The organism is Ruegeria sp. AG7 (assembly GCF_056541545.1).
Map to the genome: position 1 here is coordinate 1 of NZ_JBQFYP010000005.1, position 57285 is coordinate 57285.

The following is a 57285-nucleotide window of genomic DNA, read 5'->3' on the forward strand; positions in this document are numbered from 1 at the left end:
TCCGTCCAAAGCGACCATTATTTCAAACAGACAGGGAATGCGTAGAGATGGCTTTTTAGATTAATAATTCCGTTAACGTTCGGTATAGGCCAAATCCTGCTCCCGCAACCAGCGATACAGAACGGCCCGATGCAACTGCTTCCGAGGCCGTTTTTTGTTGTCCCAACGCCAACAAGCCGGCCAGTTCCCCAACAAGTTCAATTGCAAGTTCACCACTCTCCGGGATCAGACGTATCTCCGAGAGGAGGCTGCGAATGATCATTCCCGCCTCTGGCCGGGTCGTTGGGACATTCAGGGCTTCTGTCAGATTGGAAACTTTGGCCCTATATTGATCAGACAGACCGGGATGCAAAAGAACTGGGTTCTCTGGTTCCATGTCGGCTAGGTCTGCCGCCAATTTGGCCTTGCGGTGCGTCCGTCGTCAGGGATTTTGGGACAGATTGGTGCCTGAGGTAAGAGAGGATCTGGCGCATCTGTTTGGTTTGATTATGCGGCGGATTTGCGGTGAAGCAAGCGCCGCGTTTCGATGGTTTTCTGTTTGATCCTTTCTCGTTGTTTCAGAATGGTCTGTCCGCGTCCGAAGTAGACATCAGCGGGCGTGAGGTTTTGGAGGCTCTCGTGATAGCGCCGGTGGTTGTAGTGATCGACAAAGGCGTCGATCTGCTGCTGAAAGTCGCCGGGCAGATAGTAGTTCTCCAATAAGATGCGGTTCTTGAGAGTCTGGTGCCAGCGCTCGATCTTGCCTTGGGTCTGTGGGTGATATGGCGCGCCTCGAATATGATCCATTTTCTGATCTTCCAGCCATTCGGCAAGCTCACCAGAGATGTGGCTGGACCCGTTGTCGCTGAGCAGCCGCGGTTTGTGCAGCACGGTTCCTTCAGAGCCAGGTCCTTGATCTTCTCACGCATCGGCTGCGGAATGCGGTTCCAGACCCGTGATGGCTTGGGACTACGATCCTTAAGCGCCTCAGGACCACCCGACAGATACCGGTCATACCAGCGATAGAAGGTGGTCTTCGGGATGCTCAGCTTTTCCAAAGTGCGCTTGGTCGGGAGATGCGAACCTTCGACGAGGCGGATGATCTCCAGTTTTTCGGATGCAGCCTTCTCATCGCTGCAAGCAGCGAATGCCGGGTGACAGATACCTCATTCGTCGTCGCCCCCATCCGCGATCATGCTTTTTTTGAGCAACCGCAGTTCAAGAGCCTGTTCGGCAACCACTTCCTTCAGATCGCGTGCCTCGCGGCGCAGATCTTTGACCTCGGTCGATGTCGCTGCACGGGCCGTGTCGCCTGCCAGGCGTTTCTTGCCGGCTTCAAGGAACTCCTTGGACCAACTGTAGTAGAGGCTCTGGGCAATGCCTTCACGGCGGCACAGCTCTGAAATACTGTCTTCGCCCTTCAGGCCGTCCAGCACGATCCTGATCTTCTCTTCAGCCGAATACTGTTTGCGGGTCGCACGGCGAATGTCCTTTATGACCTTCTCACCGTGGCTCTGCTTGGTTCCGGGTTTCTTTCTCATCTCCACTCCTTGGCAGTTACGATGAGCCAGAAACCCTCTCTTATCAAATCACCCTAAACTGTCCCATTGGCGCTGACGTTAGACATTTTGTGAGCGGCCCACAGCCGCCATCCATCGATACGGCGAATTGCTGCGTTCGCATTCCGCCTTGCAGGCATTCGAATTGCGTCAGACTATCCGAAGCGCTGGTTCCTGAAACACAGCAAAAAAATGTAGCATTTTATCAGAATACTTTTACCTTGTGGTCAAATTTGGGGGAAGATGAATGCTCGACGTCATCATTAGACAAGCCCAACTGCCGGATGGCCGAGGGCCGTTGGATATTGCGATCAAGGGTGACCGCGTCGCAGAAATTGCCCCCAAGATCAAGGCCGAGGCAGGCGAGGACATTGATGCGGCTGGGCGATTGGTTTCGCCCCCGTTTACCGACCCGCACTTCCATATGGATGCGACCCTGAGCCTTGGAACGCCTCGCATGAATGCCTCGGGCACACTATTGGAAGGCATCGCGCTTTGGGGTGAGCTAAAGCCTCTGCTGACACCCGAAGCAGTAATTGAGCGCGCCATGCGATATTGCGACCTTGCCGTATCGCAGGGATTGCTGGCCATCCGTTCGCATGTGGATGTTTCATCCACACCTTTGGTTGGCGTTGAAGCGCTGTTGGAGGTCCGCAAGCAGGTCGCTCCCTATATTGATCTGCAACTGGTAGCATTCCCGCAAGATGGCCTTTACCGCGCAGAGAATGCAGAAAAAAACTTGATCCAAGCCCTTGATATGGGTGTCGATGTAGTGGGCGGTATCCCTCATTTTGAGCGTACGATGTCGGAAGGTGCCCGGTCGGTCAGGAGACTGGCCGAGATAGCGGTGGACCGAGGCCTGATGCTGGATTTGCATTGCGATGAAAGCGACGATCCAATGTCGCGCCACGTGGAAACCTTAGCCTATGAGACCACGCGCCTTGGGCTTGGCGGGCTGGTGACAGCAAGTCATGTCACCGCGATGCACTCGTATGACAACTACTATGCATCGAAGCTCATACCTCTGATCGCAGAAAGCGGCATGAACGTGGTGCCCAACCCGCTCATCAATATAACGCTGCAAGGTCGCTCGGATACCTATCCGCGTCGTAGGGGGCTGACCCGAGTGCCAGAGCTGCGCGCGGCGGGTGTAAATGTCGCCTTCGGACAGGATTGCACGATGGACCCGTGGTATTCGCTTGGCTCCGCCGACATGTTGGAAGTGGCTCATATGGGCGTGCATGCCGTGCCGATGACATCCCGCGAGGCGATGGAGTGGGCGTTTACGTCCGTTACTCAGAATGGTGCCAAAGCAATGGGCTTGCCCGACCCGACGATCCGCGAAGGCGGCCCTGCCAATATGGTAGTGCTGCAGGCGCAGGACCCGATTGAAGCAGTTCGCATGAAAGCCACCCGGCTTGCCGTTATCAAAAACGGAAAGGTGCTGGCCCGCACAGAACCACGAATGGCCGCGCTTTCTTTGCCTGGCCGTCCCACGACCCTGGATCCCGCAGATTACGCGCCCAGGCCCAATACTTAGGAAGCTCATTAACAAGAAGAATTGCCACCAACAGAAGAGGATCTACCAATGAAACTCACCACAACCCGCCGTCAACTGATGGTCGGCGCTGCGGCCACGCTGGCCCTGCCGGCTTATATCCATCGCGTGAACGCGCAATCTGCGATCCGCGTCGCCGGAGTGCACATGTCTCCGGTTGAAAATGCATGGAACAGCCGCATTCACCTGGCGATGCAGGAAGCCGCCGACGCTGGCCTGATAGAGTATGAGTTTTCAGAAGGAGTAGCGCCGACCGACTATCCCCGCGCGATGCGCGAGTATGCCGAGGGAGGTGCGCAAATCATCTGGGGTGAATCTTATGCTGTGGAGCGTGAAGCACGCGAAGTGGCGGGTGACTACCCCGACACCGCGTTTCTGATGGGGTCTTCCGGTGGGCCAGAAGGCGACAACTTCGGTGTCTTTGGCACACGCAACCACGAGGCAGCCTATCTGGCTGGTATGCTCGCGGGTCATATGTCCGAAAGCAATGTCTATGGTTCGGTCGGGGGTTATCCGATCCCCGAGGTGAACCTTTTGATCAATGCTTTCCGCATGGGCGTAAGCGAAGTGAACCCAGACGCCACCTTCGTCAACGGCTTTATCGGTGCATGGTTCGATCCGGCCCGCGCACAAGAGGCTGCGATTGCCCAGATTGATGCGGGTGCAGACATTCTGTTTGGTGAGCGCATTGGCACTGCGGATGCGGCCCAAGCGCGAGGTGTGAAGGCGATCGGTTCGCTTATCGATTATACCCCGCGATACCCGGGCACGGTTTTTGCCAATGCAATCTGGAATTACGGTCCCACAATCGAGGCCATCGTGGCGGATGTTCAGGCCGGTAATCCAACAGGTCGTAACTACACGGAATATTCCTTTATGGCCCATGGCGGCAATGAGCTGATTTATGTCGCCGATGAAGTGCCTGCCGACGCCATCCCGGGGATGGAGGCCAAACAGGCCGCTATTCAATCCGGTGAATGGGACGTTCCGATTGACGAAAGCGAGCCCTCCTGATCCCGAGGGCTTTGACGTGACCGATGCCACAGCTCTTGCAGCTGCCATCACGGCAGGGCAGATCTCTGCCTGCCAACTGATGGAGTCCAGCCTTGCCGCCTGCCACGCACGGGCAGATTTGGGGGCCGTGGTATATCTGGACGAAGATATGGCCCGCGATGGGGCAAAGGTTGCAGACGCTTTGCCACCAGACCAGCGCGGGCCATTTCATGGGGTTCCGTTTTTGGTGAAAGACCTCGGCAGTTTCGCAAAAGGGCTGCCTGCGGCGGCAGGATCCGCGGAGATCCGTGCGCAATGTCGTAAACCCGATAGTGACAGCCACCTGCTGCAAAGTCTTCGCCGAACCGGCCTGATCCCTTTCGGCTTGACCGCAACACCTCCCTTTGGCCTTTCCCTGACATGCGAACCCGATGGCATGGCGGCGACCCGCAATCCATGGAACCCTGCGTTGACACCCGGTGGTTCATCCGGTGGCGCCGCAGCCGCGGTTGCAGCTGGTATTGTTGCAATTGCTCATGCCACGGATGCAGCCGGGTCCATCAGGGTTCCCGCTGCGTGTTGTGGCTTGACCGGGCTCAAGCCTTCTCGTGGCGCGGTGCCCGGAGGCCCTGATTTTGCCAATCACCTGATGGGCATAGCGTCTGAACTGATCCTTTCGCGGTCGGTCCGCGATGTGAAGACTGCCTTTGACGCGGTAGCCCAGCCCATGGCCCCGGTAAATCTGCCAGAACGCCCCCGCGTCGCATTGGCATTGCCGGAGCGTTGCGGTGCCGACCAGTGCAAGGCCGCGAAAAGTGCTGCCGACGCGCTGCGCGATGCAGGCTGTGAGGTGTGCGATATTCGTGCCCCCGACCGATTGGGGGATGAGGCACACGCAATCGCCCGAACCATACTTGCTGTTTCCTTGGCCGAGTGGCTGACTGCGCTCAGGATCTCTGATGATAAGATTCCACCGCTTGCCGCGACCATGGCTGCCGAGGGCCGTGCGACACCGGCCACAGCGCTTTTTGCGGCCTCACGACAGCTCGCACGTCTGACAAATCGATCTCGCAAGCTTTTTAAGTCTGCTGATGCCGTCCTGATGCCGATCCTCTCGTCTGCACCGCCCGTTGTAGGCACTTTGGATCTGTCCGGCACCTCCCCAGACGATCACATGGCGCGGCTCAAGGCTTTTGCCCCGAACGCCGCACTTGCAAATGTAGCGGGCTTGCCAGCTTTGGCGCTGCCTTTTGGCATGGCAAATGGTCTTCCACTCGGCGTTCAACTGATTGGTCCCCCTGGCTCGGATTTTGCGCTGCTGAAACTTGGCGCACTTGTCGAAGACCGCGCGCCCGCAATCACTTTTCCGCACCCAATCGCAGGCCTGCCCGCATGACCAAGGTTCTGGAACTAAACGGCATTACCAAGCGTTTCGGAACGCTTACCGCAAATGACGATGTGACCCTGACACTAGAAGACGGGGAAATTCTTGCTCTGTTGGGCGAAAATGGTGCGGGTAAGACGACGCTGATGAATATCCTGTTCGGCCATTACGCAGCCGATAAAGGCTCGGTCAGGGTGTTTGGAAAAGAGCTGCCCCCAGGCCTGCCGCGTGCAGCGATCGAGGTGGGTGTGGGGATGGTACACCAGCACTTCACGCTTGCGGGCAACCTCACGGTTCTGGAAAACGTCATGCTTGGTTCCGAACCCTTGACGCGCGCGCGTTCCGCTCGTGGCGAGGCGCGCAAAAAGCTGTTGCAGATCTCTGAGCGGTTCGGCTTGCCTGTGAACCCCGAGGCCAAGGTTCGGACGCTTTCCGTTGGTGAACGTCAACGGGTCGAGATTCTGAAAGCACTCTATCGCGACGCACGTATTTTGATTTTGGATGAACCGACTGCCGTTCTGGCCCGGCCCGAGGCGATGCGCCTGTTCGAAACGCTGCGTGATATGACAAAAGAGGGCCTCTCGCTTATTTTCATCAGCCACAAGCTGCATGAGGTCATGGCAGCCTCTGACCGTGTGGCGGTGCTTCGTGGCGGCAGGATAGTCGCGGAACGCAAAACACCCGAAACCACACCAGAAGAGTTGGCGGAACTGATGGTTGGCCGCAAGGTTGAGCGTCCCGTACGTCAAGACCATGAGATTGGAGCGCCAGTCCTGATCGCAAAGGACGTGAGCGTGGAAGAAGACGGTGATTTGCGGCTGGATGATGTGTCTTTCGCTGTCCATGCCGGTGAAATCCTTGGTATCGTCGGCGTTTCAGGCAATGGTCAGTCCTCCCTCGGTGCGCTGCTGTCAGGATTGGCACACCCAAGTGCGGGTCAGTTAACACTCTTGAACGAAGATATCAGCCATCTGGGTCCGCGCGGCATGATCCGCGCGGGCGCAGGCAGGGTGCCTGAAGACCGGCACGCAGAAGGCGTTGTGGGCGAATTGAGTTTGTGGGAAAACGCGGTGCTTGAGCGCTTGCGCACACCGGGATTTTCGCACCGCGGCTTTGTTCGACAACGCGCCGCCCGGGAATACACTGCGGGGCTGATAGAACGTTTTGATATCCGCGGCGCCAGCCCCGACACGCGAACAAGGCTGCTGTCCGGCGGCAATATGCAAAAGCTGATCCTTGGCCGGGTTCTGACCAATGGGCCGCGTTTTGTGCTCGCAAACCAGCCAACGCGTGGTCTTGATGAAGGTGCAATTGCTTCAGTTCATGCCGAGCTTTTGGCAGCACGGGCCGAAGGTGCCGCAATCCTGCTCATCTCAGAAGAATTGGAAGAAGCTGTAGCCCTGTCAGACCGAATACAGGCCATCGTAAAAGGTCGCTTGTCAGAATCGATATCGACTGATGAAGCCGACCCACAACGCCTTGGCCTGATGATGGCAGGTGTCTGGAAGGAAAATGATGATGCGGCTTGAACGACGCTCACATGTGCCGCTGCATCTTGCGATCATTGCACCACTGGCCGCGATCTTTGCTGCATTGCTTTTGGCCGCCGGTCTCATCGCTGCTGCTGACGTAAATCCGCTAACGGCTTATGGCGAAATGGTGAATGGCGCATTCGGCTCGCGCCTTTCCATCGCCGAGATGTTGACCCGCGCCACTCCGCTTATCTTTACGGGGCTTGCCGCAGCTGTCGCCTTCCGAGCGCGGCTTTGGAACATCGGGGGCGAGGGACAGTTCTTTGTTGGGGCGCTAATCACCGCTTGGATCGGTCATTCACTCGGGGTTCCAGGGTGGATAGGTATTCCGATCTTGATGTTGGCGGGCATGGCGGCAGGCGCGGCCCTTTTGGCAGGACCTGCCTTTTTGCGCTTACGTTTCGGCGTGGATGAGGTGGTGACAACCCTGCTGCTCAACTTCATCGTGATCCTTTTTGTTGGCCTCATGATTGAGGGCCCTTTGCGCGATCCGCTGGCCTTTGGGTGGCCCTCTTCGGTGCCCGTAGACGGGGATTACCGCCTTCCGGATTTGATCCCCCGTACACGTCTCCATATCGGGCTGCTTGTTGCTATCGCAGCGGCAAGTGCTGTTTGGCTGATCCTTGCGCGTACTGTTTTTGGCGCTGAAACACGCGCTGCAGGCTTAAACGCCAGTGCCGCTGCCTTTGCCGGAATTTCTCTGCCCCGAACGATCATGGGTGTTGCCTTGCTTTCGGGCGCGCTGGCAGGGCTTGCCGGGTCTGTCGAAGTCTTGGGGGTCACTGCGGGGGTCACCACCACTATGAGCCCAGGATTTGGTTATGCAGGCATTGTCGTCGCCATGCTCGCCGCTTTGCATCCGGCCGGAGTGGTCGCTGCCGCTGTATTCGTCGCCACAGTCTTTGTCGGGGCCGACGCCATGAGCCGTGCGACGGGTGTACCCAGTTTCATTGCCGATGTGATCGTGGCGCTGTGCCTGCTCACCATGATCGTGGCCCTTCTTTTCACAACCTACCGGGTGCGCCGATGAGCGATGCAATTGATCTGCTGCTGAATACCAGTCTTTGGGCTTCCGTGCTGCGTATTGCGACACCGCTCATATTTGGTGTTCTTGGTGCGTTGCTTTGCGAACGTTCGGGCGTGCTCAATCTGGGAATCGAGGGGATCATGACCATGGGGGCGATGAGCGGTTGGCTTGTCGTCTACATGGGCGCGCCATTGCTTGCAGGCCTCATTTTTGCAGCGTTTTGCGGCGCGGTGATGGGATTGCTTCATGCTATGCTGACAGTTCCACTTGGGCTTTCGCAACACGTCTCAGGGCTGGGCATAACGCTGTTTGCATCCGCTTTAGCCTATTACCTGTACAGGTTACTTGTTGAGGTGGGAGATCTGCCTCCTACGATCGAGGCTTTTAAGCCGCTCGATTTTCCGGTCCTGTCAGATATTCCCGTTCTGGGACCGATCCTTTTTAACCAAGCTTTGCCGACCTATCTGGCGCTCACTGCGGTGGCTGTGATGGCCTATGTTCTTGCCCGTACGCCTTTGGGGTTGGCCATTCGTATGACCGGAGAGAACCCTCATGCGGTTGAGGCGCAGGGGCTGAACCCGATCCGTATCCGTATCGGCGCAGTTGTTGTCGGGTCAGCTTTGATGGCGGTTGGCGGGGCCTTCCTGACTACAACGGCGTTCAACAGCTTTTTCCCGGGCATGGTGCAGGGGCGCGGTTGGATCTGCATCGCATTGGTAGTCTTCGCTGGCTGGCGGCCCGGTAAGGCTTTGATTGGCGCGATGTTGTTCGCTTTCTTCGATGCCTACCAACTGCGATTGCAGACAACGGTTGAGGGTGTGCCATATCAGTTGTTCCTCATGGCACCGTATGTACTTTCGATCGTTGCGCTGGTCCTTGTCGCCCGCAGAGCCGAAGTCCCAGCGGCGTTGATGGCACCCTACCGACGCGGCGAACGTTAGTGGCATATTTTCGAACATATTGGCCAGGAAACGATAAAATCATCAAAATAAACATCTACTCGACCAGACAATGAAGAGTTGGGCACGAGACCTTAACCACATTCCGAAAAACTCTTGACACTATCTATATATTAACGCTCCGGCGTCATTCAGTCGCGCAGATTGAAATCCGGTCTCAAGGCTACTTGAGTCTGCTTCCTAATATTCGACATGACAGGCTCACGCACGCAGCGAATGGCCGGTTTCCGCCCGACCTTCGAATACTGGTCGGGCGAAGCGCCATGCTGATCGTGTCTGCTTTGGGCTGACTGCTGTCCTCCGGACTAAAAATGCGGATGGCCGCAAAGTCTGCTCCTTGATTGCCGAAACCGAGCGCAGCGAAAGGGTAGTATAGATTTAGCTGATTTTCTCACCGATGAGTGACCGAAAACGAAAAACCCTCTGCGATGCTACAAACCGTGTGCCGCACCTGCGAGCAAATGCTGCGTCAGCAAACACCCGAAAGGGCAACGGTAGCTTAGTCCGGAGGGTGTGTGAAAACTCCCCTATTTTGACCGGACTGATGGTATAATTTCCGTATTCGGTACGGAGGTTGTTGATGACGCAATTTATCGAGGGTCTGGACCGGCAGCAGACGATGTTGCTGCCCGAATGTCTGGACGATTATGTTGATGAGAACAGTCCTGTCCGTGCCATTGATGCCTTTGCAGACCTGCTTGATCTTGCGGTGCTGGGATTCAATGCGATGCCAGCGGCAACTGGACGGCCTGGCTATCATCCTGGCTTGTTACTTCGGATTTATCTTTACGGGTATTTGAACCAGATCCAGTCATCGCGTCGTCTGGAGCGCGAGTGCGGTCGCAATCTGGAACTTGTCTGGCTGACGGGTCGGTTGAAGCCGGACTTCAAGACGATTGCCGACTTTCGGAAAAACAACGGCCCCGCGATCCGCAAGGTGTGCCAGCAGTTTGTCGCGCTATGCCGCAACATGAACCTGCTCGATGGGGATGTGGTTGCCATTGACGGTAGCCGGTTCAAGGCGCTGAACTCCAAGGCCAAGAATTACACGCGCGGTAAGCTGCGCCAGAAGTTGGTGAGATTGACAAGGCAATCGAGCGCTATTTGGGTGAGTTGGATCGCGCCGACGAAGTGTTTGAACAGACCGGCACGGTGCTGCCAGAGGCCCGCATGGAACGCACTTTGAGAAAGTTAGAGCATCCGCAAAAGGAGGCGGTGCGCTACAGATCAATCGGGCAGCGCATGGATGAGACCGGCGAAACCCAAGTCTCACTTAGTGATCCTGATGCCCGATCCATGGCAACAACGGCCCGGATGCCCCGCATTGTCGGCTACAATGTTCAAACGGCCGTCGAAGCCAATCACCACCTGATCGTTGCGCATGAAGTAACAATGCTTGGGTTCGACCGGGATGCCTTGTCGATGATGGCCGCGGCAGCAAATGATGTCATGACGACAGATCAGCTCACAGCAATCGCGGATAAAGGTTACTACAAGAGCGAGGAGATTGTCGCCAGCGAAGAGGCTGGTATCTCGGTTGTCGTTCCCAAACCCATGACATCAAACGCCGCTGCACGCGGTCAGTTTGACAAGGCTGACTTCGCATATGACAGCGGCAAGGATGTCTATGTCTGCCCGGCAGGCAAGCAACTGACCTACAGATTTACCGGCCAGCAAGACGGCAAGGCCATCAGAGCGTATTGGTCTGGGGCCTGCGCCGATTGCGTCATCAAGGACAAATGCACGGCCAGCAAGGAACGGCGCGTGCGTCGATGGGAGAAAGAGGATGTGCTTGAGCGAGTACAAGAAAGGTTGGACGCAGACCCAGCCCAACTGGCCGTCCGCAGCATGACCGTCGAGCATCCCTACGGCACGATCAAATCATGGATGGGCGCGACGCACTTCACGATGCGCAGGTTGAAAAATGTCGCCACCGAGATGGCGCTGCACGTACTCGCCTACAACATGACCCGCGTGCTGAAGATCATGGGCGTACCAGCGATCATCGCAGCTATGAACGCGTAAGAGCCCTCGTTTGCCCTGAAATTTGCGCCCAAATGGCCCTATCCGTCTCAGATGGCTTCCGCCGACCTCACAATCCATCCTGTCCATCAAAATGATGATCCCAAGCCAAAAAGGACACAAAAGTCAAAACCGATTGGACGCTCCGAGATCAACCAAGTTTCCACACACCCTCTCCGCTCAGCGGAAGTCTAGTCGTAGAAACTATGAAGTCCGCTTGGCGCTTCAAATCTGACATCTCAATTGCGTTCGGCAACGGTGGTTGTGCCCTCCCGCAACCATTCTTCTAGGCCGAATATCAAACACTTAGCCTCGCAACCCGCGGGGCGTTTTGCATTGGAACTTTGGCGCGGGAAGCACCGTGGAAGCAATAGGGGTTAGAAAACTGCGCAGCTGGTCCCCAACAGTATTTTGCGTCACCTCAGTACAAGGTCCTCAAGTTCAGGCATCAGAACAACGCTTTCCTGTTCGTTTGGGTCCGTGCGTGCGATAACTGCAACTGCGGGTTCATTCCCATCGTTGAACGGAAGGTGCGGAGTGTTTGCCGGTATATAGATCAGGTCTCCTGCTTGCGTTTCCATAACGTGTTCCAGCCTGTCGCCCCAATGCATCTTCGCAGACCCGGAAATCACATAAATCGCGGTTTCATGTGTCTCATGTTTATGCGCCCTGGCGCGCCCTCCGGGCGGGACCGTAAGCAGATGCATGCAGATAGCCTGGCTTCCCACCGTCTGTCTGGCGATGCCTTCGAAGTAATCGAACCCCTGTTTCCCGGAATAGGTTTCGCCAGGGCGCAGTTTCACACAATCCGCCATTTAGGTGTTCCTTCCTAAGACTTGAGCGAGATAATGATACGCCAGCTTCGCTACGAAACGTAGGGAAATCACAGGCGGGTTGCGGGTGGAGAAACTTATGAGCCAAATAAACGAACCGCATGCCGGGGGATACGGACTGAAAAACATAAGGATAAAGAAAGCCATATTCGCGGACGTTACTCATACCAAACTGTGCACGTAGCCATTTCAGGTCCGCACCTCGAACAACCCCCTCCAAAATCATCCCTGTTGGGCGGCCACATGGCGTGTTGCCAGTGAAGAACCTTGGAAAGATTGCATTATCTCGGGTCAGAAAAAGGGTCCGGAGGGGTGTTCAATCGCAGATGCCGTATGAATGCCCGTGCAATCCTTGGAACCGGTTTTTGATCCGAAACCACAAAATGGCCTCGATACCGCATTGGAGATTCAAATCGGACAAATGTTAGGTCGGGAGATCGGTAATGGTAGACGGGAAAGGGATTGATAACAGACAGCCCCAATCCTTCGCGCGCCATGTCGGCAGCGGCAAATGAGGTTGAAACTTCGGCAACGATCCTCGGTTTAGCGCGCACCTGTTGAAGCAACCGGTCCAGCTGCCCGCGCCGCCCGTGTCGATATGTCAGTGCGATCAACTCTTGCTCATGCAAGTCTGAAGGCGTCAGAACGGTGCGTTCAGACAGAGGATGTTCAGGGCGCATGACGCAAACGGCTGGTGACTCGCGAAATGGAATAAGTTTGATGCCAGCGCGGCTTTGTTCAATCCCGGTCACGGCAAGATCAAATCGATTCTCAAGCACGCCTAGCGTGACCATATCTGATGTTGTCACCTCAAGGTTTACGAAAAAACCGGGATTCCCGCGAATGAAACTGGCGATGAGGGAAACGATGTATCGATGAGCGTAGCTGGGTGGTGCAACGAGACGCAGTGTTTCTTGCACTGTTTCGCCCGGGCCATCGATCCTGTCCAAAGCCTCGAACAAAGGATCCAATCGCATATTCAGCCTTACGGCTTCTTGCGTCGGTCGCAATCTGCCTGCATCCCGTTCGAACAGTGTTCTACCCAACCGATCCTCCAGGCTGCTGACCGAGCGACTGACCGCAGACTGAGACAAGCCGAGCTGTCGTGCGGCGGCTGCTGTTGTTCCAGACTGCATGAGCGCACGGAGCGCCTGGTATTCCGGCAAAGAATGCCAGTTGCGAGGTTTCTTCATTGCTGGGCACCCGCATGATTCCGACTAGCTCTATGAGTAAAACTCATCAAGATTTTTTACAATTATGATGATTACGTCTGTTAGCGTGTGTCGAAATGACACTAACCTGGGTAAAGTGAGTTTGAGCACCTCCCCTCTTATCATTGATGGGCACAATGATGTTCTGTCAAAACTGGCCTTGTCAGGTGGTCTGCCCGAAGCGGGCCGTTTCCTGACCGGGCTCGAAGGTGCGATTGACTCTGTTAAATCCAAGGCCGGTGGATTTGGCGGAGGCTTCTTTGCCGTTTGGGTGCCTTCGCCTATTGATGCCGATGCAAAAATGGAAGAAATGGTCCAGCCCACCTATGACCTGCCGCTTCCCAATCATATTGACGCTGAAGATGCTCTGCCCTCAGCGCTGGGGCAGATTGCGATCCTGCTGGAACTGGAACGTTTTGGGGCGTTGAAAGTGGTTCGATCGGTTTCGGATATCCGGAACAGCATGGCGCAAGGCCAGATGGCGGCCATTTTTCACATTGAGGGCGCCGAGGCGATTGATGCCGATCTGCATTCGCTTGACGTGTTTCATGCAGCGGGGTTGCGATCGCTTGGGCCAGTGTGGAGCCGACCCAACATTTTCGGCCATGGTGTGCCGTTTAGATATCCATCGGGGCCGGATACTGGCCCTGGATTGACAGATCATGGACTGCGGCTTGTGCAGCGTTGCAACGCGCTGGGGATCATGCTGGATTTGTCGCATCTCAATGAAAATGGTTTCTGGGATGTAGCGCGGTATTCGGATGCGCCTTTGGTCGCCACGCATTCGAATGCCCATGCCATCTGTCCGCACGCGCGGAATCTGACCGATGACCAGCTTCGCACCATCGCGGAAAGCGACGGGATGGTCGGGTTGAATTTTGCCACTGCGTTTCTGCGCGAGGATGGTCGGATGCTTTCCGATGTGCCGTTGACGCAGGTTCTGAAGCACCTTGACCACCTGATCGGGATAATGGGTGAAGACCGGGTCGGGCTTGGGTCCGATTATGACGGGGCAGTCGTGCCGGACGACGTGAAGGACGTCTCGATGCTGCCTCGATTGAGGGATGCCATGGTGACCCATGGATACGGCGAAGAGCTCATCAAGAAGCTCTGCCACGAAAACTGGTTGCGTGTTCTTGAGAAGACCTGGGGATCGTAACCGTTAGTGAAGACTTGATGACAGAGAGGACAAAATGAACGCATTTAACAGATTGCTTACCGGTGCGGCGCTGGGATTGGCGCTGGCCGTGACCTCGACTTCGGCAATGGCCGAAACGCCGCCGAACATGCTGGTTATTGCGCATCGTATCGACGATATCACGACGCTGGATCCGGCCGAAAGCTTTGAGTTTGCGGGTTCGGATGTCAGCCGGAATGTCTATCAGAAGCTGGTGAACTTCGACCCGCTCAATCTGGATGCCGGCTATCAGCCCGACATCGCTGAAAGTTGGGATGTGTCTGAAGACGGCAAATCGATTACCTTCAATATCAGGGAAGGACTGACCTTTCATTCCGGGAATCCGGTGACGGCCGAAGATGTTGAATTTTCACTGCGTCGTGCGATCATTCTAAACAAGACCCCGGCATTTATCCTGACCCAGTTTGGGTTCACGCCGGAAAATGTCGAACAAACGATTGTCGCGGATGGCAACACTCTGACAATCACAACGGACAAACCCTATGCGACATCCTTCGTTCTGAACTGTCTGACCGCTACCATCGGCGGCATTGTCGATAAGAAGACGGTGATGGAACACGACAAGGATGGCGATCTGGGCAACGAATGGCTCAAGACCAATACTGCTGGATCTGGTGCTTATAGCCTGGTCAGTTGGAAGCCCAATGAAAGCGTAACACTGAAGTCGAACCCTGATTTCTACTTGGGTGCTCCGGCCATGGAGCGTGTGGTTGTCCGCCACGTTCAGGAAAGCGCCAGCCAGCGCCTGTTGCTGGAACGTGGTGATATCGATGTCGCGCGCAACCTGAACCCAGAAGATGTTGCCGGCGCTTCATCTGTTGCCGGCGTAAAGATCGCAGACGAGCTTAAGGGCCGCCTGATGTATGTTTCGCTGAGCCAGAAACACCCCGAGCTTAGCAAGCCTCAGGTTCGGCAGGCGTTCAAATATCTGGTTGACTATGAAGGGATGCGTGACAGCTTCCTGAAGGGGCAATACACGATCCACCAAAATTTCCTGCCCCAAACCTATCTCGGTGCCTCTGACGAAACGCCGTTTAGCTTTGATGTAGAAAAAGCCAAGGCCCTGCTGGATGAAGCAGGTGTAAGCGGGCTTGAGATTGAAGTTGGTGTACGTGAAGCGCAGGAACGGATTGAAATTGCCCAGTCGCTGCAGAATGCGCTGAGTCAGGTTGGCATCACGATGAACATCACCGTGGGAACCGCCAAACAAATTCTGGCGCGGTATCGTGCGCGGGAACTGGATGTTTATCTTGGCGCATGGGGGCCGGACTATCCCGACCCGCAGACGAACGCAGGTACCTTTGCCTATAACCCGGATAACTCGGACGAAGCCAATGCCACAGGATTGCTGGCATGGCGGAATTCTTGGGATACCGGCGGGCTGACCGACAAAACGGACGCGGCTGTTGTCGAAAACGACACCGCGAAACGCGCTGACATGTACAAGGAAATCCAGGCCGAGTTCCGCGAGACTTCGCCGTTTGTCATCATGTTCCAGCAGATCGAGCAATCGGCCCTGCGTGAAAACGTGACGAATTTCTCAACCGGTCAGGCGATAACTTCGGCGTCGTATTGGCAGGTGACCAAGTAAATGGCACTGGCCGAAAGACCAACTGAGGGGCGCCGCTCGGCGCCTCTTATCCATTGGATCAAGAGTATCCTGAAAACTATTGGCACCATCGCAATTACAATGCTGGGTCTGCTTTTCGTGACCTTCATCATCGGTCGCGTGATGCCGATCGACCCGGTGCTGGCGATCGTAGGCGAACGCGCATCGCAATCGACTTATGATGCGGTCTATCAACAGCTTGGCCTTGATAAACCGCTGCTGGTTCAGTTTGGATATTACCTTTGGGATGTTTTGCACGGCGATTTTGGCGATTCACTTCTGAATGCGCGCCCGGTTTCTCAGGATATTGCCCGCGTCTTCCCTGCTACGCTGGAATTGGCGACATTGGGTGTTTTGATTGGCATATTTCTGGGTGTTCCGCTTGGTGTGATCGCCGCAGTCAAGCGCGGATCTTGGATCGATCAGATCGCCCGTGTGGTCGCGCTTGTCGGGTATTCAATGCCAATATTCTGGCTGGGGCTCATGGGGCTTTTGGTCTTTTATGGGATACTTGGCTGGGTCGGTGGCCCGGGCCGCCTGGATATCTTCTATGAAGACCTTGTTCCCACGCGAACAGGGTTGATCTTGCTTGACAGTGCCTTGGCCCAGGATTGGGATGTTTTCCGGAATGCGTTGTCCCATATCATCCTGCCCGCAGCTTTGCTGGGGTACTACTCGCTTGCCTACATTAGCCGGATGACCCGATCCTTCATGCTGGAACAGTTGTCAGCCGAGTATGTCATCACTGCCCGCGTCAAAGGGCTGTCTGAAAGGCAGGTTATCTGGCGCCACGCCTTCAAGAATATCCGAGTGCAGCTGATCACAGTGATCGCACTGAGCTATGCCAACTTGTTAGAAGGATCAGTTCTGACCGAGATCATCTTTAGCTGGCCGGGGATCGGCAGCTATATCACGACGGCTTTGCTGAGCGCCGATATGAATGCCGTTCTTGGAGGAACCGTTGTGGTCGGGCTGATCTTTATCTGCCTGAACATATTCTCGGATCTTCTTTACCGTTTCTTTGATCCGAGGTCGAAATGAGCGACATGACCTTGCGCCAGTGGCTGCTGACCGACGAGCCGACTTCGCGCCGCCATGCCAGATTGGCCAGCTTCTACAAAGGCTGGCTGACTTTGCGATCAAACTCGATGGCAATGGTCGGGTTTGCGATCCTTGTCATCCTTGTTCTGACAGCGGTCTTTGCGCCTTTTCTCGCGCCGCATGATCCCTTTGTTCAGAGCCTGTCCAGCCGTCTTCTTCCCATCGGGGCTGAAGGGCACTTGCTGGGAACCGACAGCTTGGGGCGGGATATTCTGTCACGCCTGATCTATGGGGCCCGAATTACACTGTACATCGTGGCGCTGGTGGCGCTCATCGCACCGATTGCGGGGCTTCTGGTCGGGACGGTTGCGGGATATGTGGGGGGATGGACGGATGTGATCCTCATGCGCATCACGGATATTTTCCTCGCTTTTCCACGACTTGTTCTGGCGTTGGCGTTTGTCGCTGCGCTTGGGGCAGGGATTGAAAACGCGGTTCTGGCAATCTCGCTCACGGCATGGCCGCCCTATGCGCGTATGGCGCGTGCAGAAACCCTGACCATCCGGTCAACCGACTATATCAACGCGATCCGCCTTCAGGGTGCCGGGCCGCTGCGCATCATCACCCGGCATATCTGGCCACTGTGCATCTCATCTTTGATCGTGCGGGTCACGCTGGATATGGCCGGGATCATCCTGGCCGCCGCCGGCCTTGGTTTTCTGGGGTTGGGGGCACAACCTCCAAGCCCGGAATGGGGTGCCATGATATCCGAGGGTCGACGTTTCATCCTTGATCACTGGTGGGTGGCCACGGTGCCGGGGCTAGCAATTTTCACGGTTTCGCTGGCCTTCAACCTGTTGGGTGACGGCCTGCGGGACGCGCTTGATCCAAAGGACGGTGGGCAATGAACTTACTCGACATCGAAGATCTGTGGGTTCGTTTCCCAACCCGTCAGGGCGTGTTTGACGCCGTGCGTGGCGTGTCGTTTTCACTCGGGCGCGAGCGTCTGGGGATCGTCGGCGAAAGCGGCTCGGGCAAGTCGATGACGGGACGGGCCATTCTGCGCCTGATCCGAAATCCGGGTATCGTCGAGGCCAAACACATCAATCTGGAAGGCCGAGACCTGATGAAGCTCAGCGAGCGCGAGATGCGTGAGGTGCGAGGCAAGCAGATCTCGATGGTGATGCAGGACCCCAAGTTTTCTCTGAACCCGGTGGTCACGGTTGGCGAGCAACTTATGGAGGCATACCTCCAGCACAATTCCGGCTCTAAGGCCCACGCGAAAAAGATGGCTATCGAGATGTTGGATAACGTCTCAATCCGTGATCCTGAGCGGGTGATGCGAGCATACCCGCATGAGGTGTCTGGGGGTATGGGGCAGCGCATTATGATTGCGATGATGTTGATTCCCAATCCCAAGATTCTGATTGCCGACGAACCAACTTCGGCGCTTGATGTCAGTGTTCAGCGGCAGGTGCTGAACATCATGGATGGATTGGTCAAGGAACGGGGGATGGGCCTGATATTCATCAGCCACGACCTGAATCTGGTGTCTGAGTTCTGTGACCGTGTCCTCATCATGTATTCTGGTCGGATCGTCGAGGTCTGCGAGGCTGACAAGCTGCATCAGGCCAAACATCCTTATACCCAGGGCTTGCTAAACTCGCTGCCGCGCCTTGATGAAAAATGCACCCACCTGAGTGTTCTCACACGCGATCCGTCTTGGTCCGAAGCCCCGAGCGTGAGGGGCTGAAATGAAGGCACTGGAAATCAACCATCTGAATGTCTGGTTTGGTCACGCGCACGACCGGGTCGATGCGGTGAAAGACGCAAACCTTGAAGTCGCGCAGGGCGAGAGTTTTGGCCTTGTTGGCGAAAGCGGTTCCGGCAAGTCGACAATTCTGAGGGCAATAACGGGGCTTGCACCGCAATGGTCGGGCACAATCCGCGTAGAAGGTCAGGCTATATCCGGGTCCCGGCGGGATCGGTCATTCTTTCGGACCGTCCAGATGGTGTTTCAGGACCCCTACGCGTCTTTGCATCCGCGGCACACTGTTGATCAGGTTCTCAGTGAAACAATTCATCTGCATGGGTTTGGAGATATCGATAAACGCGTGAGCGATTTGCTCAACAACGTCGGACTTGGGCGAAGATTCCGGTTTCGGTATCCACACCAGCTTTCCGGTGGTCAACGACAACGCGTGGCAATCGCAAGGGCCTTGGCAGGTGAGCCGGACATTTTGCTTTTGGACGAACCCACGTCGGCTTTGGATGTCAGCGTTCAGGCCGAGGTGCTCAACCTGCTGACTGACCTGCGCAAACAGCGCGGATTGACCTATCTGATGGTATCTCATGATCTTCCGGTTATCGCACATATGTGCGAGCAATTGGCAGTTATGAGAAATGGTGAAATAGTTGAGGTCATGTCCTCGGAAACTCTGCGTTTGGGGAACCCAAGCCACGAGTATTCCAAGCAATTGTTGACCGCCTCTGTTGCCCCAAACCAGTAGCGACTTCGTTAGAAGCGGGATTTATCCTACGTATGATCAGTTCGGGTGACGCACGACAGCGGCCTTTAGCATTTCCTGTGTGAACGCATCCTGTGATTAATAAGGACCGTGTTGGCGGTACAGCGATCGAGATATTGGAAAAGGCTACAAATTGTGCAACCGTGAAGTATGCAGGTAATGCAATATAAATTCTGGCAACGAGGTCACTGATGAAAAGCAAGGTGCAATACTTGGCGATAGCGTTTGCGTTACTGATCGCACCGCCTATTTCAGCCCAGCAATCTGACTGGTCTTTTGCGGGCACCGCTTATCTGTTCATGGCCGAAACGGATATTTCCCTTAGAACACCAAGTGGAACAATCGACGGCACGTTGAGTTTTTCAGACGCTCTCGAAAACCTGGACTTTGCGTTTATGGGCGGCATTTCCGCGTCTAACGGGCGCTGGTTGTTGCTTGCTGACTATAACTACACCGATTTGACGTTCAGTAATTCAACTCCCGGCCCAGCGTTTTCGAGTTTGGACACCTCCGCCACCACGCAATTTCTCAGCGGCTATGTCGGATACCGTGTTTATGAGACACCCGCGATCAGCGTGGCCCTTGCCGGCGGGTTCAGGTGGTTCAGCACGGAAACCACATTCCGATTGCAACCGGGGATCGTCGCCGGGCGAAGTGTGACGATCGACGACAACTGGACTGATCCGGTCGTCGCTGCCCGCGCACGAGTTCGGATTTCTGACAAATGGTCAGGGACCGGATTTGTAGATTACGGTGGATTTCGGAGCGGTAGCGAAACCTGGCAAGTTCTGCTGACCGCGGATTATGAAATCAATGACAGATGGCTGATCCGGGGCGGCTACCGCTATATCTCCTTTGATCATGAGATCAACGGCAATGATTTCAGGTTTGACCAGTCAGGCCCGTTGCTGGGGGCAACATACAGGTTCTGAAAACGACGTCGGGCGCATCCTTTGATACTAACCTGTTACGTGTTGCGGGTTGGACGATGACTTGGGGAAACGGATGGCGCTCGGATGGTGCCTGGCCATTGCGGATCGTGTTGACCAATTCTATGGGCCTGTCACGGAATTGTGCCGACCCTTTTACTTGGTATTTTGCCAAAATGGCGTGACATCATGGCATCAAAACCAACTCCGCAATTTCGCGCTGAAGCGGTGCGTGTAGCATTGCCGTTCGAATGTCAAAAAAGTGTTCGACAGCGGTGTTCCGTTGGCACCTGTGTGGAATAACCCCGTCAAATTAGTTGCCCAATAAGCGGGCGAGTTTTACCCGATCAACTTTGGATCTGTGGCGCTTGTCCATTGGCATCTTCCTCACGTGGGTCACTTTGGCAATGCCAATATCCTTCGCCAGCCTGGCCCAGTTTGACAACTGATGCGCGTCACCTTCTCCTGTCTTTGAACTTCCGCTCGTGAACTCGGCGGGCCATCACTTCGAAGGTGATATCCTGCCCGTCGCCCGCTCTGGTATGCGCCCTTGGGTTACCGCCCGTAGCGGCCACGCGTCGTAATTCGAAAGCCTTGGCACGAGCATCAGCCAAAGAGATGACATTGGCCGACCCAAGCCCATAATCGCGCCGCCGCTTTTTGACGGTGATGCGAAGGAGCCAGCGCCGCGCACCCGAGCGATCCACTTCCAGATATAAACCGCCGCCGTCCGTGTGCCGACCGGGCGGCGCAGTCTTGACGAATGCCGCAGAGAGTCGTCGTTCAAGGTGAGGCCCCGGCTTCTTGCCTGCGGGCGTCTTTTCAAAGTGTGAACCGTCCATCTGTTCTACCCCACAAATTACCCCACAATTTCTTATGGGTGGATTGAGGCCAGATGTTGGGCAACCTATGACAAAACCGTGGAAACCTAGTGGTTTGGGCTTCCGAACACCTCGAAAAGAGGGGTTTCTGGCGGAGACGAAGGGATTCGAACCCTCGAGACCCTTCCGGGCCTACTCCCTTAGCAGGGGAGCGCCTTCGACCACTCGGCCACGTCTCCGCCGACGGGTATATCCGTGCAAGCAACGGATATACAAGGTCAATTCCGCAGTGTTTAGATTTTTTTACAGATCCATCCGAACTCTTTGAAATAGAACGGAATCGCACCGGCTTGCATCCGCCATTGGTACGAACTGGTTCACTTTCTTCCGGACTGATGCAGTTCGCAATGTCTTTAGAATCGCGGGCCTTGCCTGTGGCATCAGGCCTGGTTTGCGAGATTCTGAGACGTGGCAAGTCTACAGCGGCGTTCAAGTGCTCGGTTGGCTTTGCAACGTGAGACCGGGTCACGGTTTTTTGCATGATAGCGTTCTGTACGCCGGCGTGAAGCTGGCAACTTATTGAAAAAAAGTAGAAAACACATTCCCTTTTTGGAAGTCACGATCCGGTAACGCCGTGATGCGATTCGTTCTGGTGTCGATGAGGAGAACATCATGTCGCAACATACCGTTCCGTCTGAACCATGGCAGAACCCTTATGAAGCCCATCAAAAGGTAGGCCGGGGTCGACGCCGTTTGAGTGTGTTGGCGCGTTCCTCTCAGGAGGTTTTCAAGGATCACAACGGTGAATCGGACCTTTTTGAAGGAACATGGCCGACGAATTTCTCGAAGGGGTTGCGTCATGACGTAAACGGAATTGTCGACGCGCAGGTCTATACCGAGTTTCTGGAAGAAGTGGCTGATCCGACCTGCACCGACAATTTTGGCAATCGGTTGGCGTTGTTCGACATGCCAGCCTATTCCGGGCCCTTCCGCACCGCGCCATCAGAGGGTGGTGAATTTAGGTGGCGTGCGTGGGAAGGGCCAATCCTGGGCCACCGGCTTGGTCTCAACGGATGTGACGCCGGGGGTTTGGGTATTGCCCCCGCGCCCCGGCTTGGCTCGGATGAGCTGGCGGCGGAGATGGCCGAGATCTACGCGATGGCCATTCTGCGGGATGTACCGTTCGAATCCATCAGGGATGGTGCCGGTGATGCGGCCAACGTGGCTGGTGCCCTTGGTCAGTTGGAATGGTTCCGGCGCGATGGCAGCCCTCGGGAAGCCGATGGCGCTGAGATTGGAAAGGTTTCGGCGGCGCGGCGGGTTCGGGATGGTGGCGGCCTGACCCCTCAAACCCTGTTTCGTGGTTGCTCGCAGGGCTGTGCGCAGGGGCCGTATCTGTCGCAGTTCCTGGTACAAGGCCACGATCCACTGACAGCAGATCAAGCGCGCCGGCAGAAGCATAAGCTGACGCAGGCAATGGCCGCCGGGCCTGTTCCCTTCGGCGCTTTGAGGATCGACCAGAAGATCTTGCCGCAGGCGGCGGGCGTGGACTATCTGCGGGATTGGGCTGAGTGGCTGGACGTTCAGAACGGGGCGGACACGACGGCCGAACAAGCCTTTGAGAGCGACGGAACGAAATTCATTGAAACACCGCGCGACCTTGCCTCTTACGTGCATTTTGACAGAATTTATCAGACTTTTTTCAATGCCTGCCTGCTGATGCTTGGACAGGGCACTCCGACAGACGAAGGTCTGCCTGACGATGGATATGCCGGTGTGCGTGATCCTGGCTCTGCCTGGGGCGGCGCGCATGTTTTGTCCCTGCTGACGGAAGCCGGGGCACGGGCCCTGAGGGCCGCGAAACGTCAGACGTTTCAGGTGCACAATCGTGCCCGGCCTGAAAAGCTGGGCAGTGTGACGAGTTTGATGGCAAACGGTCACGGCGCAACTCTTGGCGCGGCCGAGCCTTTTGCCGCGGCTCATCTGAGTAAACTCGAAGCTGCGGCAAGCGAAGGTTTCAGTCTTATGGATGCAATCGCCGCCTCGCCTTCGGTGAAGAGGTTTGCGCATAACGCCATTTCCCATAAGGGCCTGCCGCGAAATGACCGTAACTTGCTGCTGCCGGTTGCTTATCCCGAAGGCTCGCCAATGCACCCGTCTTATGGGGCGGCTCATGGTGCCGTTGCCGGGGCATGCGTCACTGTGCTCAAAGCTTTCTTCAGAACGCACGCTTTGGATGGATCACGGGTGTCTTTGGCTTCGGCCGGTCTGCCTCGGGTCCTTGTGCCAGCTGCGGGGGGTAAGACCCTGATCGACACGACCCGACCGGAAGACAGTGCAGACTGCCTGACGCTGAATGGCGAGTTGAACAAGCTCGCTGCGAATATTGCACTTGGGCGCAACTTGGCGGGCGTTCATTTCTACAGCGATTATTTCGACAGTATCCGGATGGGTGAGCGTATCGCGGTCGGCATTTTGGCAGAACATATGGCAAAATCACCGACGTCATCGAAAGTGTCGCTTGAGACTTTTGACGGCGATCATCTCAGCATCTTGGGTAATCGGTCTTCTGGCAGTGAAATCCACGTTGCCAATAGTTCGCCTGAATTGTGGTGGACCCGCCACCTGCCAGAACAGGCAGGTTGGGGCGGATGAAGTTTCAATTTTTTTCGGAGGGAGATTTTTCATGATGCTTCCGTGCCCGTCAACGATGATGATCTCTCGAACCAGGCTGGAACTGCCGTGGCAATTATTGATGGCAGATCAGCCCTGCATTTCAGATACGGATCGGTGTTCGGTGATGGCTGTTTTTCAATCGCCAGGTTGCGCCGATAGGGGGGTGAGTGAAGCTGCCCTGTCGGATTGGAACTCGAGAATTGAAGGGATGTTCGATGGCAATGGAGTGAGCCCGTTCTTGGTCATGGACCCAGACGACATCGTCGATGGTCAGATATCGACGGGGTTCAAATGGTCTGCCAACCCGCGCGAACCCCGGGATTGTCTGGGCGAGGAGCTGGCCGCCAGTCTTTCGGATCAGGGATGGGCAAGCCGGGCTGAACTGCACAATGAATTTTTGGAATATGTGCTGATTTTACGTCCCGATTCCGACGGCAAAATGCGGCCGAAGCGCTTTGTCGCCACGACCGAACTGATGGAGTGGTGGAGAACCATGGCAGTGTTCGATCTGAATCACTTCCTTTCGGTCGTCGAAACCGTATCCAGATGTTCATATTCCTGCGAAGAGCTGTTCGAGGTTTCGCGAGCAGGTTGGTGCGAGATGGATGTGCCTCAACGCATCGCTCGTTTTCACAAAAGACTGGTGGGAACAGATTTTGCCCATCCACCAGAGCATCCGTTGAATATCGAACATGCTTTGTTCATGACCACAGAGACAAACAGCTTGAGCGACCTGATCGCCACAATGCATCTTTCCTCATTCCCCTATGTTGTCGGCCATGGTGAAAACAGAAGGCCCGCGCGGCTTTGTGAGGTGTTACATTTTGCCAACCGACAGGATCTGTATTGTCGCCATGCGGGATCTGGGTTGGCGGGTGAAGCCCTTGATCTGGCCTTCTCCAAGGGCACGGCGACACCGACAGGGCGTACGATGGCGTTCGCGAATCCTCTGGGGCTTTATTTTCGGGCGTTTCACATTTCCGAACTCTTCGTGGATGCGGTGAATGTGCCGACAGATTGGGTGCGTTATCCGCGCGGTGAAGCTGGAATGCCCATGCGCCTTGAGTTCGGGCCGGGCGACGATGATCCCCGGTTTCTGGACGATATCTCCATGGGAACAGGGCCAACCGCACGGCCTGTGTCGGGTTACGCGCTTGCCAGCCTGATCGAAGTTGGCCCCTTGATAACAGTAGCGGCCAAACCACGCGCGATCACAAGGGTCGAATTTGTTGAAGTCCCGCCTGTTGATCCAGGCGACATCGTTTGTGGGCTTCCAGAAACCAAACGATGCAAACAGATTTCTGAATTTGCGGACCGGACCGAAACCGAGGTCTTTGGCAACGTAGCGCTAACTCGCCAATTCAGTCACTGACAAAGGTTTCAAACCGGCACGGCTTTGACCACGGGCAAAGGTATTTCCGGCGCCGTCATATCGAATATGGCAATCGGACGCCCGGCAGCGTTGGCCGCCGCTGTCAATACAGCCATTAGCGTCGGGCCGGGGCTTTGCCAGGCATCCACATCGAAAGAGGATGCCGGAGTTGGCGGGCGATCGGTTTGCGCGCCGCGATACAGTCGGAACAAGCGTGCCTGTTCCTCATTCATCGCGTCATCTGTCACGCCGGTGTGGTCAAGCGTCACCATATTGCGCCAGGACACAACCGCCTCGCATGCCGCGTGCCAGACACCTGTCGCTAGATCGGCGGAAAAAGCCGTTCCATAGGTTGGCCGCCCGCCATCCGCATCGGCGCAGACCGCACGCAGTAGCAAGCCGACCGCCGGAACCACGCGAAGGTGAACGCTCAGATTGCGCAGGTAGGTGTTCAGCCAGCGGGTCAGATCGCGCGGCAGCGCTGTTTCGGGCAACACCTGGTCGAACCCACGTGGTCCAAGCGCGTGTTCCAGACATTCGAGCGAGGCCCATAGCGCAGCGGCCTCATGCGTTGGTCCCGCTGCGCCCCCCTTCGACGTGATCTGCCCGTCGCTGCCCGGCGCACCCAGAGCAAGGGCATCACGTGGCAGAAAATGCGTGGCACCGTCCGATGAAATCAGGCTCTCGCGGGTTTCAGGCGAATCCGCGCTGTATTGCAGCGCATAACGTTCGATCGCTTCGAAACCCGAAAGCCGTGCGGCTTCGTTCCGGTTACGCGCAGTGCCGAAGGACACGCGATGTTTCATTGCGCCAGCGGGTGGCACTGTTCCGTTTCGCAAATTGATCATGCGAAAGGCGGTGTGGATCGGAGCACCTTTGGGAAATTCAGCAAAAGAAGGTCCGGAAATAAGCCCTGCGTTTTCGGCCAGTTCAATCAGCGCGTCGGTCATTTTTGTTTCCGGATAGGTATGTAACGGGTTATACAAATGGTTGTGGTTGTTAAGAAAGGACTTTTAGTATGGCTCGTTTGACTATTAATCCGAAATACACACTTAAGGATCTTGGGTGTGAAGTTTTGAACGCCGCCCGGAGCAACGCGCTGGGGTCGCCAGAAGATCGCGATGCGGCTGAGCAGAAGATACATGACATCCTTTCGGATGTCGGTAATCCTGCGGTGGAGTTCGTCTATGATTCCAAGGACAGGGTTCACATTGTCATCCCCGATCTGAGCGAAAAAGAGCCAGACCCAAATCCCGATCACCAGTCATGGTGCTGCAAGCTGGCCTATGAAGCGATGGGTGGCATTGTCGTTTATGGCTGTGGTTCCTGACCGCAGTGTCTGAACTTGCCTGAGGAGTTTATTTGAGTAAGGCAAAAACCAAGATATTCCTGACCGGTCCGTTTCAGGTGATTTGCGACGACGGCCAGGATGCAACACCACGCGGCACCAAGGCGAAAGCGCTTCTCGCCTTGGTGTTGTTGTCTAAAAATGCTGTTCGCAGCAGGGCCTGGCTGCAAGACAAGCTTTGGAGCAAAAGCCCACCCGCACAGGGTGCGGCATCGTTGCGCAAGGAACTTAGTGTCTTGACCAAGCATCTGGCCGGGTTCGGTCTGGGGTTTCTGGACATCGGGCGCGAGAATGTCTCCATCGACCTGAAAGCGCTTGAAATTGATTTGTTTGATGAACCGCTTCAACCGGATCGCGCCGAGCTTCTGGAAGGGTTGGATGTTGCAGACCCGGAATTTGAAGACTGGTTGGCCGTTGAACGGCAAGCTTATTGGGATGTTGGTTTTGATGAAAACGCGCCCGTTCCGGTTGGCGCGCGCTTTCCATCCCATTGGGGGCGCCAGAGACCAGCAATTGTTGTCGAGCCGTTTGAAGTAATTGGTGACGATAACAACATCAACGTGGCGGCGGCCTCGATCCGGGACGAATTGCTTTTCCTTTTGGGCACGTTGTCGGATGTCATTGAATTGCGCGATGCGCGAAGACAGGAAGGGCCTGTCGACGGTTATATGCTAAGCGGCAGCGTGGTAGGGGCCGAAGGGCTGCGCGTGGCAGCACAATTGACGTCAACTGTGGATCAGGTGTGCCTGTGGACCGAACGTTTCCGGTTTCGGGAAAAGGATACGTTTGACGCCGTTGAAGAAATCGCAATGAAAGTTGTCGAAGCGCTTCAGTTGCGGCTGCGGGATGGTCACTGGTCCGATATCTGGTCAGCACACGCTACATCCACCGAAGTTTGGACGGCATTTCAGAATGGCCGCATTCAGGAAAGCCTTACGACCAAGGACGGCCTGTTCCGTGCCATCCGCCAGTATGAGGTCTGTTTGCGGCGCGATCCGGACTATCTGCCTGCGCGGATCGCTGTCGGATTCTGCCGCCTGGATCTGATCCGGTTGGGCATGGAAGATTCGCCGGAACAAACGCTGGCTCTGGTCGAGGCCGACTGCGCCATCATGCGTGAAAAACACCCGGCGGATCCCTATTGTGCCGCGCTCGAAGCGTTTACCCAAAATGTTGCTGGCCATACTGCCAAGGCTTGCCAGCTGATGCGCAAGGTTCTTGAGCGGTTCCACAGCAGCCCCGAATTGCTGGGCTATTATGGTGTCTTGTTGATGTATGACGACCGGCTTGAGGACGGAATAGCCACGTATCGGCAAGCTCTTGCGTTAACTCCGCACCCGCCGATCTGGATCGAGGCGAACTTGTCAATGACCCTTGCCCTCTCGGAAGACAAGGCAGCATGGCAGCACGCGCATAATGTCTTGCGAGTGGACCCCGGCAGCGTGCGGGCGCGGGTCGTGTTATGCATGTTGTCCGCTGCGGCAGGCAACCAGTCACTGGCACGTCGGCACGCCCGTCGCATCCTGGAATTGCAGCCCGGATTTACGGCCGAGCGCTGGGCCTGGCCCGGCTGTTTCAAAAACAGAAAATACTATGACGAAGGCGCGCGACTGTTGGCCGAAGCTGGTCTTTGATGGCGTTTATTTGTCTTCCAGCACTTTACGGGCGACGCGGAAACACTCCAATGCTTGCGGAACGCCGCAATAAATCCCGACCACGTGGATGATGGCGCGTATTTCTTCTTTGGTGACCCCGTTGGTGATGGCGCCGCGGCAGTGGATTTCCCATTCATGCATCTTTCCCAAAGCGCCGATCATGGACAGGTTCATCATCGACCGCGTTTTTGCGTCGATCACGTCATCCCCCCAGCCAAAACCCCAGCACCAGGCGGTCATGGCTTCCTGAAACGGGCGGGTGAAATCGTCAGCCGCTGCAAGGTTCTTTTCTACATACTCTGCGCCCAGTGTATTCTTCCGTTGTTCCAACCCTTTCAGGAACAGGTCTTCGTCAAATAAGTCAGCCATTGTGGGTCTCCGGTTTGTCAGCGTGTCAGGCGGTGTTTGTATGCAGGATCGTAGTGCGAAATTATCAACTGGTGCATCTGTTTTAACCGGTGTGGCTGGTCCACTATGTCGTTATACCTGCGTGGCTTTAGGCCAGGGCCGGTCGATTTCGCAAGGGTGCCATTCCTTGAGCATCAGCGTGGTTGATCTATCCGCTCAAGGGCAGGGCAAACAGGTTATGTCTGCCAAGGGCGGGTTTCATTCCACGGCCTCGCGCATCCATTGTTGCAACTTGGCGATTGAGTGTTCGGACATCACACCGCAACCCGGATCCAGCACCAGCGGGCCGGGGCGGTAACCGCGAGATCTGAGGCCGCGATGGACGGATTCCACAAGCCGGATGTCTTCTTCGACCGTTGTTTCCCTGTCCTGAACGGCCAGTTGCCGGATCACCGCGCTTTCCGAACCACCTTCGGTGTACCAACCGCGCCAGACGGTGCAGTGATCCGTGTCACTTGCGTGCCAGTGATATGTGTTCAGCACATTGCCCGGGTAGCACTGGAACGAAAACATAGGCCACAGGAACCAAGACTGGTAATCGCCCGCATGAGGCACCGACAGGTCGATAGGGTAAGTCATCTTGTCGAGACTTTGACATTCGGTCGTGTGGCGCAGCACGAAACCGCCGCCTGCATCGGGTTGGATGTCGTAGGTTTCGGGCTTGACGACACCTTCAGCAAAAGTCGGGTGGTTGTTCGGGCAGTGATAGCATTCCGAATAATTCTCGACGCTGACCTTCCAGTTGCAGTGTTCAGGGATCTCGACCCATTCCAGCGGCTCAAGCTCGTCGATATGTGGGACAAATGTACGGATTTCCTGCCGCACTCCGGGATACCAGTCATCCATCGGGGCTGCGTTTTCGTCGAGATTGACGAAGATGAACCCATTGAAGATTTCGGTCCGGACCGCCGTCAGGCAGATTGCACTGCGGTCAAATCCGGGGACGGATTTGATATTTGGACCCGCGCGCAGCTTGCCGGACAACTCGTAAGTCCACGCGTGGTAAGGGCAGACGACGACGCGGGTGTTTCCTGCGCCCGAGACCATTTCGTGCGCGCGGTGCTGGCAGACGTTATAGAAAGTGCGAATTTCGCCATCGCGTCCGCGAATGCAGAACAGGTTTTGCCCGGCGATCTCAAAAGCAAAGTAATCCCCTGTTTCCCGAACCTGCGCGACATGGCCTGCGAACTGCCATGTTCGGGCCAAAAGCCCCTGTATCTCCTTCTCGAAAATGGCGGGATCCGTATAGTAGCGCGCGTCCAGTGAATGGGTCAGGGGTACATTCATTCGGGTTCCTCCGCATAGATGCCAAGCTGATGGCGGCGACGATGGAAACGTTCGACCCGTTCGACGATCTCGTCGCTGGATACCGCGATCACGAAAGACAGCAGCGTTTCCAGCAGCGCGATGGTCGAAACGGATGATGGGAAAAACTGCGGCGTATCTGCTGCGACGACAAACCCGTGATGGGCGTTCCGGATCACAGGGCTGGCCGGGCTGTCTGAGATACCTATGACAGTCAGGCCCTGCTGACGTGCCAGTTTGACCGCCTCGATCACTTCGGTTCGGTAGGGATGACAGGTGATCGCAATCAGCACGTCCTGTTCATCCGCCCATGCAAGATCGTCTACCGGGGTTGAACCGGGGCGGGGGATTGCATGAAACTGCTTCATCCCGGTCGAAGCCAGATAGGTAAAGTTGCGCGCGTTGGAATTGTTGACGCCCACGCCGAGTGTGAAAATCTGGCGACAATTCCAGATGACTTCGGCAGCAGATTTCAGGCGGTTCGCGTCGATCCCTGCAAATGTTTCCTCGATATTCCGGATCGCGGCGCCGATCATATCGGCATACAGGCCGCCCAATTCACCGGATTTGCCGATGTCCTGAAGCCATCTGGCACGGTCTGGAAACGACACGCGCCCTTTTCGGATCGCGTCGCGAAAGGGTTCGCGAAAATCTTCGTACCCTTCAAACCCCACTTGCCGTGCCATGCGCACGAATGTGTTGGGTTTGACCTTTGCCGCCTCGGCAATTTCGCGCACGGTTGAGACCCCTACATCCGTAGGGTTCTCCAGAACGTAACGCGCGGCTTTCTGCGCCTCAGGGGTCAGGGCGTCCCACTCTTCGGTCAGGCGGTCCAGAACAGTTGATGATACATTTGTGTCATTCATGATTGACGATGGTACAAATGTGGAATTAGCCTGTCGAGCAGAAAAGCGACTCGGGAAGAGGAAAAATCATGTCCGGGAATGAACTGCCGTCACACGCACGCGTGGTCATCGTCGGAGGCGGCGTCATGGGCGTTGGTCTGGCCTACCATCTGGCCCATGAAGGCTGGGGCGAAGAGACTGTTCTGCTGGAAAAGGCCGAGCTGACCAGCGGCAGTACATGGCATGCGGCAGGGCAGATTACGCATTCAACCTCAAGCTTTGGTCTGGGCAAATGCGTCGATTACAACATCAGTTTGTATTCCGGCCTGCTTGAGGCCGAGACAGGTCAGCCTGTCACATGGCATGGCTGCGGCTCGTTCCGTCTCGCATATACCGAGGATGAGATGGATTGGCTGCGCCATACCCTGTCGGTGGGCCGGTCGCTGGGTTTCAATATCGAACTTGTCGGTCCCGAGAAGGTGGCTGAACTGCATCCGTTTTATAACCTCGAAGGTGTTCTGGGCGCGCTGCATACACCGGATGACGGGCATGTGGACCCGACCAATGTGACCATGGCGATGGCAGCCGGGGCACGCCAGAAGGGCGTGCGCATCTTCCGCAGCTGCCGGGCGACGAACATCACGCAGGGCGCAAACGGCGAATGGATTGTTGAGACCGAACAGGGCACCATCATCTGTGAGCATGTGGTGAACGCGGGCGGCACCTACGCGCGCCAGATGGGCGAATGGTCCGGGCTGCAACTGCCCATGACGTCAATGACGCACCATTATTTCGTGACTGAGCCAGTGCCCGAATTCCAGAACTTGGACAAGGAACTGCCGGTGATCCGCGATGACCGCAAAGTCTCGGGCTATATCCGGATGGAGCAGCAGCGCGGCCTGATCGGAATATACGAGAAAGAGAATCCGAACTCGGTCTGGCATGATCATTGCCCTTGGGAGTACGAGAACTGGTTGTTCGACGCGGATTATGACCGGGTAATGCCATGGCTTGAGGAAAGTCTGAACCGGATGCCGATTTTTTCCGAACTGGGCATTCAACGTGATGTGCATGGGGCGATATCACATCCGCCGGACGGCAACCCCTTGATCGGTCCTGCGCCGGGTGTGCGAAATTACTGGTGCTGTTGCGGGACGCAGATCGGCATCGGCTGGGGGCCGGGTCTGACCCGTGAACTGGCCCGCTGGATGGTGCATGGGGCTGCCGATATCTCGATGCGGGATTTCGATCCGCGCCGCTTTGGCAGCTATGCCAGCAAAGACTGGCAGGTGATCAAGGCCGAGGAAGATTATTGCTTACGTCACGAAATCCCGTTTCCACACTTCAATCGACTTGCAGGGCGTCCGATCAAGCCGTCGCCACTGTATGAGTTGTTGAAATCAAAAGGCGCGGTACATGAAGAGGTCTATGGCTTCGAACGCCCCCGCTGGTTCGCCCGCGATGGCGTGGAACAACGCGATCACTATTCCTTCCGCCGCACTCCTGCCGACGATATGGTCGCGACCGAGGTCAAAGCCGTGCGGGAACGTGTCGGGATCATGGATGTCACTGCCTTCACCAAAGTCGAAGTATCGGGGCCCGATGCTTATACTCTGCTGGATCGGTTGACTGCTAACAGGATGCCGCAAAAGGTTGGCTCGATCACACTGACCCATATGCTGAACCGCCGTGGCCGGATCGAGTTGGAGACTACGATTGTCCGCATGGCCGAAGACCGCTTCTATCTGGTCTGTGCTGCGTTCTTCGAACAGCGTTTGCTTGATCATTTGGCGCATCAGCGCAAGGGTGAAGATGTGCAGATCACCGCGCTGTCTTCTGATTGGTCTGCCTTGTCGCTGAACGGCCCCAGATCACGCGAAGTTCTGGCGCGCTGTACGGATACCGATCTGAGCAATGCCGGGTTCCGCTGGCTGTCGGCGCAAGAGGTCACGATTGCCGGTCATAAACTCTGGGCGTTTCGCATGTCTTATGCGGGTGAACTGGGTTGGGAGCTGCATATGCCCAACGCCGCCTGCCTTGATGTCTACAATGCGCTATGGGCTGCGGGCGAGGCGTATGGCATCGCAGACTATGGCAGTTTCGCCATGAACGTGATGCGGATGGAGAAGGGCTTCAAAGGGGCAGGTGAGCTGACCAACGAGGTCACGCTGGCCGAAGCTGACGCGCTGCGCTTTGCCCGTACGGGCAAGGACTACCTGGGCAGGGACAAGACGCTGAACGCCGATTTGCCATGGATATGTGCCTATCTGCAAATCGAGCCGGATGGCGAAATTGACGGCCATGGAGGCGAGGCGGTGATGCTGGACGGGCGTGTCATAGGCTCTACGGCTTCGGTCGCGTTCGGTCACACGGTCGGTAAGATATTGGCCTTTGCATACATCAAACCCGAAGCAGCAAAAGCGGGAACCGAATTGGAGGTCGTGATTCACGGCAAGCCGCGTCCGGCCCGAGTACTGGATAAGCCCGCCTACGATCCAGACAGCCTGCTGCCCCGCATAGACGCAGTAGTGGAGACCGCCTGATGAACCTGCCCACCACAATGAAAGCCATGGTCACGATGGGCCATGGAGGTTTAGAGCAGATAGTTTGGCACGATAACTGGCCGCGTCCTGAACCTGCGGAGGGTGAAGTGCTGATCAAGGTTGCGGCATGTGGGCTGAACAATACGGACGTCAACACGCGGTCGGGTTGGTACTCTAAGACGGTCTCAGCCGCAACGACCGGTGGTGCGTTTGAAGAGGTTGGCGAAGAAGATCCCACCTGGGGCGGTAATCCGATCACCTTTCCGCGAATTCAAGGGGCCGATATCTGCGGGCATATCGTTTCCGTCGGCGACGGTGTTGACCGGGGGCGTATTGGTGAGCGTGTTATCACGGATGGCTGGCTGCGCGACCCGGTGGAACCCGACAATATGGACAAGACTGGTTATTTCGGCTCGGAACGGGATGGTGGTTTTGCCGAATACGCGACAACTCTGGCGGTGAATGCTGTGGCAATCACCTCGAACCTGACGGATGCTGAACTGGCAACTTTTTCCTGCTCTTACTCCACCGCCGAAGGCATGTTGACCCGTGCCAATGTGACCGGCGAGGATACGGTTTTGGTTCCAGGTGCTTCCGGCGGTGTGGGCGGTGCGCTTGTGCAACTGGCCAAACGGCGCGGCGCACGGGTGATCGCGATGGCATCCGAATCCAAACACGCGGACGTGGCCAGGCTTGGCCCTGACGTCATTCTGCCACGCGCTCCTGCGAACCTGCGCGAGGCGCTGGGCGTAGAAAAGATCAGTGTGGTCGCAGATGTCGTGGGCGGACCATACTGGCCGAACCTGATCGACATATTGGAACGGGGTGGCCGCTATACCTGTTCGGGCGCAATTGCAGGCCCGATCGTCGAACTTGATCTGCGCACATTCTACCTGCGCGACCTGACCTTCACCGGTTCGACCGTCATTGACCCTCAGGTCATGAAGAACCTCGTAACATACATCGAGGCTGGTGAGATCCAGCCAGCGCTTGCCGCGACATACCCGTTGGAGGATCTCCGAGATGCGCAAGCCGCGTTCATTGCGAAAGAGCACGCCGGCAACATCGTGGTGATGCCATGACGCTTGACGATGTTCTTAAAGCTGCCCGGCAAATGCACCATGCGCATCCGGATCTGGCTGCGTTCGCGTCTTGGCCGGGTAATCTGACCCCGACGGGGTTGGATCCCGCACCCATTCCCGCAACGAGACTGGTGGCAGCCTTCGACCTTGTTGAACACGCGCCAACCCGTGACCTGATCACAGCGGTCAAAGCGACGGCGCATCTGGCACATTGGAAACACACCTACACCGAAGACGAAGTTGGTGCGGATTTCCTGAACCGATACGGCTATTATGAGCTGTTCGGTCCAACCGGACATTTTCACTCGACCCTGCTGCGCGGCTACATCGCGTATTGGGGGGCTGGCCTGAATTACGATTGGCACAGCCATCAGGCCGAAGAACTCTACCTCGTTCTTGGCGGAGGTGCGTTGTTCAAGGTCGATGGGGACGAAACTTATATTGGTGCCAATCAAACGCGCTTGCACGCAAGTTGGCAAAGTCATGCCATGGTCACCACAGATCAGCCGATCCTGACCTATGTCCTGTGGCGCGGTGAAGGCATGGGTGACTTGCCCCGGATGGATATCGCATGAAGATCAAAGCTATCACTGTATATCACATCGATCTCCCGCTTGAGCATCCATATTGGTTGTCTGGTGGGCGGCTGAAATTCGAAACCCTTGACGCGACACTCGTGAAAATCGAAACCGATGCGGGGTTTGTTGGCTGGGGTGAAGGGACCCCATGGGGCCATACCTATGTGCCCGCGCATGGACCGGGTATCCGCGCCGGAATTGAAACGATGGCGCCGTTCATTCTGGGCCTGGATCCGCGACGGGTTTTGGAGGTGGAACGGGCGATGGATCTTACCTTGCCCGGGCACCTTTATGCCAAAAGCCCAATTGATATGGCCTGCTGGGATATCGCGGGTCAGGCGGCGGGTGTGCCGATTGCCGATCTGATGGGGGGTGGATCGCGGACACCGCGCCCGATTGCGTCCTCGGTCGGGGCGAAATCCGTCGATGAAACGCGCGCGGTCATAGAGCGGTACCGCCAGCGGGGCTACATCGCCCATTCCGTGAAGATCGGTGGTGACGTTGAAAGGGACATCGCGCGTGTTCGCGATGTCGAGAGTATTCGGCGACCCGGCGAGATCGTTCTTTATGATGTCAATCGTGGCTGGACGCGTCAGCAAGCGTTGCGTGTGATGAGCACCTGCGCGGACCTTAATGTCATGTTCGAACAACCTTGTGAGACGCTGGATGACATTGCTGCAATCTCGGGGCTTCATTCGTCGCCCGTTTCAGTGGACGAAAGCCTTGTGACTTTACAGGATGCGGCCCGTATCGCCCGCGATGGTCTGGCTCAGATTTTCGGGATCAAGTTGAACCGCGTCGGCGGGCTGACCAAGGCTGCGCGCATGCGGGATATCGCGTTGGCCCATGGGATAGACATGTTCGTAATGGCCACTGGCGGTACGGTTCTGGCCGATACCGAAGCATTGCATCTGGCCGCGACCATCCCGGATAACAACTGCCTTGCCGTATGGGCCTGTCAGGACATGATCGCGGTCGATATTGCCGGGGGACGTGGGCCTCGGAATGTTGATGGCCACTTGCACCTGCCAGAAGAACCTGGGCTTGGCGTTCATCCGGATGAAAGCACATTAGGTGATCCAGTGGGAGTATACGCTTGAAAATCAACAAGATAACGCTCTGGTCTGTCGATCTGACAAGTCACGAAACGTACCATATGGCCGAAGGCAAGACTTGTGCCACTGTGAAATCCCATATTCTGAGCCTTGAAACGGATACCGGTCACAGGGGATGGGGTGAGGTCTGCCCGATCCCGCATTACCTGCCGGCCTATGCGGATGGGGTGCCGGGAGCCATTGCTGAGATGGGGCCTGAAATCCTCGGGATCACTCCTTTTGGTATAGACGCCCCCATGCGCAAGCTGGACGTGTTTCTGCAAGGGCATCAATACGCGAAATCGATCGTCGATATCGCGCTTTGGGACCTGTTCGGTCAGGCGGCAGGGTTGCCGGTTTATGCGGTGTTGGGTGGGCGAACGCAGGTAGATATGCCGCTCTATCATTCAATTACTTGCATTGCACCGGACGAGATGGCGCGCATTGCCAAATCCGCTTTTCAAACCGGAATCCGGCAGTTTCAGGTCAAGCTGGGCGTCGAGGGAGATTGGCAGGCGGATGCCGAACGGCTGATCAAAGTGCGCGAAGCCGTGGGAATCGGGCCGTTGGTATATGGTGACTGGAATTGTGGAGCATCGCGATTGCAGGCGACCCGTACCGGGCGTGCGGTGGCACATCTGGACGTGATGTTGGAACAGCCCTGCAAAACGCTGGAAGACTGTGCCGCTGTCCGTCAGGCTACTGGTCTTCCGATGAAAATCGACGAGAGTGCCTTTGATCTTGCCTCGCTTTTGCGTGCGCATGACCTGGGGTGCATGGATGCGGTGGCGCTTAAACTTTCGAAATTCGGCGGATTGTCGGCAATGCGTCGTGCACGGGATCTGACCGTGCATCTGGGTGCCGAGATATGCGCGGAATGCACATGGGGGTCTGACATTATTACTGCGGCTTCACTTCACTTTGCGGCGTCGACGCCGAAAGGTTCTCTGATGAACACGTGCGACTTGTCGTCTTACGTGGCCCCGCGTCTGTGTCCTGATGCACCAATTCGTGAAAACGGCCGGATTGCTCCGCCCGAAGGTCCGGGTTTAGGTGTTGTGCCGGACCTCGATATCCTTGGCACCCCAATTCTGGAGATCGACTGAGATGCTGAAAATCCAATCACAATCCGAATGGATTGCTCGCGCGAACGAAGTTCTACCCGCCGGGGGGTTTGGCAACTTTGATCCGGGCATCATCATCGCCCGTGGTGAAGGCAGCCGTGTCTGGGACGAAAACGGCAACGAATATGTCGATTACCTGATCGGGTCGGGTCCGATGCTGCTGGGTCATGGTCACCCTGAAGTGATGGAAGCCGTTTTGGAACAGCTGCCCAAAGGGATGACGTTTTTTGCCAATAACAGAAAAGGAATCGAACTGGCCGAGGCCATCATCAACGCCGTTCCCTGCTGCGAGCAGGTGCGCTTTGTCGCGTCGGGAGGCGAAGCCGACATGTATGCGATCCGCCTGGCACGGGCTTATACCGGGCGCAGCAAGATCCTGAAGTTTGAAGGCGGTTACCACGGTATGAGCGCCGAGGCGCAGATGAGCCTTGCCCCAAGCCGCAGGGTCAATTTCCCACAGGCTGTTCCCGACAGCGCTGGTATCCCCGATAGCGTGGCCGAGCAGATGCTGATCGCGCCCTTTAACGATCTGGAAGCCGTCGCTGCTTTGCTGGAGGAAAATGACGACGTTGCCGCGATTATGGTCGAGCCTTTGCAACGGATCATTCCGCCAATGCCGGGATATTTGCAGGGCCTTCGAGCTCTGTGTGATCAACATGGTGTGCTGTTGATCTTTGATGAGATCGTCACTGGATTCCGGCTGGCTTATGGCGGGGCACAGGAACGATACGGGGTCGCACCGGATATCTGCACTTTGGGCAAGATCACGGGCGGCGGCTTCCCTCTGGCTGCGCTCGGTGCCAGCGCCGAGATCATGAAGCATTTCGATAAATCGAAGGTCGGGGAAGAAGGTTGGCTGATGCAGTTGGGGACCCTATCGGGGAATCCGGTCGCCTCGGCAGCTGGGCTGAAGACGATGGAGATTTTGCGGCGTGACGGCGCGTATGAGCGTTTGCGCGCAATTGGAAAACACTTGCAGCAGATTCAGACGGACGCCTTGAATGAAGCGGGTATCGCGCATCGGATATGCGGTGACGAGACTTTGTTTGACATCTATTTCACCAACGCCGAGTGCCGCGATTATCGCAGTGCAAACCATGATGATCCACAGCGTAACGCCACTTATAATGCGGTGCTGCGCGCTCATGGAATCTTTAAGTCTCCGGGCAAGCTTTATCCGTCGCTGGCGATCACCGATGCGGATTTGGAACAGACACGCATCGCCGTCCGTCACGCCGTTGATGCGATTTCCTGAAGGTTGGATGTATACAACGTAAACGGGTCGCTGTTGAGTTCAACAGCGACCCGCTACCTTTGGAAGTCGGGGGTCAGCCTCGCCCCCTCGAATACTGATTAAATCACCGGCAATCTGAAAACTTTTCGATACTTTCGAGACTGACCCGACTTCCTCATCGGTATGTCACTTTAATGCCCGAGAATCTCGGCGGTCACAGTGATCAAGTTCACACTGCCTTAAATTAATTTGAATTTTTCCAATCGAAAAAACCCGGACCTGCCTGTTCCAACAGGTCTGCCGCCATCGCGCGGGCCATTTCCGGCCCGTCTTTGATGGAACCGGTCACATCTCTGTTCACGGTTTCCGATCCATCTGGGCGCAGGACTTCGCCGCGCAGCCTTAAGTTGTCTCCGTCCAGTTCTGCCAGACCAGCGATCGGAGTTTCGCAAGATCCGTCCAGCGCGGCCAGCAAGGCGCGTTCAGCGGCCAGCCGCCATCCTGTTTCCGTGTGATGAATCGCTTCAAGCATTTCAGCCGCGCGCATATCGTTGCTGCGCCGTTCGATGCCAATGGTACCCTGTGCAATCGCGGGCAGCATGTCATCCGGAGAAATGGCGCTGGCTGGAATCTCGTCCATGCCCAGACGGCGAATGCCAGCCATGGCCAGAAAAGTGCAATCCGCAACCCCGGCTTCCAGCTTTTTCAGCCGCGTCTGCACGTTCCCGCGAAACTCAACCACTTTCAGGTCCGGCCGCCGGTTCAGCAGCTGTGCCCGGCGCCGCAAAGACGAGGTGCCCACGACGGCCCCTTCAGGCAGATCGTGGATCGAGTTAAGGCGCGGCGAGATGAAAGCGTCACGCACATCCTCGCGCGGAAGGAATGTGTCCAGAACCAGCCCTTCGGGCTGCTCAACAGGCATGTCTTTCGTTGAATGCACGGCGATATCGATTTCGGCGCGCAACATCGCCTCTTCGATTTCCTTGGTGAACAGGCCCTTGTTGCCGATTTCCTTCAGGGGACGATCTGCATCGATCATAGCGCGATTGTCGCCAGTTGTCTTGATCACGACGATTTCAAAGGCCGCTTCGGGTAGATCAAACGCATCGCTCAGGCGCTGGCGGGTTTCATAGGCCTGAGCCAATGCCAGCGGTGAACCACGGGTGCCAATTCTGAGGGGCGATGCGGGGGTGGGCAGGGTCAAAGTCATGTGCACAGCTTTAGTCGCGTCACATTGCCCTGACAATGGGGGCTGAGCTTGACAAATTGCCGCCGAAGGACGACCCGTTGCGAAAACCGGAAGACTGGGGGCGAAAATGGCCGAGACAAAGAAACTGCTGCGGGCGCTGGCGGGCGAAGTACAGGACGTGCCGCCAATCTGGATGATGCGCCAGGCGGGTCGGTATCTGCCGGAATACCGGGCCACCCGTGCCCAGGCCGGGGATTTTCTGTCTTTATGCTATAACCCGGAACTGGCCGCCGAAGTCACATTGCAGCCAATCCGGCGCTATGGGTTTGACGCTGCGATCCTGTTTGCCGATATCCTGCTGGTGCCGCAGGCGTTGGGTGCGGATCTGTGGTTTGTGACCGGCGAAGGCCCACGTTTGTCGACGATCACGCGGCAAGCCGAGTTTGAAGCGCTGAAGCCGGTGGACGCGATTCATGAGACATTGTCGCCCGTTTATGAAACGGTTCGGTTCCTGTCGCGAGAATTGCCGTCTGAGACCGCGCTGATCGGGTTTGCCGGCGCGCCCTGGACGGTCGCGACCTACATGATCGCCGGGCGTGGAACACCCGATCAGGGACCAGCTCACGCTCTGCGAGAGAGCGATACTGCTTTATTCGAGGCGCTTCTGGATCGCATCACGAAGGCAACAATTGAGTATCTGTCAGCTCAGATCGACGCTGGGGCCGAGGTGGTCAAGATTTTCGACAGCTGGGCGGGTTCCCTGAAAGGTGACGCGTTTCGCAAATACGCGGTGGAACCGTGTCGTGTGATTACACAGGCCATCAAGGAGCGTCACCCCGGCATCCCGGTGATCGGTTTCCCGCGCGAGGCGGGGGAGGGGTATGTCGGGTTTGCCAAGACGACGGGTGTGGATTGCGTCGCGCTGGACAATTCGGTGTCGCCCGATTGGGCCGCCAGACATGTACAGATTGATGGTTGTGTACAGGGAAATCTGGCCTCGTCGCATATGGTGACCGGTGGGCAGGCTCTGGTGGATGAGACGCGGCGGATTGTCGAGGCGTTCTCTAAGGGACCGCACATCTTCAACCTGGGACATGGGATCACGCCGGATGCCGATCCTGAGAATGTTCAGCTGATGATCGATACGGTACGCGGGCAGTAAGCAGGTTAAAGGGGGCCAGCCCCCTTCTTGGCCTGAGGCCAATCCATCCCCCGGGATATTTTGGGCCAGATGAAGTGCGGATCAGCGCAGGCCGTCGAGCTCTGCGAGGATCTCTTTAGTATGCTCGCCGCGCTTGGGGCTGGGTTTCGGGGTCCAGTCATGGCCTGAAAACCGTGGGGCGGCGGCGGCCTGGAACGTGCCGTCAAAATCCTGCCAGCTGTTGCGATGGAGGTTCATCGGGTGTGAGCGGGCTTCGTCCGGGCTGAGGACAGGAGCAACGCAGGCATCTGTTCCGCGAAACAGGGCCTCCCAATGGTCGCGCGGTTGACTGGCGAAGATGTCGGTTAGACGGCGTGAAAGCGAAGGCCACAGAACACGGTCGTATTGCCGCTGAAACTCGGTATCGTTTGTGAGGCCCAGTAAGTTCAGAAACTGCTTATAGAATTTTGGTTCGAGGCATTGCACGGAAATAAAGCCGCCGCAGGCGCAGGCGTAGGTGCTGCTCCAGTGGGGACCGTCCAACAGGCTTTGACCCCGGGTTTCAGACAGGTTGCCGGTTTGGCGCATTGTCATAAGCAGGTTCATCATATGGGCTGAGCCGTCATAGATTGCCGCATCAACGACAGTACCTGCGCCAGTGCGCTGTGCATTGATCAGCCCGGCCAGAATGCCCGCCACAAGATACATGGCCCCACCGCCGATATCACCTACCAACGTTGGCGGGGTCTGCGGTGCATGGCCGGGATACGAAGCATACCAGAGCGCACCGGACAGGGCGATGTAATTCAGGTCATGCCCCGCCGTGTCGGCCAGCGGGCTATCCTGCCCCCAGCCCGTCATGCGCCCGTAGACCAGTTTTGGATTGCGGGTCAGGCAGACATCCGGGCCGAGCCCAAGTTTTTCCATCACACCGGGGCGGAATCCTTCGATCAGCGCATCGGCTGTGTCGATCAGGCGAAGCGCGGTATCCAGATCATTGGCGTCCTTCAGATCAAGCGCGATGGATCTTTTGCCTCGGTCCAGCAGGGAACGTTCCGGCATACCCGGTGTTGCGGCGCCCCCTTTGCGGTGGATTGTTATCACGTCAGCGCCCAGATCTGCCAGTAACATGGCACCAAACGGGCCGGGGCCCAGACCTTCGAGTTCGACAACACGTATTCCGTTCAGCATCAGGGCCCTCCGTTCCTAGCAGAGTTTGCTGGCTGGTGTCGGGATTGCAAGCCGGATGATTGCCGACGAGGACGGTCTTCCTTTTGGCAGTTGTTCATCACATGGTACGGAATGGGCCTGTTATCCCTGTATTCGGGGCGATAGGGTCTGTGCCAGAACGGGGAGCGGATATGACGACCATTTTATCCATCAGAGATCTGCGCAAATCTTACGCCGATGGGTTCGAGGCGCTGAAAGGTGTGTCTCTGGACATTGAAGAAGGCGAAATTCTTGCGCTTCTGGGGCCGAATGGGGCGGGGAAAACCACTCTGATCTCGACGATCTGCGGAATAACCACGCCAACATCCGGTGCGGTTTCAGTCGGCGGGCACGACATTCAGTCGGATTATCGCGCAGCGCGCAGGATGATCGGGCTTGTCCCGCAAGAGATCGCGCTGGAACCGTTTGAAAAGGTCTGGAACACAGTTCGGCTGTCACGCGGGTTGTTTGGGCTGGGCAAAGACAACGCCCGGATCGAGGACATTCTGCGCAAGCTCTCGCTATGGGACAAGCGCAAGAACCCCATCAAGGAGCTGTCGGGCGGCATGAAACGCCGCGTGCTGATCGCCAAGGCTCTGGCGCATGAACCACGTGTTTTGTTTCTGGATGAACCGACGGCAGGTGTGGATGTCGAGCTGCGCAAGGATATGTGGGAAATCGTGGCCGAGCTGAAACGGGACGGTGTCACCATCATTCTGACAACCCACTATATCGAAGAGGCCGAAGCCATCGCGGATCGCGTCGGCGTCATTGACAAGGGTGAGTTGCTTTTGGTGCAGGACAAAGACACGCTTATGGCGCAGATGGGCAAAAAGCAGATTGTCGTCATGCTGACCGAGCCAATCGCCAAGATTCCCGATGATTTGGCCAACCACAATCTGACCCTCAATGGCGCCGGGGATAGCCTGATCTATACCTACGATACCCATGCGGATCGCACAGGCATTACGACCCTTTTGAATGACGTGTCGCAGGCCGGGTTGGTGTTGCGCGATGTGCAGACACGGCAATCGAGCCTGGAGGAGATATTTGTCAATTTGGTATCCGGAGAGGCGGCATGAACTGGACCGCAATTGCTGCAATCTACCGGTTCGAAATGGCCCGCTTCTTTCGCACCCTGGCGCAAAGCTTCCTGTCGCCGGTTCTTTCCACTTCGCTGTATTTCGTGGTGTTTGGCACCGCCATCGGCAGTCGAATTCAGGAGGTCGAGGGCGTATCCTACGGCGCGTTCATCGTGCCGGGCTTGATCATGCTGTCTGTAGTGATGCTGTCGATCTCGAACGCGTCTTTCGGAATTTATTTTCCCAAGTTTCTGGGCACCATCTACGAGCTGTTGTCGGCACCGGTGAATTTTATAGAAATCGTGATTGGGTATGTCGGTGCGGCGGCCACCAAAGCGCTGTTTGTGGGACTGGTCATTCTGGCCACGTCGACCTTCTTCGTCGACATACGGATCGAACACCCCTTTGCCATGGCGGCGTTCTTGATCCTGTCATGTCTCAGCTTCTCGTTGCTGGGGTTCATCATCGGGATATGGGCCAGTAATTTTGAACAGATGTCACTGGTGCCGCAGCTTGTGGTTACGCCACTTATCTTCCTTGGTGGTACGTTTTATTCAATCTCAATGCTGCCGCCTCTGTGGCAGACGATCACGTTGTTCAATCCGGTCGTCTATCTGATTTCGGGGTTTCGCTGGTCGTTTTTCGGGCTTGCGGATGTGCCCATAGCCCTGAGTTTGCTGGCCATCATAGCCTTTACTGGGGTGTGTCTGGTGGTTATTGGCTGGATCTTCAAAACCGGCTGGCGCATTCGCAGCTAACCCGCGCCGGGGCGTTGCATTTTTGCCGGTCGAGTGTGTGAATTTGGGTCACGTCGTGTTCAAGGTTCGAAGAGTCCCTTGTTTACGGGTTGGTGGCACTCTACATCGGCACCCATGAAGCTCAGCCTGCCGTTCGTCAAAAAATACCCATGTGTGGCCATCGTCCGCCTGTCCGGCGCCATCGGTATGGCCGGGCGCGGGTCCTTGAACGACGCCACGCTGGCTCCGGTTCTGGAGAAAGCCTTTCGCAAGGGAAAACCTGCGGCCGTGGCGCTTGAGATCAATTCACCGGGCGGATCCCCTGTCCAAAGTTCAATGATCGGTGCGCGCATTCGGCGTTTGTCCGAAGAACTGGACGTGCCGGTCATCGCTTTTGTCGAAGACGTCGCTGCATCCGGTGGGTATTGGCTGGCCGCCGCAGCGGATGAGATCTGGGCCGATGACAGTTCCGTACTGGGATCGATCGGTGTGATCTCGGCTGGATTTGGTGCGCATGTCTTTCTGGCGCGGCAAGGGTTTGAGCGGCGGGTCCATACCGCCGGGAAATCGAAGTCCATGCTCGATCCGTTTTCACCGGAAAAGAAAGAGGACGTGGCCCGCCTGCAAGGGTTGTTGGGCGATATCCACGAGAATTTCATTGCGCATGTCAAAGATCGGCGCGGGGACAAGCTGAATCAGGAAGCTGATCTGTTCACGGGCGAGGTTTGGCTGGCGCGACGCGCGCAGGAATTGGGGTTGATCGACGGCATCGCACATCTGAAGCCAAAGATGCAGGACCGTTTCGGCGACAAGGTCAAATTTCGCCGCTATGGCGTGAAAAAACCGATCTGGACCCGGTTTGGGGCCAGCTTGGCGCAGGACGCCATCGCAGGGTTAGAGGAGCGGGCAGCCTACGCGCGTTTCGGTTTGTGACGTGATCGTAAAGGCTGTCACTCTTTTTCTGATCGCAATGGGCGTATTGGCAATGTTCGGCAAGTTGCGGTTTCCCGGGCAGAAAAGGCTAAGCTCGGCAAAATGTCCGCGATGCGGTCGGTACCGCATCGGAAAGGGCCCCTGTGCCTGTGAAAAAGGAGGCCGGGCTTGATCACAACGTGGCTGCTGTCTGGTCTTGGCCTGTTGATCCTGTTGCTGGCAGGCGATGCCTTGGTGCGGGGCGCAGTGAACCTGAGCCTACGTTTGGGTGTCCCAGCCCTGATCGTCAGCCTTACGATTGTGGCCTTCGGCACGTCAGCGCCCGAGTTGCTGATTGCTATCAGCGCCGTCAAGGAACACGCACCGGGTATCGCGCTGGGCAATGTTGTCGGATCAAACACGGCCAATATCCTGTTGGTTCTTGGTCTTCCAGCGATGCTGGCAACGATCCATACCAGCGAATGCGACAGCCGTAGGAACTATGCCTTCATGCTGATGGCGACGGCCCTGTTCATAGGGTTGGCGTTTTGTGGAACATTCACCGTCGTCAGCGGCCTGATCCTGCTGGCGGCTTTGGGCCTGGTTCTGACGAATGCCTTTCGTGAAGCAAAGGCGCACCGCAAGGCCTGTGGCGAAGCCTGTGCGGATGATGACGATCTAGACGGCCTGGAAGAAGCCGATCCTGACATGCCTTACTGGAAGGTATCGGTTTACCTGATCCTCGGGCTTGTGGGTCTTCCGATGGGGGCGCACCTGCTGGTGGAAAATGCGACGGTCATCGCCCGGAACTATGGTGTCAGTGAAACGGTTATCGGTCTGACCTTGATTGCGGTCGGAACGTCATTGCCCGAATTGGCAACGACTGTCATGGCCGCTTTGCGCCGGCAGGCTGATGTGGCCCTAGGCAACGTGATTGGCTCAAACATGTTCAATCTTCTGGCCATTATCGGGATCGCAACCTGGTTCGGGCGTATCCCGGTCGATCCCGGTTTCCTGCATTTTGACCTTTGGGTCATGTTGGGCGCATCACTGCTTCTGGTTCCCTTTGTTGTCTTCAAGCAGGATATCTCTCGCGTTTGGGGTCTGGTGCTGACCCTCCTTTATGCGCTTTATGTCACTGTATTGCTGGTGTGATCTGACGAAACGAGGTGAAGCATGACCCGAGCTTTAGTGACCGGTGCCGGTATTCGTCTGGGTCGGGCCATGGCGCTTTATCTGGCGGGTCGTGGATATGATGTCGCCGTTCATTTTGCGTCCTCAGAACGCCCCGCGCACGAGACCGTGGCGGAGGTACAGGCATTGGATCGACGGTCGGTGGCATTGCAGGCCGATCTGCTGGACGAGGCACAGGTGCAGGACCTGCTGCCCAAAGCAGCCGAGGCTCTGGGTGGGCCGATCACCTGTCTGGTAAACAACGCATCGATCTTTGAATATGACAGCGTTCACACAGCGACCCGCCAAAGCTGGGACCGCCATCTCGACAGCAATCTGCGCGCACCGTTCGTTTTGACCCAAGCCATGGCCGGGCAGGGGCTGGTCCCGGATACAGACGAAAACGGTGAACCCCTTGCGACCGGTCTGATCATCAACATGGTGGACATGCGCGTACGCAAGCTGACACCCGAGTTCATGTCTTACACCATCGCCAAAATGGGGTTATGGACGCTGACCCGTACCTCGGCACAGGCGCTGTCCCCGGCAATCCGAGTCAATGCCATTGGGCCCGGACCGACGGTACAGGGGCATCGTCAAAGCGCCGAGCATTTCCAGGCGCAAAGATCGAATACGGTTCTGGAACGCGGGTCAAATCCATCGGATATCACCGCCGCCATGGGGTATTTTCTGGATGCGCACGCGGTAACGGGACAACTTATTTGCGTGGATGGCGGTCAGCACCTTGGGTGGAAAACGCCGGATGTTCTGGGAGTTGAATAAGCAATATCGCTGCAAGTTTTGCACCGCGCACGTTTGTGTTACCCGCGTGTTACAAAAATGTCTTTTTTTTCATACACTTGCTAAATGTGTGAAAAAATATTGTTAAAAATCAATATCTTGAAAATGTGCCTATTTTTTGTGCATGTTAATGAAGTGGTAATGAAACAAGGGAAATTCTATGGCTGTGAAAACTTATCTTCACACTTATCCACAGGAATCGTGGATTTGTTTTCTCTTGATCTGAGGCCCGCAAGATTGCAGCCAGTAAAAGAGAATCATATCGGAATCCCATGACTACCCACAGTGAATCGTCCCTGACCGGTTATGCCTGCATTCAGCGCTACGCAAAGACGCTGGACAGCTCACCCGGGGTGTACCGGATGCTGGATGCCGACAGTCGGGTTTTATACGTGGGTAAGGCGCGAAACCTGAAGGCGCGGGTGTCGAACTATACAAGGCTGGGTCATTCGGGCCGGATCGAGAAGATGATCGCTTCGACCGCTTCGATGATGTTTCTGACCACAAGAACTGAAACCGAGGCGCTGCTGCTGGAGCAGAACCTGATCAAGCAGCTTAAACCGAAATACAATGTGCTGCTGCGGGACGACAAAAGCTTTCCGAATATCCTGGTCGCCAAGGATCATGAGTTTCCGCAGATCAAGAAACACCGTGGGGCCAAGAAGGAGAAGGGCGCCTATTTCGGACCATTTGCCAGCGCGGGTGCTGTAAACCGCACATTGAACCAGCTGCAAAAGGCATTCCTGCTGCGCAACTGTTCGGATTCCATGTTCGACAGCCGCACGCGGCCCTGTCTGCTTTATCAGATCAAACGGTGCTCGGGGCCCTGTGTCGGTTTGATTTCGGAACAGGATTACAGTGAAAGCGTGAAGGATGCAGAACGTTTCCTGTCGGGGCGCTCGACCAAGGTTCAGGAGGAACTGGCCGAACAGATGATGGCTGCGTCCGAGGCCATGGAGTTCGAACGCGCCGCCGGTCTGCGCGACCGTATCCGGGCGCTGACGCAGGTACAGACCGCACAAGGCATCAACCCTCGTGGTGTGACCGAAGCAGATGTGATCGGCCTTTATATGGACAGCGGGCAAGCCTGTGTTCAGGTATTCTTCATCCGTGCCAACCAGAACTGGGGCAACAAGGATTTTTACCCGCGTGTAGGACCAGATGTATCTCCGGCCGAGGTGATGGAAGCTTTCCTTGGCCAGTTCTACGACAACAAGGAACCACCACGGCAGTTGATTTTGTCGGACGGGATCGAAAACGCCGATCTGATGCAGGAAGCTTTGACGGAAAAAGCCGGTCGTAAGATCGAGCTTCTCGTGCCGCAGCGCGGGGAAAAACAGGAACTGGTTGCAGGTGCATTGCGCAATGCGCGAGAGTCTCTGGCCCGGCGCATGTCGGAAAGCGCGACACAGGCCAAGTTGTTGCGCGGTGTGGCCGAAGCATTTGATCTGGACGGCCCGCCCGGTCGGATCGAGGTCTACGACAACTCTCACATTCAGGGTACCAACGCTGTTGGCGGCATGATCGTGGCAGGGCCCGACGGGTTCATGAAGAACGCCTATCGCAAGTTCAACATTCGTGGCGATGACCTGACCCCGGGTGACGATTTCGGCATGATGAAAGAGGTTCTGAACCGTCGCTTCACCCGCCTGCAAAAAGAAGACCCGGATCGGGATAAGGGGCTTTGGCCCGACCTGCTGCTGATCGATGGCGGTGCCGGGCAGGTCAGCGCTGTGCACGAGATCATGCAGGCTCACGGGGTCGAAGACATTCCGATGGTCGGTGTTGCCAAAGGGGTCGACCGTGACCACGGCAAGGAAGAGTTTCACCGGATCGGTCAGCGCCCCTTTGCGCTGAAACGCAACGATCCCGTCTTGTACTTTATTCAACGGCTAAGGGACGAGGCGCACCGTTTTGCCATTGGCACCCACCGTGCGAAACGCGCCAAGGCCGTTGGTGCCACGCCGCTGGATGAAATCCCAGGTGTCGGGGCAGCACGCAAGCGCGCCTTGCTGACTCACTTCGGCAGCGCCAAAGCGGTAAGCCGGGCCAATCTGGCGGACCTGAAAGCGGTCGAGGGGATCTCGGCCGGGTTGGCTCAGAAAGTCTATGATTTCTTCCACGACAAGGGTTAGACCTGTCGCCCCCGCCACAGGATATAGAGGCCCGAGGCTACAATAAGCGCGCTGCCGACCCACATGGTACGGTTCAGGCTTTCGCCGAACAGGGCGATACCCAACCCAATACCGAACAGCAGTCGGGTATAGCGGAACGGGGTTACGGCAGACACTTCTCCCGTGCGCATCGCGTTCATGAGCGAGGCATAGGCCATGACGCCCATCAGAACCGCGCCCGTCAGATGCAGGCTGGTGTGCAGGCCAACCGGTGTCATGGGCAGGCCTTCCCACACTTGATAGGCAACGCCCGCGAAGATAATGCTGAGGAAACCATAAAACCCTAGAACTTCGGTTCCAAGCGTGGCAGGGGCCGCGCGGCTGGCCAGATCGCGCCCTGCGAACCCTAACATACCCAGCACGGCCAGTATCGACAGCAGCGAAAAACTGTTTCCAGTGGGTTGCAGAATAATGACGACGCCGATCATACCGACAAAAATCGCGCTCCATCGCCGCCAACCAACCGTTTCACCAAAGAACAACGCCGCGCCTGCGACCACAACTAACGGCGTCGCTTGCAGGATCACCGTGGCCGAGGACAAGGGCGTCAATGCGATGGCGAGCACATAGAACAGCCGACCAAAGACTTCGAACAGCACCCGAACTTTCATCGGGCGGGAAAGAACGTCTGGGTGCATCAGGCGTTTTCCACGAGCTGACGCCAGCGCGGCAAAGATAACGGACCCGCCCGTCCCGAACAGCACCATTACCTGCCAGATCGGAAGCGCGGTCGAAGCTGCTTTCAGCAACGCATCCTCCAGCGCAAAGCCCGCCATTGCGGCCACCATCCACAGGCTGCCGACCATGTTCGACCGGGCGTCGGTTTGAATATGCGCTGTCATCCTGTACGTTCCGCTTTGCAGTTGACGGGCAATCTGACCGCAAAGACGTGAAACGCCAAGTGCACAAGGTCCAAAGCGTCGGACCTGCGGCGCTTTGACCAAGCTGTTGTGAGTGATGTAGTTTTTTACCAGTTTGTCTTTTCTGTCTTGAACCGGCGATATAGGGTCCAAGCCATGAAGTGGAATTTGCCCAATATCCTGACGGTTCTACGCCTGCTGGCTGCGCCCGGTCTGGCCGTTATGTTTTTGTACTTCACGCGGCCCTATGCGGACTGGTTCGCTTTGATCCTGTTCCTGTCGGCGGCGATCACCGATTGGTTTGATGGCTATCTGGCCCGTGCGTGGAAACAGGAAACCAAGATGGGTGCGATGCTGGACCCTATTGCCGACAAGGCAATGGTGGTGATCGCGCTGATGATTCTGGTTGGCTATTCGACCGAACACTGGACGCCATGGCTCGTGCTACCCGCCACCGTAATCTTGTTCCGCGAGGTATTTGTCTCGGGTCTGCGCGAATATCTGGGCGATGTTGCGGGGACGCTGAAGGTTACAAAGCTGGCTAAGTGGAAAACAACAGCGCAGATGATCGCCATTGCCGTGCTGTTTTCGCAGGGTATCTTTGAACACTATGCCGTGATGGCGAGTTTCGGCATGGACGCTGCGCTGGTAGAACAGGTCATCGCGGGCCAGGTTGAAGATGTGAACCACCTGCGCTGGAACATCCATGGCATGTTTTGGGCGGGCCAGATCGGGCTGTGGTTGCTGTGGATTGCGGCGACGCTGACATTGATCACCGGCTATGATTACCTACGTAAAGCCATGCCACATCTGAAGGAGATCTAAGGGATGGATGTGCTGTATTTTGCATGGGTTCGCGAGCGTATCGGCTTGCCAAAGGAAAAGGTCGAGACGCAGGCAGTCACAGTCAATGACCTGGTGGCCGAGTTGAGCGCGCGGGAAGATCGCTATGCCGCGGCATTTGCCGATTTGTCCGCCCTGCGCGTTGCACTGGATCAGGAGTTGTCGGATTTCGACGCCTCGCTGTCGGGCGTTCGGGAAGTGGCATTTTTTCCACCAATGACAGGCGGCTGACCCATGCGGATCGCTGTTCAGCAGGAAGCATTCGATCTGGGGGCCGAGGCCAATGCTTTTGCCGCCGGGGATGATGCCAACGGAGCCATTGTCACCTTCACTGGCGTTGTGCGCGACTTGGCAAGCGGTGATCTGGACGTGATGGAGATTGAATACTATCCGGGTATGACGGAACGGGCCCTGACCAAGATTGCCCGGGAAGCCAAGGAGCGGTGGTCATTGGGTGACGTCCTGGTGATTCACCGTCATGGCCGACTGGCCCCGGGGGACAGGATCATGATGGTGGCCACCGCTGCGCCGCATCGTAAAGATGCGTTTGAGGCAGCGGAATACTTGATGGATTATCTGAAGTCTCGCGCACCCTTCTGGAAGAAGGAAATCACCCACTCTGGTGCGGAATGGGTCGCAGCCAAAGACGAAGACGAAGACGCGCTGACCCGGTGGTAGTACTTAGCGACCGTTTATTCTTGCAAACTTCGGCGACGGCGCAAGGTCGTGCGCTTAATCCGAGTTGTTGATCCGTCCGCGCAGTTCTTCGGCCTCCTGACGCGCGGCCCGCAGGCCATCCATTGCGGCTGCCAGCTCGGCCTCTGTCTGGGTTAGCTGGTTCGTCAATTCGGCCTCACGTTGCTGCAAATAGGTGATGGCCTGATCGCGGGTTTCCTCGGCCTCGTGCAACTCCTGACTCATCCGGTCCAGATCAGCGACATCGCTTTGACTTACGCGGGACAGGCGGTGCGCCAGCCAGTTGGCAAACCAGCCCATGCAGAAGGCCGCGAACAGGATAATGGCAGTGACAATGACGAATTCTGTTCTGTTCAACTTACTGGTCCCCTGCATCCGCATCAGGTGCGGTCGTGTCGGTTTGGTCCTCTGCGGATGTCGCAGCCTCGGTCTCAAGCGCTTCAAGCCCTGTTTTGGTACTTGCAACAGGCTCAGGGCGGATCAGACGGAACTCGATCCGGCGGTTTTCTTCCCGGCCCTCTTCTGTGTCGTTGTCAGCGATGGGTTGCGTTTCCCCATATCCCACAGCGGTGTAGCTGCTGGTAGGAATGCGCCGCCCGCGCAATTCGTTCAGAATGGATTGTGCCCGCGCCTGGCTGAGTTGTTGGTTCATCTCTTCCCGGCCCTGACTGTCAGTGTGGCCCTGAATCTCCATACGGATCGGACCGCAGTCGCGCAGGATATCCGCAATCTGGTTCACCACATCGCGCGAGTCTGATGCAATCGTGGCCGATCCGGGCTCAAAGGCGATCTTACCGGTGGCCTGAATTTCGGCGATCTGGGCCTCGCAGACTTCCGGGTCGGGCAGGGCGTCCTCGGGTTCCGGTGGGGGCTGATAGGTGATGGTCAGGGTGTATTCCTGCCCCTCGCCCAGCTTGTCGGACAGTTGACCTGCGATACGGGCCTTGGCGTCTTCTTCGTGGCTGAGGCCGATCAGTTCGACCGTATCGGGTGTTACGGTCAATACGCCGTTGTGGAGCTGACCCAAAGCCTCCAGACCGGCCAGTACACGTACTGGCCAGTCCGCCGGAAGATCCGAAACGATGCGGGTGGCAGTATACACCTGATCGGACCCAAAGGCCGCGCGCGCGTAGCTGTCAACCATGTCGCGCAGAGTTTCATCACCCAGCCGCCCGCGCAATTGCACCAGCCCTTCAGGGCTGCGGGTGGCCGAGAACTCGACCGGGCCGTTTGGGTTTGTTGTCTCAGGCTCTGGCAAAACGGCGTGCAGTGCGAAGACCGCGGGCAGCTCGTTTTCAAGCTCGCCCACAACCAGGTCGAACACCGTAGGATCGGTGCCCTCGGCAGCAATCAGGGTAATGTCTGCGTCGGAAATGGTGACCGAACCCTGGCCGATCCTGAACAGCGCCTGAATGCTTTTCTCGGCTGCTTCTGGCCAGCGTGGCGATGGTTCGCCCAAGGCGACGGTGCAGGAATAAGACCCCGTCAACCCCGCGTTCTTCGCGGCGGCCACGATACGGTCACGTGCCTTCTCATCCTGGGCGGAACAGGCGTCAAAATGCCCACCTCCTTCGTCGATCAGGTAACGCAGAGTAAAAGGCGTGACGACCGGGCGAGGTGCTGAAATTGCCAGCCCAACCCGCAGGCTGGGCGGTGCCGTACGGGTCAGGTCGCGTTCCAGTTTTTGTTTTTCTTGCTGACTGTTGGCAATTGCCGTGATCCTGACCAAATCCGGGTTGGCGGAAATTTTGGCGCGGGGCAGGTGGGTTAGGGCCTCTAACGCGTAAGAAATTGCGGCATCCCATCCTTTGGGCTTTGGATAATCCGCTGTTTCCATCAGGTCCGACACGGCAACGGATCTGTCCAGATTGCCCAGCCGTTGGATCAGCTTGTCCCTGTTCTCACTGGCCGGGATCAGACCAATCACCGAGATTCCACTGTCATTGCGCAGGATTTCTACCGAAAAGCGCGGTGCTGCGAGGGCAGAAGTTGCGATAACCTCCATTTCATCGATTACGCGAGATGTATCAACTTCGGTTCCCGCGGCGGTCAGAGCGTTAAAGCGGGTCGCCTCATCTGGCGCTGTACCGGTCAGGACCACCCGCAAACCATCGGCCTCGACCTCGGCCCAATCATGTCCTTTTAGGTCCAGCGAGCGCCGTACAGCCAGTTCTGATGATTCTTCGATCTCGGTAACGGCATAGCTGGCTGCCAGAAGCGACAGGCCTGCTGATACGAGAAAGATCAGGGAAACAGCGATAAAATACGGCAGACGCATGTTTGGGTTTGGCACTCCTCAGGCGTTTGCGCCGATCTTTACAGGCCCCGTACAGCGGGTGCAATCAGAGCAGCAAGGCGACGCAGAGGAAGATCAGCGGAATAAAGCCGGTATCGCGGTTGGCCCGAAACAGCAGCAGTAGTTTGGCGTTGTCTTCGGTATCTAGCCCGCGCAATTGCCACATCATGTGCCAGCCCATGGCCCAGGGACCGCAAAGCGCGATCCCCAACGCCAGAATCGACGCGTCAGGCACCCCGGCATCAATAATGGCCAGCCCCATCAGCGATACTGTTGCGACCAGAAAATACTTCAGCCATTTCGCCGTGTCGGTGCCGAACAGGCGCGCGGTGGATTTGATGCCGACCAGTTCATCATCCTCGGTATCCTGATGTGCATAGATCGTGTCATAGAACAGGGTCCACGCGATGCCGGACAGGTACAGTGTGACAGCAGGCCAGCCGAGCGACCCGCTATGCGCCGTCCAGGCCAGCAATGCGCCCCAGTTGAAGGCCAGACCCAGAAAAACCTGAGGCCACCAGGTAAACCGCTTGGCAAACGGATAAACGGTCACCGGCAGCAAAGATAACACACCCATGGCAATGGCCGCCTGATTGAAGCTGAGCAGAATGCCAAGCGCCAGAAGACTTTGCAGGATCATCCAGGCCGCAGCTTGCCGGACACTGACTTGCCCCGACGGTATCGGGCGTGATCGTGTGCGTTCAACCTGTGCGTCGAATTCCCGGTCTGTAATGTCATTCCACGTGCAACCGGCACCTCGCATCAAAAAGGCTCCGAATGCGCAGCCTAGGGCAATCCACAGATCTTCCCAACGCGGTTGGCCGTCATGCAGGATGGCCAGCGCCAGCCCCCACCAACATGGAAGCAGCAACAGCCATGTGCCGATGGGCCGGTCCGCGCGGCTGAGGCGCAGATACGGACGGGCAAAGGCTGGGGCATGGGTGTCGACCCAATTGCCGGTGACGGCATCGGCGACTTGACCATCTGGTGTTGGGGCATTGCCTTGCATATGTAGGTCTCATGAGTGCGAAAATCAGACTGTATGTAGAGCAGCCCTTGGGTCAGGGGCAATCGGTTCCTTTGACACGCGATCAGGCGCACTATCTGTTTGGCGTCATGCGACTGCCGGTTGGCGGAGCAGTGGCGCTATTTAACGGCAAAGATGGAGAGTGGCTAGCCGAGGTGGCTGAGTCCGGAAAACGTGGCGGCGCTCTGACCTGTATCAGGCAGACCAAACCTTTGCAGCTGCCCCCCGATCTGTGGTTCCTGTTTGCGCCGATCAAAAAGGCGCGCACCGATTTCATTGTTGAAAAAGCCGCTGAAATGGGCGCGGCTCGCATCCTGCCAGTTCAGACCGAATTCACCAACGCAGACCGTATCCGGCAAGACCGGCTTCAGGCTCATGCAATCGAAGCCGCTGAACAATGCGGAGGAACCTACGTGCCCGAAGTGGCAGACCTTCAGCGGCTGGACCGTGTGCTGAAGACCTGGCCTGAAGGTCGGCAGTTGATGTTCTGCAACGAAGCCGAGGTCGGCTCGGCCTTGCGGCTGGCAGCGAATGAAAAAGGGCGCCCCTGGGCTATTCTCATCGGCCCGGAAGGCGGGTTTTCCAACGCTGAGCGCGCACGGCTATCGGCTTTGCCCTATGCGCATGTGGTCAGTCTTGGCCCGCGTATTCTGCGGGCGGATACAGCGGCGGTGGCCGCGTTGACCATGTGGCAGCAGGCATTGGGAGATTGGTCGTGATTCGCGAGGCGGTTCAATCGGATGCCCCGGCGCTTGAGAGGTTTCTGGCCCGCTACCCTGACAGTTCAATGTTCTTGCGTGGCAATTTGGCGGCTCATGGGGTGGGGTTGAATGCGAATGAGTATTCCAGCCGCTACTTCATCTGGGGTGAGGATCAGGTTCAGGGTGTCTTCGGGCTCAGCAAGAAGGGCTATCTGATGGTTCAATTGCCCAACGCTGAAACCGAAGCTGCCGAGTGGTTCGCTCGGATGATCGAAGGCGAAACCGTTTTGGGTATGACGGGGGATGCACCTCAGGTCGAGTTGACGTTGGGCGCTCTGGGATTGGGGAAGGCGAAGTACCGGTTGAATCACGATGAACCGCTTTATCGACGTGACCTGCGCGGTCTGACTGAGGTACCTGTTCCTTATCGCGCTTTGCGCGCCGAGGATCGAGCAAGGCTGCACACTTGGTTTGCGGATTACATCGAGGATACCGGACAAGCCGCAGGCGAAGAGGCGCGTGAGCTTGCCGCAGAGCGCGTCGAGGCGGAAATGACCGCAGGCAGGGCGATTGTCCTGATGGAAGGCGACGCGCCGGTTGCCATGGCGTCTGTAAATGCCAGGGTTCACGACCAAGTTCAGGTCGGTGGTGTTTTTGTTCCACGTAAAAACAGAAACCGTGGCCTGGGTCGACGGGTCACGACCGCATTGATGCAGAAAGCAAAATCCGAGGGCGCGGCGGCCGCGATCCTGTTTGCGAACAACGCACCTGCCGCCCGTGCCTATGAGGCGATCGGGTTCCAACAGGTGGGCTGGTACAAGGTCGCTTTGCTTCAGGAACCGCAAAGGGTGCTCTCATGAGTTTCATCCGACCCGAAGCAAAACTGGCGCTTTGGCGTTGGCGCGAGGTTCTGGTCGCGGCTTTTGTCCTGATCCTTGGTCTGAGCTGGATCAGCGGGCCGGGTGGGCTGTTGGCCTGGGTAGGCTGGTTTCTGATTGTCGTGTCAGCGGCTTTGGCTGTGATCGGCATTCAGCGCGCGCGTTTCAGAACAGGGGCGGGTGGGCAAGGTGTCGTGACGATTGATGAAGGCCAGATCACTTATCTGGGTCCCTTGGATGGCGGCATCGTCGCGTCCCGCGAAATTGAGCGTCTGGCCCTTGACCCGACCTCCGACCCCGCACATTGGGTTCTGGATCAGCCGGGCCAGCCAGCGCTTCACATTCCTGTGAATGCAGAAGGAGCCGAGGCGTTGTTCGACGTATTCTCAAACCTGCCGGGCCTCAAAACCGAGCAAATGCTGTCGGAACTCAACGGCAAATCGCAGCATCCGGTCGTTATCTGGGAACGTACACCGTCGCGCCCGGCGCATTTGCCGTTGCATTGACACTGGCGCCATTTACGACCACCACTTGACCTTCAAAACAGACACAGCAGGATCGGAGCACGGTTCATGTCCATCCCTCAGTCCGGCGGCGGTCCGATCGAACGCCATGAACAACTGGCCGAATATCTGGAATCGGGTTGCAAACCCAAGCAAGATTGGCGCATCGGCACCGAGCATGAGAAATTCGGCTATTGCAAGGACACGCTGAAACCTCTGCCTTTTGAAGGAAAGCGATCCATTGTCGCCGTGTTGGAGGGGTTGCGGGATCGCCACGGCTGGGGAGAGGTCCGTGAATCCGGTCATCTGATCGGTCTGGAAAAGGACGGCGCAAATGTCAGCCTTGAACCGGGTGGCGCGCTGGAGCTGTCGGGCGCCCCTCTGGAGACGATCCATGAAACCTGCGATGAGGTGAACACTCACCTGCGCGAGGTGAAGGATATCGCCGATGAGATCGGCGTGGGATTCATCGGTCTGGGCGCGGCGCCGATCTGGACGCATGACCAGATGCCGCTGATGCCCAAGGGGCGGTATCGGCTGATGAACGATTATATGGAAAAAGTCGGCACCATGGGCCGCGCCATGATGCGGCGGACGTGTACCGTTCAGGTCAATA

51 protein-coding genes, 1 tRNA gene and 2 pseudogenes (1 of these 54 only partly in view) are annotated in these 57285 nt (G+C 56.8%); 38 read left to right on the forward strand and 16 right to left on the reverse strand.

Annotation, left to right across the window (positions count from 1 at the left end; translation table 11 throughout):
- Positions 1-55: 55 nt before the first annotated feature.
- Both ACR0BF_RS08040 and ACR0BF_RS08045 read right to left on the reverse strand, forming a co-directional pair.
- Complete coding sequence (locus ACR0BF_RS08040) at positions 56-262, reverse strand: hypothetical protein (protein ID WP_480624641.1); 207 nt, start codon at positions 260-262, stop codon at positions 56-58.
- A gap of 224 nt (positions 263-486) precedes the next feature.
- Positions 487-1520, reverse strand: a pseudogene (locus ACR0BF_RS08045) (integrase core domain-containing protein).
- A gap of 265 nt (positions 1521-1785) precedes the next feature.
- Here ACR0BF_RS08045 and ACR0BF_RS08050 point away from each other — a divergent pair.
- The 7 genes and pseudogenes from ACR0BF_RS08050 (at position 1786) to ACR0BF_RS08080 (ending at position 11016) form a co-directional block, all read left to right on the forward strand.
- Positions 1786-3078, forward strand: a complete 1293-nt coding sequence (locus ACR0BF_RS08050) for an amidohydrolase family protein (protein ID WP_480624642.1) — start codon at positions 1786-1788, stop codon at positions 3076-3078.
- A 48-nt stretch (positions 3079-3126) separates the two neighbouring features.
- Positions 3127-4110 carry a BMP family protein gene (locus ACR0BF_RS08055; RefSeq protein WP_480521503.1) on the forward strand — a complete coding sequence of 328 codons (984 nt, stop codon included), beginning with the start codon at positions 3127-3129 and terminating at the stop codon, positions 4108-4110.
- The gene (locus ACR0BF_RS08060) at positions 4088-5485 is read left to right on the forward strand and encodes an amidase (protein WP_480624643.1); all 1398 of its coding nucleotides are present in this window, start codon (positions 4088-4090) and stop codon (positions 5483-5485) included. Before ACR0BF_RS08055 ends, ACR0BF_RS08060 begins: the two co-directional genes overlap by 23 nt.
- The gene (locus ACR0BF_RS08065; protein ID WP_480624644.1) at positions 5482-7002 is read left to right on the forward strand and encodes an ABC transporter ATP-binding protein; all 1521 of its coding nucleotides are present in this window, start codon (positions 5482-5484) and stop codon (positions 7000-7002) included. The genes ACR0BF_RS08060 and ACR0BF_RS08065 overlap by 4 nt, the downstream gene beginning before the upstream one ends.
- Positions 6992-8035, forward strand: a complete 1044-nt coding sequence (locus ACR0BF_RS08070; protein ID WP_480624645.1) for an ABC transporter permease — start codon at positions 6992-6994, stop codon at positions 8033-8035. Before ACR0BF_RS08065 ends, ACR0BF_RS08070 begins: the two co-directional genes overlap by 11 nt.
- Positions 8032-8973: an ABC transporter permease gene (locus tag ACR0BF_RS08075; RefSeq protein ID WP_480521495.1), complete on the forward strand. Its 942-nt coding sequence runs from the start codon at positions 8032-8034 to the stop codon at positions 8971-8973. Before ACR0BF_RS08070 ends, ACR0BF_RS08075 begins: the two co-directional genes overlap by 4 nt.
- Positions 8974-9571: 598 nt before the next feature.
- Positions 9572-11016, forward strand: a pseudogene (locus ACR0BF_RS08080) (IS1182 family transposase).
- A gap of 413 nt (positions 11017-11429) precedes the next feature.
- Here ACR0BF_RS08080 and ACR0BF_RS08085 read toward each other — a convergent pair.
- Positions 11430-11828 carry a cupin domain-containing protein gene (locus ACR0BF_RS08085; protein WP_480604605.1) on the reverse strand — a complete coding sequence of 133 codons (399 nt, stop codon included), beginning with the start codon at positions 11826-11828 and terminating at the stop codon, positions 11430-11432.
- 299 nt (positions 11829-12127) lie between these two features.
- Positions 12128-13039: a LysR family transcriptional regulator gene (locus tag ACR0BF_RS08090; protein WP_480624646.1), complete on the reverse strand. Its 912-nt coding sequence runs from the start codon at positions 13037-13039 to the stop codon at positions 12128-12130.
- Between the two features lie 121 nt (positions 13040-13160).
- On the opposite strand from ACR0BF_RS08090, the gene ACR0BF_RS08095 reads away from it, so the two are divergent.
- The 7 genes from ACR0BF_RS08095 to ACR0BF_RS08125 all read left to right on the forward strand — a co-directional run bounded on the left by ACR0BF_RS08095 (position 13161) and on the right by ACR0BF_RS08125 (position 20365).
- The gene (locus ACR0BF_RS08095) at positions 13161-14216 is read left to right on the forward strand and encodes a dipeptidase (RefSeq protein WP_480624647.1); all 1056 of its coding nucleotides are present in this window, start codon (positions 13161-13163) and stop codon (positions 14214-14216) included.
- A 34-nt stretch (positions 14217-14250) separates the two neighbouring features.
- Positions 14251-15846 carry an ABC transporter substrate-binding protein gene (locus ACR0BF_RS08100; RefSeq protein WP_480474887.1) on the forward strand — a complete coding sequence of 532 codons (1596 nt, stop codon included), beginning with the start codon at positions 14251-14253 and terminating at the stop codon, positions 15844-15846.
- Positions 15847-16905 carry an ABC transporter permease gene (locus ACR0BF_RS08105; RefSeq protein ID WP_480474888.1) on the forward strand — a complete coding sequence of 353 codons (1059 nt, stop codon included), beginning with the start codon at positions 15847-15849 and terminating at the stop codon, positions 16903-16905.
- Positions 16902-17813, forward strand: a complete 912-nt coding sequence (locus ACR0BF_RS08110; protein ID WP_480474889.1) for an ABC transporter permease — start codon at positions 16902-16904, stop codon at positions 17811-17813. Before ACR0BF_RS08105 ends, ACR0BF_RS08110 begins: the two co-directional genes overlap by 4 nt.
- Positions 17810-18658 (forward strand): ABC transporter ATP-binding protein, encoded by an 849-nt coding sequence (locus ACR0BF_RS08115; RefSeq protein ID WP_480624648.1) that lies wholly within the window; start codon positions 17810-17812, stop codon positions 18656-18658. The genes ACR0BF_RS08110 and ACR0BF_RS08115 overlap by 4 nt, the downstream gene beginning before the upstream one ends.
- Position 18659: 1 nt before the next feature.
- On the forward strand, positions 18660-19415 hold the full coding sequence (locus tag ACR0BF_RS08120) for an ABC transporter ATP-binding protein (protein ID WP_480624649.1): 756 nt from the start codon (positions 18660-18662) through the stop codon (positions 19413-19415).
- A 209-nt stretch (positions 19416-19624) separates the two neighbouring features.
- Positions 19625-20365, forward strand: coding sequence for an outer membrane protein (locus tag ACR0BF_RS08125; protein ID WP_480474891.1), 741 nt, complete (start codon positions 19625-19627; stop codon positions 20363-20365).
- Between the two features lie 452 nt (positions 20366-20817).
- Here ACR0BF_RS08125 and ACR0BF_RS08130 read toward each other — a convergent pair whose 3' ends face one another.
- Together ACR0BF_RS08130 and ACR0BF_RS08135 are read right to left on the reverse strand one after the other, a co-directional pair.
- Positions 20818-21204, reverse strand: coding sequence for an Arm DNA-binding domain-containing protein (locus tag ACR0BF_RS08130; protein WP_480604607.1), 387 nt, complete (start codon positions 21202-21204; stop codon positions 20818-20820).
- Between the two features lie 128 nt (positions 21205-21332).
- Positions 21333-21422: transfer RNA gene (locus ACR0BF_RS08135), tRNA-Ser, on the reverse strand.
- Between the two features lie 433 nt (positions 21423-21855).
- On the opposite strand from ACR0BF_RS08135, the gene ACR0BF_RS08140 reads away from it, so the two are divergent.
- Together ACR0BF_RS08140 and ACR0BF_RS08145 are read left to right on the forward strand one after the other, a co-directional pair.
- A complete protein-coding gene (locus tag ACR0BF_RS08140; protein WP_480624650.1) occupies positions 21856-23838 on the forward strand; it encodes a phosphatase PAP2 family protein in 1983 nt (660 codons plus the stop codon).
- Positions 23839-24022: 184 nt separating this feature from the next.
- A complete protein-coding gene (locus tag ACR0BF_RS08145) occupies positions 24023-25231 on the forward strand; it encodes a hypothetical protein (RefSeq protein ID WP_480624651.1) in 1209 nt (402 codons plus the stop codon).
- 8 nt (positions 25232-25239) lie between these two features.
- On the opposite strand, the gene ACR0BF_RS08150 is transcribed toward ACR0BF_RS08145, so the two are convergent.
- On the reverse strand, positions 25240-26181 hold the full coding sequence (locus tag ACR0BF_RS08150; RefSeq protein ID WP_480624652.1) for a YcaO-like family protein: 942 nt from the start codon (positions 26179-26181) through the stop codon (positions 25240-25242).
- Positions 26182-26249: 68 nt separating this feature from the next.
- On the opposite strand from ACR0BF_RS08150, the gene ACR0BF_RS08155 reads away from it, so the two are divergent.
- Positions 26250-26561 carry a hypothetical protein gene (locus tag ACR0BF_RS08155; protein WP_480474903.1) on the forward strand — a complete coding sequence of 104 codons (312 nt, stop codon included), beginning with the start codon at positions 26250-26252 and terminating at the stop codon, positions 26559-26561.
- A gap of 32 nt (positions 26562-26593) precedes the next feature.
- Positions 26594-28213 carry a hypothetical protein gene (locus tag ACR0BF_RS08160; RefSeq protein WP_480624653.1) on the forward strand — a complete coding sequence of 540 codons (1620 nt, stop codon included), beginning with the start codon at positions 26594-26596 and terminating at the stop codon, positions 28211-28213.
- A 6-nt stretch (positions 28214-28219) separates the two neighbouring features.
- Here ACR0BF_RS08160 and ACR0BF_RS08165 read toward each other — a convergent pair whose 3' ends face one another.
- The 3 genes from ACR0BF_RS08165 to ACR0BF_RS08175 all read right to left on the reverse strand — a co-directional run bounded on the left by ACR0BF_RS08165 (position 28220) and on the right by ACR0BF_RS08175 (position 30813).
- The gene (locus ACR0BF_RS08165; RefSeq protein ID WP_480474905.1) at positions 28220-28603 is read right to left on the reverse strand and encodes a carboxymuconolactone decarboxylase family protein; all 384 of its coding nucleotides are present in this window, start codon (positions 28601-28603) and stop codon (positions 28220-28222) included.
- A 237-nt stretch (positions 28604-28840) separates the two neighbouring features.
- The gene (locus ACR0BF_RS08170; RefSeq protein ID WP_480624654.1) at positions 28841-29929 is read right to left on the reverse strand and encodes an aromatic ring-hydroxylating oxygenase subunit alpha; all 1089 of its coding nucleotides are present in this window, start codon (positions 29927-29929) and stop codon (positions 28841-28843) included.
- Complete coding sequence (locus ACR0BF_RS08175; protein WP_480518298.1) at positions 29926-30813, reverse strand: MurR/RpiR family transcriptional regulator; 888 nt, start codon at positions 30811-30813, stop codon at positions 29926-29928. The genes ACR0BF_RS08170 and ACR0BF_RS08175 overlap by 4 nt, the downstream gene beginning before the upstream one ends.
- A 68-nt stretch (positions 30814-30881) precedes the next feature.
- Between ACR0BF_RS08175 and ACR0BF_RS08180 the strand changes: the two genes are divergently transcribed.
- Genes ACR0BF_RS08180 through ACR0BF_RS08205 form a run of 6 tightly spaced genes read left to right on the forward strand, consistent with a single transcriptional unit; the run spans position 30882 to position 38468 of the window.
- Positions 30882-33335 (forward strand): FAD-dependent oxidoreductase, encoded by a 2454-nt coding sequence (locus ACR0BF_RS08180; RefSeq protein ID WP_480604622.1) that lies wholly within the window; start codon positions 30882-30884, stop codon positions 33333-33335.
- Positions 33335-34417 carry an alcohol dehydrogenase family protein gene (locus ACR0BF_RS08185; protein WP_480604624.1) on the forward strand — a complete coding sequence of 361 codons (1083 nt, stop codon included), beginning with the start codon at positions 33335-33337 and terminating at the stop codon, positions 34415-34417. Before ACR0BF_RS08180 ends, ACR0BF_RS08185 begins: the two co-directional genes overlap by 1 nt.
- The gene (locus ACR0BF_RS08190) at positions 34414-34992 is read left to right on the forward strand and encodes a dimethylsulfonioproprionate lyase family protein (protein ID WP_480624655.1); all 579 of its coding nucleotides are present in this window, start codon (positions 34414-34416) and stop codon (positions 34990-34992) included. Before ACR0BF_RS08185 ends, ACR0BF_RS08190 begins: the two co-directional genes overlap by 4 nt.
- Positions 34989-36095 carry a mandelate racemase/muconate lactonizing enzyme family protein gene (locus ACR0BF_RS08195; protein WP_480518306.1) on the forward strand — a complete coding sequence of 369 codons (1107 nt, stop codon included), beginning with the start codon at positions 34989-34991 and terminating at the stop codon, positions 36093-36095. Before ACR0BF_RS08190 ends, ACR0BF_RS08195 begins: the two co-directional genes overlap by 4 nt.
- Complete coding sequence (locus tag ACR0BF_RS08200) at positions 36092-37195, forward strand: mandelate racemase/muconate lactonizing enzyme family protein (protein WP_480624656.1); 1104 nt, start codon at positions 36092-36094, stop codon at positions 37193-37195. Before ACR0BF_RS08195 ends, ACR0BF_RS08200 begins: the two co-directional genes overlap by 4 nt.
- 1 nt (position 37196) lies before the next feature.
- On the forward strand, positions 37197-38468 hold the full coding sequence (locus ACR0BF_RS08205) for an aspartate aminotransferase family protein (protein ID WP_480624657.1): 1272 nt from the start codon (positions 37197-37199) through the stop codon (positions 38466-38468).
- 223 nt (positions 38469-38691) lie between these two features.
- Here ACR0BF_RS08205 and hemC read toward each other — a convergent pair whose 3' ends face one another.
- Positions 38692-39657, reverse strand: a complete 966-nt coding sequence (hemC, locus tag ACR0BF_RS08210) for a hydroxymethylbilane synthase (RefSeq protein WP_480506634.1) — start codon at positions 39655-39657, stop codon at positions 38692-38694.
- A gap of 106 nt (positions 39658-39763) precedes the next feature.
- On the opposite strand from hemC, the gene hemE reads away from it, so the two are divergent.
- Positions 39764-40798, forward strand: coding sequence for a uroporphyrinogen decarboxylase (gene hemE, locus ACR0BF_RS08215; protein WP_480624658.1), 1035 nt, complete (start codon positions 39764-39766; stop codon positions 40796-40798).
- Positions 40799-40879: 81 nt separating this feature from the next.
- On the opposite strand, the gene ACR0BF_RS08220 is transcribed toward hemE, so the two are convergent.
- The gene (locus tag ACR0BF_RS08220) at positions 40880-41968 is read right to left on the reverse strand and encodes a CaiB/BaiF CoA transferase family protein (RefSeq protein ID WP_480624659.1); all 1089 of its coding nucleotides are present in this window, start codon (positions 41966-41968) and stop codon (positions 40880-40882) included.
- Positions 41969-42138: 170 nt separating this feature from the next.
- Between ACR0BF_RS08220 and ACR0BF_RS08225 the strand changes: the two genes are divergently transcribed.
- From ACR0BF_RS08225 to uvrC, 6 genes are all read left to right on the forward strand, one after another.
- Positions 42139-43068 carry an ABC transporter ATP-binding protein gene (locus ACR0BF_RS08225; protein ID WP_480474917.1) on the forward strand — a complete coding sequence of 310 codons (930 nt, stop codon included), beginning with the start codon at positions 42139-42141 and terminating at the stop codon, positions 43066-43068.
- Positions 43065-43826, forward strand: coding sequence for an ABC transporter permease (locus ACR0BF_RS08230; protein WP_480604637.1), 762 nt, complete (start codon positions 43065-43067; stop codon positions 43824-43826). Before ACR0BF_RS08225 ends, ACR0BF_RS08230 begins: the two co-directional genes overlap by 4 nt.
- Positions 43827-43940: 114 nt before the next feature.
- Complete coding sequence (locus ACR0BF_RS08235) at positions 43941-44738, forward strand: S49 family peptidase (RefSeq protein ID WP_480604639.1); 798 nt, start codon at positions 43941-43943, stop codon at positions 44736-44738.
- Between the two features lie 171 nt (positions 44739-44909).
- A complete protein-coding gene (locus ACR0BF_RS08240; protein ID WP_480518634.1) occupies positions 44910-45872 on the forward strand; it encodes a calcium/sodium antiporter in 963 nt (320 codons plus the stop codon).
- 21 nt (positions 45873-45893) lie between these two features.
- Entirely contained in the window at positions 45894-46673 is a 780-nt protein-coding gene (locus tag ACR0BF_RS08245) for an SDR family oxidoreductase (protein ID WP_480554263.1), read from the forward strand.
- A 290-nt stretch (positions 46674-46963) separates the two neighbouring features.
- Positions 46964-48826: an excinuclease ABC subunit UvrC gene (uvrC, locus tag ACR0BF_RS08250; protein WP_480624660.1), complete on the forward strand. Its 1863-nt coding sequence runs from the start codon at positions 46964-46966 to the stop codon at positions 48824-48826.
- Here the strand turns inward: uvrC and ACR0BF_RS08255 are convergent.
- Complete coding sequence (locus ACR0BF_RS08255) at positions 48823-49707, reverse strand: DMT family transporter (protein ID WP_480554261.1); 885 nt, start codon at positions 49705-49707, stop codon at positions 48823-48825. The two genes, uvrC and ACR0BF_RS08255, sit on opposite strands and share 4 nt — an antisense overlap.
- 174 nt (positions 49708-49881) lie before the next feature.
- On the opposite strand from ACR0BF_RS08255, the gene pgsA reads away from it, so the two are divergent.
- Genes pgsA through ACR0BF_RS08270 form a run of 3 tightly spaced genes read left to right on the forward strand, consistent with a single transcriptional unit; the run spans position 49882 to position 51246 of the window.
- Positions 49882-50550, forward strand: a complete 669-nt coding sequence (gene pgsA / locus ACR0BF_RS08260) for a CDP-diacylglycerol--glycerol-3-phosphate 3-phosphatidyltransferase (RefSeq protein WP_480518324.1) — start codon at positions 49882-49884, stop codon at positions 50548-50550.
- Between the two features lie 3 nt (positions 50551-50553).
- Positions 50554-50799, forward strand: a complete 246-nt coding sequence (moaD, locus tag ACR0BF_RS08265; protein WP_480474923.1) for a molybdopterin converting factor subunit 1 — start codon at positions 50554-50556, stop codon at positions 50797-50799.
- Between the two features lie 3 nt (positions 50800-50802).
- Positions 50803-51246 carry a molybdenum cofactor biosynthesis protein MoaE gene (locus ACR0BF_RS08270; RefSeq protein ID WP_480474924.1) on the forward strand — a complete coding sequence of 148 codons (444 nt, stop codon included), beginning with the start codon at positions 50803-50805 and terminating at the stop codon, positions 51244-51246.
- A 54-nt stretch (positions 51247-51300) separates the two neighbouring features.
- Here ACR0BF_RS08270 and ACR0BF_RS08275 read toward each other — a convergent pair whose 3' ends face one another.
- The 3 genes from ACR0BF_RS08275 to ubiA form a co-directional block, all read right to left on the reverse strand.
- Positions 51301-51621, reverse strand: a complete 321-nt coding sequence (locus tag ACR0BF_RS08275; protein ID WP_480624661.1) for a hypothetical protein — start codon at positions 51619-51621, stop codon at positions 51301-51303.
- A 1-nt stretch (position 51622) separates the two neighbouring features.
- Positions 51623-53542, reverse strand: coding sequence for an OmpA family protein (locus ACR0BF_RS08280; RefSeq protein WP_480624662.1), 1920 nt, complete (start codon positions 53540-53542; stop codon positions 51623-51625).
- Between the two features lie 64 nt (positions 53543-53606).
- Entirely contained in the window at positions 53607-54569 is a 963-nt protein-coding gene (gene ubiA, locus ACR0BF_RS08285; RefSeq protein WP_209598711.1) for a 4-hydroxybenzoate octaprenyltransferase, read from the reverse strand.
- Between the two features lie 11 nt (positions 54570-54580).
- Between ubiA and ACR0BF_RS08290 the strand changes: the two genes are divergently transcribed.
- From ACR0BF_RS08290 to ACR0BF_RS08305, 4 genes are all read left to right on the forward strand, one after another.
- On the forward strand, positions 54581-55306 hold the full coding sequence (locus tag ACR0BF_RS08290; protein ID WP_209506655.1) for a 16S rRNA (uracil(1498)-N(3))-methyltransferase: 726 nt from the start codon (positions 54581-54583) through the stop codon (positions 55304-55306).
- Complete coding sequence (locus tag ACR0BF_RS08295; RefSeq protein WP_480494385.1) at positions 55303-56148, forward strand: GNAT family N-acetyltransferase; 846 nt, start codon at positions 55303-55305, stop codon at positions 56146-56148. The genes ACR0BF_RS08290 and ACR0BF_RS08295 overlap by 4 nt, the downstream gene beginning before the upstream one ends.
- On the forward strand, positions 56145-56672 hold the full coding sequence (locus ACR0BF_RS08300) for a hypothetical protein (protein WP_480474930.1): 528 nt from the start codon (positions 56145-56147) through the stop codon (positions 56670-56672). The genes ACR0BF_RS08295 and ACR0BF_RS08300 overlap by 4 nt, the downstream gene beginning before the upstream one ends.
- 66 nt (positions 56673-56738) lie before the next feature.
- Positions 56739-57285, forward strand: partial view of a glutamate--cysteine ligase gene (locus tag ACR0BF_RS08305; RefSeq protein ID WP_267365439.1) — the 5' end (the start) only. The gene runs 824 nt beyond the window's last position; only the first 547 of its 1371 coding nucleotides appear in the window; it begins with the start codon at positions 56739-56741; its stop codon lies beyond the right edge, outside the window.

What these genes read in the sequence shown, in the direction of transcription:
- ACR0BF_RS08040 (WP_480624641.1), bottom strand. Translation starts at nt 262, where the DNA reads ATGATCATTCGCAGCCTCCTCTCGGAGATACGTCTGATCCCGGAGAGT.
- pgsA (WP_480518324.1), top strand. Translation starts at nt 49,882, where the DNA reads ATGAAGTGGAATTTGCCCAATATCCTGACGGTTCTACGCCTGCTGGCT.
- ACR0BF_RS08155 (WP_480474903.1), top strand. Translation starts at nt 26,250, where the DNA reads ATGGCTCGTTTGACTATTAATCCGAAATACACACTTAAGGATCTTGGG.
- ACR0BF_RS08230 (WP_480604637.1), top strand. Translation starts at nt 43,065, where the DNA reads ATGAACTGGACCGCAATTGCTGCAATCTACCGGTTCGAAATGGCCCGC.
- ACR0BF_RS08175 (WP_480518298.1), bottom strand. Translation starts at nt 30,813, where the DNA reads ATGAATGACACAAATGTATCATCAACTGTTCTGGACCGCCTGACCGAA.
- ACR0BF_RS08225 (WP_480474917.1), top strand. Translation starts at nt 42,139, where the DNA reads ATGACGACCATTTTATCCATCAGAGATCTGCGCAAATCTTACGCCGAT.
- ACR0BF_RS08235 (WP_480604639.1), top strand. Translation starts at nt 43,941, where the DNA reads ATGAAGCTCAGCCTGCCGTTCGTCAAAAAATACCCATGTGTGGCCATC.
- ACR0BF_RS08110 (WP_480474889.1), top strand. Translation starts at nt 16,902, where the DNA reads ATGAGCGACATGACCTTGCGCCAGTGGCTGCTGACCGACGAGCCGACT.
- ACR0BF_RS08125 (WP_480474891.1), top strand. Translation starts at nt 19,625, where the DNA reads ATGAAAAGCAAGGTGCAATACTTGGCGATAGCGTTTGCGTTACTGATC.
- ACR0BF_RS08140 (WP_480624650.1), top strand. Translation starts at nt 21,856, where the DNA reads ATGTCGCAACATACCGTTCCGTCTGAACCATGGCAGAACCCTTATGAA.
- ACR0BF_RS08205 (WP_480624657.1), top strand. Translation starts at nt 37,197, where the DNA reads ATGCTGAAAATCCAATCACAATCCGAATGGATTGCTCGCGCGAACGAA.
- ACR0BF_RS08270 (WP_480474924.1), top strand. Translation starts at nt 50,803, where the DNA reads ATGCGGATCGCTGTTCAGCAGGAAGCATTCGATCTGGGGGCCGAGGCC.
- ACR0BF_RS08105 (WP_480474888.1), top strand. Translation starts at nt 15,847, where the DNA reads ATGGCACTGGCCGAAAGACCAACTGAGGGGCGCCGCTCGGCGCCTCTT.
- ACR0BF_RS08185 (WP_480604624.1), top strand. Translation starts at nt 33,335, where the DNA reads ATGAACCTGCCCACCACAATGAAAGCCATGGTCACGATGGGCCATGGA.
- ACR0BF_RS08120 (WP_480624649.1), top strand. Translation starts at nt 18,660, where the DNA reads ATGAAGGCACTGGAAATCAACCATCTGAATGTCTGGTTTGGTCACGCG.
- hemC (WP_480506634.1), bottom strand. Translation starts at nt 39,657, where the DNA reads ATGACTTTGACCCTGCCCACCCCCGCATCGCCCCTCAGAATTGGCACC.
- ACR0BF_RS08255 (WP_480554261.1), bottom strand. Translation starts at nt 49,707, where the DNA reads ATGACAGCGCATATTCAAACCGACGCCCGGTCGAACATGGTCGGCAGC.
- ACR0BF_RS08300 (WP_480474930.1), top strand. Translation starts at nt 56,145, where the DNA reads ATGAGTTTCATCCGACCCGAAGCAAAACTGGCGCTTTGGCGTTGGCGC.
- ACR0BF_RS08180 (WP_480604622.1), top strand. Translation starts at nt 30,882, where the DNA reads ATGTCCGGGAATGAACTGCCGTCACACGCACGCGTGGTCATCGTCGGA.
- ACR0BF_RS08130 (WP_480604607.1), bottom strand. Translation starts at nt 21,204, where the DNA reads ATGGACGGTTCACACTTTGAAAAGACGCCCGCAGGCAAGAAGCCGGGG.
- ACR0BF_RS08280 (WP_480624662.1), bottom strand. Translation starts at nt 53,542, where the DNA reads ATGCGTCTGCCGTATTTTATCGCTGTTTCCCTGATCTTTCTCGTATCA.
- ACR0BF_RS08245 (WP_480554263.1), top strand. Translation starts at nt 45,894, where the DNA reads ATGACCCGAGCTTTAGTGACCGGTGCCGGTATTCGTCTGGGTCGGGCC.
- ACR0BF_RS08055 (WP_480521503.1), top strand. Translation starts at nt 3,127, where the DNA reads ATGAAACTCACCACAACCCGCCGTCAACTGATGGTCGGCGCTGCGGCC.
- uvrC (WP_480624660.1), top strand. Translation starts at nt 46,964, where the DNA reads ATGACTACCCACAGTGAATCGTCCCTGACCGGTTATGCCTGCATTCAG.
- ubiA (WP_209598711.1), bottom strand. Translation starts at nt 54,569, where the DNA reads ATGCAAGGCAATGCCCCAACACCAGATGGTCAAGTCGCCGATGCCGTC.
- hemE (WP_480624658.1), top strand. Translation starts at nt 39,764, where the DNA reads ATGGCCGAGACAAAGAAACTGCTGCGGGCGCTGGCGGGCGAAGTACAG.
- ACR0BF_RS08170 (WP_480624654.1), bottom strand. Translation starts at nt 29,929, where the DNA reads ATGAATGTACCCCTGACCCATTCACTGGACGCGCGCTACTATACGGAT.
- ACR0BF_RS08090 (WP_480624646.1), bottom strand. Translation starts at nt 13,039, where the DNA reads ATGAAGAAACCTCGCAACTGGCATTCTTTGCCGGAATACCAGGCGCTC.
- ACR0BF_RS08115 (WP_480624648.1), top strand. Translation starts at nt 17,810, where the DNA reads ATGAACTTACTCGACATCGAAGATCTGTGGGTTCGTTTCCCAACCCGT.
- ACR0BF_RS08085 (WP_480604605.1), bottom strand. Translation starts at nt 11,828, where the DNA reads ATGGCGGATTGTGTGAAACTGCGCCCTGGCGAAACCTATTCCGGGAAA.
- ACR0BF_RS08075 (WP_480521495.1), top strand. Translation starts at nt 8,032, where the DNA reads ATGAGCGATGCAATTGATCTGCTGCTGAATACCAGTCTTTGGGCTTCC.
- ACR0BF_RS08065 (WP_480624644.1), top strand. Translation starts at nt 5,482, where the DNA reads ATGACCAAGGTTCTGGAACTAAACGGCATTACCAAGCGTTTCGGAACG.
- ACR0BF_RS08220 (WP_480624659.1), bottom strand. Translation starts at nt 41,968, where the DNA reads ATGCTGAACGGAATACGTGTTGTCGAACTCGAAGGTCTGGGCCCCGGC.
- moaD (WP_480474923.1), top strand. Translation starts at nt 50,554, where the DNA reads ATGGATGTGCTGTATTTTGCATGGGTTCGCGAGCGTATCGGCTTGCCA.
- ACR0BF_RS08070 (WP_480624645.1), top strand. Translation starts at nt 6,992, where the DNA reads ATGCGGCTTGAACGACGCTCACATGTGCCGCTGCATCTTGCGATCATT.
- ACR0BF_RS08050 (WP_480624642.1), top strand. Translation starts at nt 1,786, where the DNA reads ATGCTCGACGTCATCATTAGACAAGCCCAACTGCCGGATGGCCGAGGG.
- ACR0BF_RS08195 (WP_480518306.1), top strand. Translation starts at nt 34,989, where the DNA reads ATGAAGATCAAAGCTATCACTGTATATCACATCGATCTCCCGCTTGAG.
- ACR0BF_RS08150 (WP_480624652.1), bottom strand. Translation starts at nt 26,181, where the DNA reads ATGACCGACGCGCTGATTGAACTGGCCGAAAACGCAGGGCTTATTTCC.
- ACR0BF_RS08190 (WP_480624655.1), top strand. Translation starts at nt 34,414, where the DNA reads ATGACGCTTGACGATGTTCTTAAAGCTGCCCGGCAAATGCACCATGCG.
- ACR0BF_RS08290 (WP_209506655.1), top strand. Translation starts at nt 54,581, where the DNA reads ATGAGTGCGAAAATCAGACTGTATGTAGAGCAGCCCTTGGGTCAGGGG.
- ACR0BF_RS08165 (WP_480474905.1), bottom strand. Translation starts at nt 28,603, where the DNA reads ATGGCTGACTTATTTGACGAAGACCTGTTCCTGAAAGGGTTGGAACAA.
- ACR0BF_RS08100 (WP_480474887.1), top strand. Translation starts at nt 14,251, where the DNA reads ATGAACGCATTTAACAGATTGCTTACCGGTGCGGCGCTGGGATTGGCG.